The 57671-nt window shown below is 54.9% G+C and carries 51 protein-coding genes and 1 tRNA gene (2 of these 52 only partly in view); 24 read left to right on the top strand and 28 right to left on the bottom strand.

Going from position 1 to position 57671, the window contains the following annotated elements:
* From ABLN94_RS04155 to ABLN94_RS04100, 12 genes are all read right to left on the bottom strand, one after another.
* On the bottom strand, positions 1 to 380 hold the beginning of the coding sequence (locus ABLN94_RS04155; protein WP_352989504.1) for an alpha/beta hydrolase. 544 nt of this gene lie to the left of the window's left edge; 380 of the gene's 924 nt are visible here — the first part of the coding sequence; it begins with the start codon at positions 378 to 380; the stop codon falls past the left edge of the window.
* Positions 381 to 393: 13 nt separating this feature from the next.
* On the bottom strand, positions 394 to 2283 hold the full coding sequence (locus ABLN94_RS04150) for an acyl-CoA synthetase (RefSeq protein ID WP_352989502.1): 1890 nt from the start codon (positions 2281 to 2283) through the stop codon (positions 394 to 396).
* A 157-nt stretch (positions 2284 to 2440) separates the two neighbouring features.
* Positions 2441 to 4249: an ABC transporter transmembrane domain-containing protein gene (locus ABLN94_RS04145; protein WP_352989499.1), complete on the bottom strand. Its 1809-nt coding sequence runs from the start codon at positions 4247 to 4249 to the stop codon at positions 2441 to 2443.
* Between the two features lie 265 nt (positions 4250 to 4514).
* Positions 4515 to 4589: transfer RNA gene (locus ABLN94_RS04140), tRNA-Gly, on the bottom strand.
* A 365-nt stretch (positions 4590 to 4954) separates the two neighbouring features.
* Positions 4955 to 5980: an adenylate/guanylate cyclase domain-containing protein gene (locus ABLN94_RS04135; RefSeq protein ID WP_170566137.1), complete on the bottom strand. Its 1026-nt coding sequence runs from the start codon at positions 5978 to 5980 to the stop codon at positions 4955 to 4957.
* Positions 5973 to 6314, bottom strand: a complete 342-nt coding sequence (locus tag ABLN94_RS04130) for an Hpt domain-containing protein (protein WP_170519322.1) — start codon at positions 6312 to 6314, stop codon at positions 5973 to 5975. Before ABLN94_RS04130 ends, ABLN94_RS04135 begins: the two co-directional genes overlap by 8 nt.
* Positions 6315 to 6317: 3 nt before the next feature.
* Entirely contained in the window at positions 6318 to 13313 is a 6996-nt protein-coding gene (locus ABLN94_RS04125) for a GAF domain-containing protein (RefSeq protein ID WP_352989495.1), read from the bottom strand.
* A gap of 645 nt (positions 13314 to 13958) precedes the next feature.
* Positions 13959 to 14822, bottom strand: coding sequence for a sugar phosphate isomerase/epimerase family protein (locus ABLN94_RS04120; protein ID WP_352989492.1), 864 nt, complete (start codon positions 14820 to 14822; stop codon positions 13959 to 13961).
* 14 nt (positions 14823 to 14836) lie between these two features.
* A complete protein-coding gene (locus ABLN94_RS04115) occupies positions 14837 to 15727 on the bottom strand; it encodes an NAD(P)-dependent oxidoreductase (protein WP_352989489.1) in 891 nt (296 codons plus the stop codon).
* Positions 15728 to 15877: 150 nt separating this feature from the next.
* Positions 15878 to 17158 carry a TRAP transporter large permease gene (locus ABLN94_RS04110; protein ID WP_352989487.1) on the bottom strand — a complete coding sequence of 427 codons (1281 nt, stop codon included), beginning with the start codon at positions 17156 to 17158 and terminating at the stop codon, positions 15878 to 15880.
* 1 nt (position 17159) lies between these two features.
* Positions 17160 to 17663 carry a TRAP transporter small permease gene (locus tag ABLN94_RS04105; RefSeq protein ID WP_352989484.1) on the bottom strand — a complete coding sequence of 168 codons (504 nt, stop codon included), beginning with the start codon at positions 17661 to 17663 and terminating at the stop codon, positions 17160 to 17162.
* A 65-nt stretch (positions 17664 to 17728) separates the two neighbouring features.
* The gene (locus tag ABLN94_RS04100; RefSeq protein ID WP_352989482.1) at positions 17729 to 18724 is read right to left on the bottom strand and encodes a TRAP transporter substrate-binding protein; all 996 of its coding nucleotides are present in this window, start codon (positions 18722 to 18724) and stop codon (positions 17729 to 17731) included.
* 168 nt (positions 18725 to 18892) lie between these two features.
* Here ABLN94_RS04100 and ABLN94_RS04095 point away from each other — a divergent pair, with 168 nt between their 5' ends.
* Positions 18893 to 19930: a LacI family DNA-binding transcriptional regulator gene (locus ABLN94_RS04095; RefSeq protein WP_352989480.1), complete on the top strand. Its 1038-nt coding sequence runs from the start codon at positions 18893 to 18895 to the stop codon at positions 19928 to 19930.
* 3 nt (positions 19931 to 19933) lie between these two features.
* On the opposite strand, the gene ABLN94_RS04090 is transcribed toward ABLN94_RS04095, so the two are convergent.
* Positions 19934 to 20950 (bottom strand): LacI family DNA-binding transcriptional regulator, encoded by a 1017-nt coding sequence (locus ABLN94_RS04090; RefSeq protein ID WP_352989478.1) that lies wholly within the window; start codon positions 20948 to 20950, stop codon positions 19934 to 19936.
* 261 nt (positions 20951 to 21211) lie between these two features.
* Here ABLN94_RS04090 and ABLN94_RS04085 point away from each other — a divergent pair, with 261 nt between their 5' ends.
* From ABLN94_RS04085 to ABLN94_RS04075, 3 genes are read left to right on the top strand one after another with little or no spacing between them, the layout of a single operon-like run.
* Complete coding sequence (locus tag ABLN94_RS04085) at positions 21212 to 22174, top strand: fatty acid desaturase (RefSeq protein ID WP_352989475.1); 963 nt, start codon at positions 21212 to 21214, stop codon at positions 22172 to 22174.
* Positions 22175 to 22201: 27 nt separating this feature from the next.
* On the top strand, positions 22202 to 22516 hold the full coding sequence (locus ABLN94_RS04080) for a MocE family 2Fe-2S type ferredoxin (RefSeq protein WP_352989473.1): 315 nt from the start codon (positions 22202 to 22204) through the stop codon (positions 22514 to 22516).
* Positions 22517 to 22520: 4 nt separating this feature from the next.
* Positions 22521 to 23336, top strand: a complete 816-nt coding sequence (locus ABLN94_RS04075) for a 3-methyl-2-oxobutanoate hydroxymethyltransferase (RefSeq protein WP_352989471.1) — start codon at positions 22521 to 22523, stop codon at positions 23334 to 23336.
* 716 nt (positions 23337 to 24052) lie between these two features.
* On the opposite strand, the gene ABLN94_RS04070 is transcribed toward ABLN94_RS04075, so the two are convergent.
* A complete protein-coding gene (locus ABLN94_RS04070) occupies positions 24053 to 25234 on the bottom strand; it encodes a diaminopropionate ammonia-lyase (protein WP_352989469.1) in 1182 nt (393 codons plus the stop codon).
* Positions 25235 to 25363: 129 nt separating this feature from the next.
* Between ABLN94_RS04070 and ABLN94_RS04065 the strand changes: the two genes are divergently transcribed.
* On the top strand, positions 25364 to 25810 hold the full coding sequence (locus tag ABLN94_RS04065; protein WP_352989467.1) for an Lrp/AsnC family transcriptional regulator: 447 nt from the start codon (positions 25364 to 25366) through the stop codon (positions 25808 to 25810).
* 133 nt (positions 25811 to 25943) lie between these two features.
* On the opposite strand, the gene ABLN94_RS04060 is transcribed toward ABLN94_RS04065, so the two are convergent.
* From ABLN94_RS04060 to ABLN94_RS04035, 6 genes are all read right to left on the bottom strand, one after another.
* Complete coding sequence (locus ABLN94_RS04060) at positions 25944 to 26126, bottom strand: helix-turn-helix domain-containing protein (protein WP_352989464.1); 183 nt, start codon at positions 26124 to 26126, stop codon at positions 25944 to 25946.
* 58 nt (positions 26127 to 26184) lie between these two features.
* A complete protein-coding gene (locus ABLN94_RS04055; protein WP_352989462.1) occupies positions 26185 to 26862 on the bottom strand; it encodes a 3-oxoacid CoA-transferase subunit B in 678 nt (225 codons plus the stop codon).
* The gene (locus tag ABLN94_RS04050) at positions 26859 to 27515 is read right to left on the bottom strand and encodes a CoA transferase subunit A (protein WP_352989461.1); all 657 of its coding nucleotides are present in this window, start codon (positions 27513 to 27515) and stop codon (positions 26859 to 26861) included. The genes ABLN94_RS04055 and ABLN94_RS04050 overlap by 4 nt, the downstream gene beginning before the upstream one ends.
* Before the next feature lie 211 nt (positions 27516 to 27726).
* Positions 27727 to 27909 carry a DUF2783 domain-containing protein gene (locus ABLN94_RS04045; RefSeq protein WP_170745282.1) on the bottom strand — a complete coding sequence of 61 codons (183 nt, stop codon included), beginning with the start codon at positions 27907 to 27909 and terminating at the stop codon, positions 27727 to 27729.
* On the bottom strand, positions 27909 to 29519 hold the full coding sequence (locus tag ABLN94_RS04040) for an FAD-dependent oxidoreductase (protein WP_352989458.1): 1611 nt from the start codon (positions 29517 to 29519) through the stop codon (positions 27909 to 27911). Before ABLN94_RS04040 ends, ABLN94_RS04045 begins: the two co-directional genes overlap by 1 nt.
* Positions 29519 to 30076 (bottom strand): VOC family protein, encoded by a 558-nt coding sequence (locus ABLN94_RS04035; RefSeq protein ID WP_352989455.1) that lies wholly within the window; start codon positions 30074 to 30076, stop codon positions 29519 to 29521. Before ABLN94_RS04035 ends, ABLN94_RS04040 begins: the two co-directional genes overlap by 1 nt.
* 122 nt (positions 30077 to 30198) lie before the next feature.
* Between ABLN94_RS04035 and ABLN94_RS04030 the strand changes: the two genes are divergently transcribed.
* Complete coding sequence (locus tag ABLN94_RS04030) at positions 30199 to 30654, top strand: MarR family winged helix-turn-helix transcriptional regulator (protein ID WP_170745285.1); 456 nt, start codon at positions 30199 to 30201, stop codon at positions 30652 to 30654.
* Here the strand turns inward: ABLN94_RS04030 and ABLN94_RS04025 are convergent.
* The 3 genes from ABLN94_RS04025 to ABLN94_RS04015 form a co-directional block, all read right to left on the bottom strand.
* Complete coding sequence (locus tag ABLN94_RS04025; RefSeq protein ID WP_352989452.1) at positions 30651 to 30884, bottom strand: glutathione S-transferase C-terminal domain-containing protein; 234 nt, start codon at positions 30882 to 30884, stop codon at positions 30651 to 30653. The genes ABLN94_RS04030 and ABLN94_RS04025 overlap by 4 nt on opposite strands.
* A gap of 78 nt (positions 30885 to 30962) precedes the next feature.
* Positions 30963 to 31175 (bottom strand): glutathione S-transferase N-terminal domain-containing protein, encoded by a 213-nt coding sequence (locus ABLN94_RS04020; RefSeq protein WP_352989450.1) that lies wholly within the window; start codon positions 31173 to 31175, stop codon positions 30963 to 30965.
* Between the two features lie 93 nt (positions 31176 to 31268).
* Positions 31269 to 31691: a MarR family winged helix-turn-helix transcriptional regulator gene (locus ABLN94_RS04015; RefSeq protein ID WP_352989447.1), complete on the bottom strand. Its 423-nt coding sequence runs from the start codon at positions 31689 to 31691 to the stop codon at positions 31269 to 31271.
* A 151-nt stretch (positions 31692 to 31842) separates the two neighbouring features.
* On the opposite strand from ABLN94_RS04015, the gene hmgA reads away from it, so the two are divergent.
* The 6 genes from hmgA (at position 31843) to ABLN94_RS03985 (ending at position 38343) form a co-directional block, all read left to right on the top strand.
* A complete protein-coding gene (gene hmgA / locus ABLN94_RS04010) occupies positions 31843 to 33198 on the top strand; it encodes a homogentisate 1,2-dioxygenase (RefSeq protein WP_417750500.1) in 1356 nt (451 codons plus the stop codon).
* A 64-nt stretch (positions 33199 to 33262) separates the two neighbouring features.
* A complete protein-coding gene (gene fahA, locus ABLN94_RS04005; protein WP_352989444.1) occupies positions 33263 to 34522 on the top strand; it encodes a fumarylacetoacetase in 1260 nt (419 codons plus the stop codon).
* Positions 34523 to 34559: 37 nt separating this feature from the next.
* Positions 34560 to 35510 carry an MBL fold metallo-hydrolase gene (locus ABLN94_RS04000; protein WP_352989441.1) on the top strand — a complete coding sequence of 317 codons (951 nt, stop codon included), beginning with the start codon at positions 34560 to 34562 and terminating at the stop codon, positions 35508 to 35510.
* A 42-nt stretch (positions 35511 to 35552) separates the two neighbouring features.
* A complete protein-coding gene (locus ABLN94_RS03995) occupies positions 35553 to 37178 on the top strand; it encodes an FAD-dependent oxidoreductase (protein ID WP_352989438.1) in 1626 nt (541 codons plus the stop codon).
* Between the two features lie 4 nt (positions 37179 to 37182).
* Positions 37183 to 37365 carry a DUF2783 domain-containing protein gene (locus tag ABLN94_RS03990; RefSeq protein WP_352989435.1) on the top strand — a complete coding sequence of 61 codons (183 nt, stop codon included), beginning with the start codon at positions 37183 to 37185 and terminating at the stop codon, positions 37363 to 37365.
* A gap of 147 nt (positions 37366 to 37512) precedes the next feature.
* A complete protein-coding gene (locus ABLN94_RS03985; RefSeq protein ID WP_352989432.1) occupies positions 37513 to 38343 on the top strand; it encodes a universal stress protein in 831 nt (276 codons plus the stop codon).
* A gap of 14 nt (positions 38344 to 38357) precedes the next feature.
* Here ABLN94_RS03985 and ABLN94_RS03980 read toward each other — a convergent pair whose 3' ends face one another.
* Positions 38358 to 39335 carry a GlxA family transcriptional regulator gene (locus tag ABLN94_RS03980; RefSeq protein WP_352989429.1) on the bottom strand — a complete coding sequence of 326 codons (978 nt, stop codon included), beginning with the start codon at positions 39333 to 39335 and terminating at the stop codon, positions 38358 to 38360.
* A gap of 195 nt (positions 39336 to 39530) precedes the next feature.
* On the opposite strand from ABLN94_RS03980, the gene ABLN94_RS03975 reads away from it, so the two are divergent.
* The 11 genes from ABLN94_RS03975 to ABLN94_RS03925 all read left to right on the top strand — a co-directional run bounded on the left by ABLN94_RS03975 (position 39531) and on the right by ABLN94_RS03925 (position 52711).
* Positions 39531 to 40295 carry an IclR family transcriptional regulator gene (locus ABLN94_RS03975; protein ID WP_352989426.1) on the top strand — a complete coding sequence of 255 codons (765 nt, stop codon included), beginning with the start codon at positions 39531 to 39533 and terminating at the stop codon, positions 40293 to 40295.
* A gap of 188 nt (positions 40296 to 40483) precedes the next feature.
* Entirely contained in the window at positions 40484 to 42946 is a 2463-nt protein-coding gene (locus ABLN94_RS03970; RefSeq protein WP_352989424.1) for an FAD-dependent oxidoreductase, read from the top strand.
* Between the two features lie 23 nt (positions 42947 to 42969).
* Positions 42970 to 44211 (top strand): Tm-1-like ATP-binding domain-containing protein, encoded by a 1242-nt coding sequence (locus ABLN94_RS03965; protein ID WP_352989421.1) that lies wholly within the window; start codon positions 42970 to 42972, stop codon positions 44209 to 44211.
* A gap of 41 nt (positions 44212 to 44252) precedes the next feature.
* Positions 44253 to 45185 carry a tripartite tricarboxylate transporter substrate-binding protein gene (locus tag ABLN94_RS03960; protein WP_352989418.1) on the top strand — a complete coding sequence of 311 codons (933 nt, stop codon included), beginning with the start codon at positions 44253 to 44255 and terminating at the stop codon, positions 45183 to 45185.
* An 87-nt stretch (positions 45186 to 45272) separates the two neighbouring features.
* Positions 45273 to 45812, top strand: a complete 540-nt coding sequence (locus tag ABLN94_RS03955) for a tripartite tricarboxylate transporter TctB family protein (protein ID WP_352989415.1) — start codon at positions 45273 to 45275, stop codon at positions 45810 to 45812.
* Positions 45813 to 45819: 7 nt separating this feature from the next.
* Positions 45820 to 47346, top strand: coding sequence for a tripartite tricarboxylate transporter permease (locus tag ABLN94_RS03950; protein WP_352989412.1), 1527 nt, complete (start codon positions 45820 to 45822; stop codon positions 47344 to 47346).
* 4 nt (positions 47347 to 47350) lie between these two features.
* Positions 47351 to 48838, top strand: coding sequence for an aldehyde dehydrogenase (locus ABLN94_RS03945; protein ID WP_352989410.1), 1488 nt, complete (start codon positions 47351 to 47353; stop codon positions 48836 to 48838).
* A gap of 17 nt (positions 48839 to 48855) precedes the next feature.
* Positions 48856 to 50145 carry an aspartate aminotransferase family protein gene (locus ABLN94_RS03940; RefSeq protein WP_352989407.1) on the top strand — a complete coding sequence of 430 codons (1290 nt, stop codon included), beginning with the start codon at positions 48856 to 48858 and terminating at the stop codon, positions 50143 to 50145.
* Positions 50142 to 51098, top strand: coding sequence for a phosphotransferase enzyme family protein (locus ABLN94_RS03935; RefSeq protein WP_352989405.1), 957 nt, complete (start codon positions 50142 to 50144; stop codon positions 51096 to 51098). Before ABLN94_RS03940 ends, ABLN94_RS03935 begins: the two co-directional genes overlap by 4 nt.
* Positions 51095 to 51880 (top strand): SDR family NAD(P)-dependent oxidoreductase, encoded by a 786-nt coding sequence (locus tag ABLN94_RS03930; RefSeq protein ID WP_352989402.1) that lies wholly within the window; start codon positions 51095 to 51097, stop codon positions 51878 to 51880. The genes ABLN94_RS03935 and ABLN94_RS03930 overlap by 4 nt, the downstream gene beginning before the upstream one ends.
* A gap of 78 nt (positions 51881 to 51958) precedes the next feature.
* Positions 51959 to 52711 (top strand): metallophosphoesterase family protein, encoded by a 753-nt coding sequence (locus tag ABLN94_RS03925; protein ID WP_352989399.1) that lies wholly within the window; start codon positions 51959 to 51961, stop codon positions 52709 to 52711.
* A 55-nt stretch (positions 52712 to 52766) separates the two neighbouring features.
* Here the strand turns inward: ABLN94_RS03925 and ABLN94_RS03920 are convergent, their stop codons facing one another.
* From ABLN94_RS03920 to ABLN94_RS03905, 4 genes are all read right to left on the bottom strand, one after another.
* Positions 52767 to 53543: a transporter gene (locus ABLN94_RS03920; protein ID WP_352989397.1), complete on the bottom strand. Its 777-nt coding sequence runs from the start codon at positions 53541 to 53543 to the stop codon at positions 52767 to 52769.
* A 133-nt stretch (positions 53544 to 53676) separates the two neighbouring features.
* Entirely contained in the window at positions 53677 to 54657 is a 981-nt protein-coding gene (locus tag ABLN94_RS03915; protein WP_352989394.1) for a CobW family GTP-binding protein, read from the bottom strand.
* Between the two features lie 14 nt (positions 54658 to 54671).
* Positions 54672 to 56138, bottom strand: a complete 1467-nt coding sequence (gene gntH / locus ABLN94_RS03910; RefSeq protein WP_352989391.1) for a guanitoxin biosynthesis MBL fold metallo-hydrolase GntH — start codon at positions 56136 to 56138, stop codon at positions 54672 to 54674.
* A 25-nt stretch (positions 56139 to 56163) separates the two neighbouring features.
* A complete protein-coding gene (locus ABLN94_RS03905; protein ID WP_352989388.1) occupies positions 56164 to 56403 on the bottom strand; it encodes a hypothetical protein in 240 nt (79 codons plus the stop codon).
* 78 nt (positions 56404 to 56481) lie between these two features.
* Here ABLN94_RS03905 and ABLN94_RS03900 point away from each other — a divergent pair, with 78 nt between their 5' ends.
* Positions 56482 to 57671, top strand: partial view of a tetratricopeptide repeat protein gene (locus tag ABLN94_RS03900; protein ID WP_352989386.1) — the 5' portion only. The gene runs 145 nt beyond the window's last position; the window shows 1190 of its 1335 coding nt (coding positions 1-1190); the start codon lies at positions 56482 to 56484; the stop codon falls past the right edge of the window.

The raw sequence follows: 57671 nt of genomic DNA, 5'->3' as shown, positions 1-57671 counted from the left end.
TCCTGAAACTGCGCTGGGTGGATGTGTTCGGGGCACAGGCGATAATCCACTGCAACAACCCGATACCCGGTCTGCGCGCAAATCTCGGCACACACGTCATCGTGGCTGTCCAGTCCCCCGACGACGAAACCGCCGCCATGGAAATAGACGACGGTTCGTGTTGGGTCTCCAGCCGTGTAGATGCGGACAGGCACGCCATCGGCGGACCTGTCCTGTACATCCAAACCAGAGGGACGGGGTTGGCGAAAGTCCTGACACATCTTGTTGTAGACACGGCGCTGATCCTCTACCGAGAGGTCGACCGCATCATCAGGGTAGCTTTCAGCCGTTCGCCTTATGAACGCCCATGTTTCTTCATCAATCAGACGTTCATAATCCATTGTCCCTCCGCAGTCAGGCAGCCCATTCCCATGGCCGGGTGAACGATCCCAGCACTTTACTGACATCGTCCTCGGATGAGCCGTTCGCGTCAAGCTGCGCGACAAGCCCGCGCTTTTTGTCGTCGATCACGGACGCGACGCGCGCGTCAATGCCAGCCTCTTCCAGCGCGCCGTTGTAGATGCGCGTGATCGCCTGTTTACGTAACTCGGGTTTGAAAACCTTGCCCACCGCTGTTTTCGGCAGTTCGTCCAAAATGGTCATATGCTTGGGTTGCGCCGCGCGTTCGTGGACATGCACACCGCAATACTCCATCAATTCCTTCTCGGTCACGCTGGCACCGTCGACCAGTTCGACAAAGGCGCAGGGAACCTCGCCCGAATAGGCGTCGGGCTGACCGATGGCACCGGCAAAGGCGACTGCGTCATGTCCCAGTAGAACCTCTTCGATCTCGGCCGGGTCGATGTTGTGACCGCCGCGAATAATCAGGTCCTTGGCGCGTCCGGTAATCCACAGATAGCCATCCTCGTCGAAGCGGCCCAGATCGCCTGTGCGCAGATACTTGTCGAAGTGATATAGATCCACGTTCTTATCGGTTTCAGTATAGGTGTTGCCAGCGTAGACACCGGGGTTCGAGATGCAGATTTCACCGATCTCATCCGCACCACATTCTTTCGGCCCGTCCGGACCGTCCTGTAGGATTTTCACGTCCGTGTACGGGAACGGAATACCGATCGAACCGATCTTCTTCTCACCATCCACCGGATTGCAGGAGACCAAGCAGGTCGCTTCGGTCAGACCATAGCCTTCGACGATGGTCACACCAGTTGCTTCCTCGAACCGGCGGAACAATTCGACGGGCAGTGGGGCCGAACCCGAGAAGGCAGTTTTCACGGTCGAGATATCCGCATCCACCGGGCGTTGCATCTTGGCGGCGATGGCGGTCGGCACGGTGATGATAAAGGTCACCTTCCAACGTTCGATCAGCTTCCAGAAATTGTCGAACACGCCATCGCCCCGATATCCTGCAGGGGTTGGGAAAATCACATGTGCACCCGAGGACACCGCAGCCATCACAATCACATGCACGGCAAAGACGTGGAACATGGGCAGCGGGCACATGATAACGTCTTCGTCAGAGAACAGCAGCGTGTTGCCTAGCCAACCATTGTAAATCAGCCCTGAATATTTATGCTGCGCCACTTTGGGCATGCCGGTCGTTCCGCCAGTATGAAAATAGCAGGCAACGCGATCTTCCTTACTGTCCTCGAAATTCAGTGTGGTTGGCTGTTTGGCCAGCTCTTTGTTGAAGTTCTTGTAATCAGCATGAGCCAAGTGCTCCTTGTCGCCCATCTTGGGGCGCAGGAACGGCACCAGCCATGATTTGGGCGGCGTCAGATAGCGGTTGAGGTCAATCTCAAGGATAGTTTTGACCTTGGGCGCATGACGCACCGCCTCTTCCACCTTTTGCGCCACATCGGCCTTGGGGAAGGATTTCAGCGTCACCACCACCTTGGCCCCGGTCTCACGCAGGATTGCGGCGATCTGTTCGGGCTCCAGCAGCGGGTTGATCGGGTTCACGATCCCGGCAACTGCGCCTCCCATCATAGTGATCAACGTCTCGTTGCTGTTGGGCAGCACATAGGCCACGACATCCTTTTCACCGATACCGAGTGAGCGGAACAGATTTGCGGCCTGATTGACCTTTCCCAGCAGTTCGGACCATGTCAGCGTTTCGGCCTTGTCGGTGGGGCCGGACAAAAGCTGAAAGCTTATCGCATTGTTGTTCGGGAATTTTTCTGCCGTGCGTGATAGCAGATGGTGGAAGGTGACCGGAACGTCCCGATCCTCCCACGGCATTTCCTGCTCCATCCTTGCCTTGTCTTCCAAACCCACAAAGGCCATGTGGTTCCTCCCTTATCTCTCCCGTGTCCGGCACAGGTTTTATCTCCACCGCCAAGATGGAAGCAAAACCGCGCAGGTTCAAGAAAGGCCTTAGCTGTGAAGGCGGCAAAGGGGTAGAATTACGCTGCGGAGCGAAGAGGCTTGTCCCTGCGTCACGTCACTCTGCGGCTATACCGTCGGTGAACTGAAGGCGTGCCAACCGAGCATAAAGCCCGTCCTGCGCCACCAGATCGTCATGGGTACCCTGCGCCACGATGCGCCCGGCCTCCATCACCACAATCCGATCAGCTTTTTTCACGGTCGCCAATCGGTGCGCCACGATTAGAGTGGTGCGACCCGCGCGCATTTGATCGACGGCCCCCTGAACCGCGCGTTCGCTTTCCGCGTCCAGCGCCGAGGTCGCCTCGTCCAGCAGCAGAACCGGCGCATCCCGCAGGATGGCGCGTGCAATGGCGATGCGTTGTTTCTGCCCGCCGGACAGCATCACGCCGCGCTCACCTACAAAGCTGTCATAGCCTTCGGGCAGCGCCGAAATGAACTCATGCGCGGCGGCGGCTTGGGCCGCGGCCTCAACTTCGGCGTCCGTTGCATCAAGGCGACCAAATCGAATGTTTTCGCGTGCCGAGGCAGCAAAGATCACCGGGTCCTGCGGCACCAGCGCCATGTGGCGGCGGAACTCGGCCCGGTCGATGTCACGCAGGTCAACGCCGTCGAGGCTGACCTGCCCCGAAGCCGGATCATAGAACCGCTGGATCATCTGGATGACGGTTGTTTTACCCGCACCCGACGGGCCAACAAAAGCCACGGTCTCACCGGGGTTCACCTTTAAAGTCAAATGCTCCAACGCCACGGCATCGGGGCGCGAAGGATAACGGAATGTTACGTCGTCAAAGCGGATGTCACCGCGCACCGGAGATGGCAGTGCCTTTGATCTGGCCGGATCGGTCACCGTGTCCTGGGCGTTCAACAGTTCGACCAGACGTTCGGTCGCACCAGCAGCACGCTGCAATTCGCTCCAGATTTCCGACAAGGCCGCAACCGATCCCGCCATGATGATCGAGTAGATCACGAACTGGATCAGCACACCCTCGGTCATCACGCCGTTGCGGACATCGTTTGCCCCCATCCACAGCACGCCGACAATGCCCGTGAAAACAAGGAAAATCACAATTACCGTCAGCACCGCTCGGGTCCGAATACGGCGTAGCGAAACCGCGTAAGAAGTCTCTGTCATGTCGCCGAACTGCTTGCGGCTGGCCTGTTCATGGGTAAAGGCCTGAACTGTTTGAACCGCGCCCAGCGCCTCACCCGCGTTTCCAGAAGAGGCCGCGATCCAGTCCTGATTTTCGCGGCTGATCACCCGCAGCCGGCGTCCAAGCACCAGAATTGGCACCACCACCAATGGGATCAGCAACAACACCATGCCGGTCAGCTTGGCCGAAGTCAGAAGCATCAGCGCCAAACCACCAATAAACAAAAGCATATTTCGCAACGCGATGGAGACCGACGAGCCCAGTACCGACTGAATCAACGTTGTGTCGGTAGTAATCCGGCTCAGCACCTCTCCGGTCATGATGCGTTCGTAGAACTCGGGGCTCATGCCGATGACACGGTCAAACACGGCCTTTCGGATATCGGCCACGACGCGCTCACCTAGCCGGGTCACCAGCGCGTAGCGTAGACCCGTCCCTACGGCTAGAACTGCGGCGATACCGAGGGCGGCCAGAAAGTACCACTCCAGCAGGTCACCGTCTTCGATGCGGAAATTATCGACCACACGGCGCACTGCCAACGGTAGCGCAAGGGTCATACTGGCGGTCAGCACCAACGCCACTGTCGCGCCCGCCATCAGCGTCCGATAGGGGCGCATAAAGGGCCACAGCGACTTCAGAACTCCAATTTTCTTGGACTTGGCGCGTTCTTCGCTAGCACCTGGTGCTGGACTGGCTGAGGCGGTTCTTGCCATGCTTGGCCCTTAGTTCATGTTCGTATTCGGATGACCGCTTCTTGGCGACAGTGAACGGCATGGTCAAGCTGTGCTGCACAAATTGCCACCTAGACAGGGCCTTTTGACGCAGAATTTCGGGGCTGACTTGGAGCGGGCGGCGGGAATCGAACCCGCTTCATCAGCTTGGAAGGCAAACGTCTAAAATACTAATTTTCTTTTATTTTTAATGCTTTACCCCGATACAGAAAACTACTTTGCAGGCAATGTGTCGGAGATGAATTTTTGGAGCGGGCGGCGGGAATCGAACCCGCTTCATCAGCTTGGAAGGCTGAGGTAATAGCCAGTATACGACGCCCGCTCAGCTCGAGCGGGTGTATTTCATACCGATTTTGCGGTCAATAGAGGAAATGATTTTTTTCAAGTGCCCGGCTTCGGTTGATCGAAATTTCTGCGGCCAAATCACAGGCCTGAACAAGGCCAGAATTGGGACTTGGCTAGAATATTAGTGAACAGATGCTCAAACAATCTGGCCGATCGATTTGACCGCTCCCGTCCTAAAAGGAAGTTTTTGAATATCCACATTGCGCAGAAAGCGGACTTTGCAAAGTCCGACAATATCTAGTCTCCAATCACTGAGCCACATATGAAAATCATCGGGCTAAAAGCAAAGCCACAAGCGCAACTACACCCGATGTAGTTTCGCTTGCCAGGTTGCATGAATGGTCATAGCGCATGGATATCGAACGGATCGGAGAAACCCTTGATCATTGTTCTACCAAATGTCTCCAACACATTTGCCCCTTCCAACAGATCGAAGGTTTCTTGATCAATCAAAATACGGCTTCCGGTTTTCTGCGTTTCTGCCTCGAGGCGAGCAGCAAGGTTTACGGTCGATCCTATGCAAGTATACGTCGCTCGATTGTCCGTACCGGCATAGCCGGCGACGACTTCGCCAGTCGCTATTCCGATGCCGATTTTTAGGTCACTTTTCCCTTCTGAGCGCCTTTCGAGATTTAATATCTCAATCATGTTGTGCATTTCATGCCCTGCCGCCACCGCACTTTGCGCGGAGTTGGACAGCGGCTGCGGAACTCCGAAAAGAGCCATCAAACCGTCTCCCAGCATCAGGCTGACAATTCCGCCATTGCTAGTAACAGCCTCGAACATCAACGTGTAAAAAGTGTTGAGCAGATCAATTGTTTCCTCGGGAGCGAGATTTTCAGACAAGGTCGTGAAGCCGCGAATGTCGCAGAACAAGACGGAAGCATTGGCGCGCTTGCCGCCTATGGCAAAGCCGGACTCTTGTAAGTCTTGTGCAACCTCAGTAGTTGCAAAGCGCTCTAGCAGGCGCTTCTGCTCGTCCCTGAGCCTTTTCTTTTCAAGGCAGCTGGAGACACGCGCACTAAGTAGTGTCTTATTGACAGGCTTTGGCAGGTAGTCTTCGGCACCCAATTCAATGCAGCGCACGACGTTGTCGAGACCTTCAACAGATGACGTCACTATTACCGGCAGATCGCGCAGATCAATGTCCGATTTGACGGCCTCCAGAACTTGGAAGCCGTCCATTTCTGGCATTTCAATATCCAGTAGCAGCAAGTCAAACGGCTGGTTAGACAACATCTCCATCGCAACCCGGCCGTTTTCCGCGACCGATGCTTGATGACCCAAGAGCTCTACGCTGCGCGACAAAAGCAAGCGGTTCACCTTGTTGTCATCGACGATGAGCAAATGGCCGGGGGCGTCAGACATCAATCAGGCTCCGCAAAGCGGCGGCGGCAGTGGTTAGGGCTGTCTCCAACGCTGTCGCATCTGTTAGGTCTCCGGCCTCGGGCAGTTCTCCCAGCTCGACTTTCCTGGCCAGTTCGGCAAGAGCTGTCGCACCAAATGTGTTGGCATTCGACTTGATAGAATGTGCAGCACGGCGGTATCGGTCTACATCGGCCTCGCCCGCCGCCGTTTTCAATTCGCCAATCATACTTGGCGCTTCGTCGAGAAAGGTGTTTACAAGTTCGGCTGCAAAGTCTTCGCCTGTGGCGTCTTTTAGTTCCATGAAGATTTCATGATCAATTGGGCTGTCTGTCATGGATCACCTTCTTATTCTTGGGGAATTTAACAGGGCTTCGATAAGGACAGGTAAGCGGATTGGTTTGGTGATATAATCGTCCATCCCTGCATCCAGGCACATCTCACGGTCCCCCTGCATGGCGTTCGCGGTCATCGCGATTATACGAGGGCGACTTCCATCCGAATGCGCTTTGTTGATACGGCGAGATGCTTCAAGACCATCCATCTCGGGCATTTGCACATCCATAAAAACGACATCGTAGGTTTGCCGGTTTACGCTTTCGACCGCCTCAGCACCATTGCTGGCCAAATCCGCGCGATATCCCATCTGCTCAAGCAGTCGGAGTGCAAGTTTCTGGTTCACCAAATTGTCCTCGGCCAGCAAAACTCGCAGTGGATGTCGCGTTGCCATATCCGGATCTGATTGGGGTTTGTCCTGTAGTTTGGACGGCTTTACTCGTACTTTTTCAGTCGCGAACAATGTAACCAAGGTATCGAACAGGTGGGATTGGCGCAAAGGTTTGGCAAGGTTGGCAGCAAAGAGCCCTTCCTCCAGATCTACTTCGCGCGGGCCAAGTGAACTGAAAAGGATTAGTGGCAAACCCGGCTTCTTGTCGCGAACCTTTTTGGCGAGCTCTGCTCCATCCATTTCGGGCATATGCATGTCGAGAATGGCCAAATCGAACTCGACGCCTTGTTCAAGTATGCTCAGCGCCTCTGACGGAGATTCACGCGTCGTGGTCTGCGTGCCCCATTTCTCAGTTTGAAGAGCAAGGATTTTACGATTGGTGGCATTGTCGTCCACCATCAAAATTCGCTTACCTTCGAGTTCAGGCTGAACGCCGACAAGATTGCGGGAAGAAGACTTTACTGGCTTTGCAGGTTTTGCCTGGATTTTGAAAACAAAGGTGGAACCGCTCCCCTCGCCATCGCTTTCAGCCCACATGGTCCCACCCATAAGTTCGGCGAGGCGTTTCGAGATCGCAAGACCCAGACCAGTGCCACCATATTTTCTGGTCGTGGAACTATCTGCCTGACTGAAAGATTGAAATAATCGGCTCATGCCCTTTTGGGACAGGCCGATTCCAGTATCTCGGACTTTGAACGTCAGTTCGAGCGATCCCTGGACCTCTGCGGATTGTTCAACAGACAGAACCACTTCGCCGCTTTCGGTAAACTTCACTGCGTTAGAAAGGAGATTCAGCAGAATTTGCCGCAATCTGGTCAGATCTGCGCTAATCGCCAGGGGCAGTGTGTCATCGAACTCATAAGCCAAATCGAGCTGTTTCTCGGCAGCTTTACCGCTGACTAAATCGAGCGCGCTTTCTATGCATTCGCGCAGGTCGAAGGGATGGTTTTCGATATCCATCTGCCCGGCTTCAATTTTCGAGAAGTCGAGGATCTCGTTGATGATGCCCAACAGCGCATCGCCGCTATCGCGGATCGTATTGGCATAGTCACTTTGTTCTGCGTCCAACTCTGTGTCCATCAACAGCCCGCTCATTCCGATTACGGCGTTCATTGGCGTTCGAATTTCGTGGGACATCGTCGCCAGGAAGGCGCTTTTTGCTTCGTTTGCTTCTTCAGCAACCTTTCGCGCCTCTTCGGCCTCACGGAACAGACGCACGTTTTCGATGGCAATCACCGCCTGATCTGCAAATGAGTAGGCGAGGTCTATTTCATCTTTGGTGAACGCGCCGGCTGTTTTCCGAGCGAACACCAACACACCCAGACACGCCTTGCCTTTCATAAGTGGCAGCAACAGAGCTGCGCGCACTCCATGCCGGTCATACGTAATCTGTTCGAACGGTGAGAGTTCGAGCGTATCCCAATCCGGTAGATGGAGCATCTTCTTCTCATGCAGAACCTGCGCGGGAAAGCTGGACATCGGATCCGGGTCGATAGGAAAACTTTGGTTGCCTTCAAGGGTAGCAACACCTTCTGCACTAACCCGCGCAAGCACCTCGAACGTGTTATCTTGCGCGGTCATAGCTGCAACTATATCAGAGGAGACCAACCGCACACCTGCTTCTGCGATTGCCTCGAAGACTGGCTTGATGTCGTCAGGAGATTGGCTGATTACCCGTAGAATGTCCGCACTCGCAGTCTGACGTGCCAGGGAAGCCTGAGTTTCATTAAACAGGCGAACATTTTCCAGCGCGATGATGGCCTGATCGGCGAAAGACTCGGCAATGGCGACTTCATCTTCGCTGAAAACTTTGGCCGTTTTTCGGATGAATACCAAGGCACCGAAACATTCCGTCCCGCGCATCAGAGGCACTGTCAGCGAAGACTTGAACCCTTTCCTGCGGATGATCTCTTGATCGCGCGGGGGTAGCTCATCGTATCGCCATTCGGGCAAATGCAAGGTCTTGCCGTTCTTGATTGCCTTGGACGGCAAATTGTCTTCGGGATCAATCGGCAGGCGCTCGGTCCATGTGATTTCTTCGACGCCATCGGGCGTCGCGGCGGCGATTTGCCAAAGTTCAGTCTTGTTCGCCTGAATAGCAATCGACAGGTCGCAATCTATAAGGGTCGTCGCCAGCGCGACAATCTTCTCGAAAACCGGTTTGGTATCGGTTGGAGATTCAGAAATTACTCTTAACACATCCGCGCTTGCGGTTTGGCGCGCGAGGGCGGTCTGCGTTTCGTTGAAGAGTTGCGAGTTCTGAATTGCGATTATCGCCTGGGACGCGAAGGTCTCCATTTGCTTGATTTGTTTTTCGTCAAAAGCGGCCGCCGTTCGGCTCCCCATGCTGATAACACCAATTGTGTCACCGTCACGGATTAGTGGCACAGAAAGAACGGATCGGTAGCCTTCGAGATTGGACTTGAGCAGCGGATCATAGTTGGTGTCAGCTTGAGTGTCCTCAACGTAGTCGGCCCTTCCATGCAGAAGCGCACGCGCTGTGGCCGATGTTTCTCCGGGTTCAAAAGGATGCGTCTTTAAAAAATCCGCGAATTTGGCCGACACATTGTGTCCGGCAAAATAATGGTACTTTCCATCTTCGGGTGTCTTAAGCGCCACGAAGGCATCCTGTAGGCGGCAAATGCGGGACGAAACGGCCAGCAACGCTTCCAGTACAGGCTCCAACGCATCAGGAGATCGGGAAATAACTTCGAGTACTTCGCTTGTGGCTTTTTGGTACTCCAACGATTCCTCAATTTCCGCGGTTCGCGCTGTCACCTCGTCGAAAAGGTGCGCATTTCCAAGTGCAATTACCGCTTGCGAGGCAAACGTTTCGACCAAGGCTATCTGCTTGTTTGAGAACGCCCCAACTTTTGAATGAGCAAGTGAAATCACGCCGAGCGTGACCCCATCCTTTACGAGCGGAACTCCCAAAGCTGAACGAAACCCGGCGCCCAGTGCTTCTTCTTTCCAAGCATAATCCGGGTCGTGCTCAAAATCTTCAATGTACACCGTTTTGCCTGTCAGTGCGGCACGTCCTGTGGTTGTGCCCTTATCTGGAACATGCACCTGACGGGTTATGATGTCGTAGTGAGCTGCGGCGGAATTGTGGGTCGCAGCAATGTCATAAATTCCAGTGTCTTCATTCAAAAGTGCGACGTAAGACGCTTCGGGTTTGCAGATGCGAACCGCCACCTGCAAAATAGCTTTGAGAACTGGATCGAGTTCATTTGGCGAGCGCGAGATCACTCCCAGCACTTCAGACGTGGCTGTTTGATAGTCGAGCGCTTCTTCAACTTCTGCGGTGCGTGCCTGCACTTCTTTAAACAAACGGGTGTTGTTGATAGCGATCACAGCCTGGGATGCGAATGTCTCTAACAGGTTGACCTGTTTTTCGCTAAACGCCCCGGGCTTCCGGTGCGCCATGACGATAACACCAACGGTCACGCCTTCGCTGACTAAGGGGACGCCGAGGGTGGTAAGGTAATCACCGATCTCCGCCGCCACCTTCCATGTGTAAGTTGGATCTTTACTTGTATCTTTTATGTAAACAGTCTTGCCATGAAGGGCCGTGCGGCCGATGCACGAGCCTTCCTCTGGGGCAATGGGGTTGTCTGACAAATAGTTGAGAAACGCATCACTCACGTTGTGGGACATGGCCACACGGTACAACCCATCGTCAGCATCCCGCATTGCGAAGAATGCATATTCTGGATCGCAAATGCGTGAGGAAACTTCCAGAATTGCATCCAGCACCCGTGGAAGATCGTTGGGCGAACGTGAGATGACATCTAAAACCTCTGACGTGGCAGTCTGGTATTCTAGTGACTGCACGACCTCGGCAGTGCGTTCCTCCACTTCCCGGAACAGGTTGGCATTTGTAATGGCGATTATCGCTTGGTCGGCGAAGGTTTCTAACAACTGAATCTGCTTGGTGGAAAATCCCGAAACCTCGGTTGACCCGACCGAAATTACACCCACAACCTCGCCATTTTTGACCAACGGGACCCCGAGCACTGATCGATATTCCCCGACGCCGCTGTCTTCCATCCAAGTATAAGACGTCTCGGTTTCGACATCTTCGATATAGATGGTGCGTTTCGACAGTATGGCACGCCCGCTTACACCGCTTTCATCAGGCGAAATAGGATGCGCTTTGACATATTCCGCAAAGGTCGTGTCCTGCGTAAGTATTGCAAGAACATGAAAAAGCTGATCGTCGGGGTTCAGCATCGCAACATAGGCATCCTGCAATTCGCAGATACGCGACGCTTCTTTGAGGATAGCATCGAGAACAGGCGCCAACTCATTTGGTGACGCCGAGATCACCCGCAGCACTTCGGATGTAGAGGTCTGGTATTCCAAAGCTTGCGTAACTTCCGCTGTGCGATCCTGAACTTCGCGAAACTGTCGGACGTTTTCCATTGCGATCACGGCTTGAGCCGCGAAGGTTTGGACCAGCGCCACGTCGTCGTCTGAGAATGGCGCAACTTCGCGGCGGTAGAGGACAATTACACCGAGACCCAGGTCATCCTTCATCAACGGAACTGCCAGAACCGAGCGGGCTCCTTCAATCTCAACCATCTGAACCCGTTTTGGGTCACGATCCCTGAAGTAAAGGGGATCGTCCGCGATATCGTCCTGGCGAATGACCTCGCCATCGATCATTGGTTTGATCGCAATTAATTCCGTGCGTGTTAGCGGCTCCATAAAATTTTTGAGCGCTTCGTCAAAATCGGTTCTCGCACCAATATTGGCCGGGATCGTTGCGATCCCGCGTTCGTGATCAGCGATACACAAGAAGGCGAGTGGTGCTTTGCACAGACGGCTGGAGTTTTCGAGAATGCTTTGGAAAACTGGCCTTTCGTCGTCGCGGCTGCGGCTGATGACTTCGAGGATTTCTCGAGACGCTTTTTCCCGCTCGAGCCGTTCCTGAACTTCGCGAAACTGGCGCGTGTTCTCGATGGCAATGACGGCATGTTTGGCGAACTCTTCAATGAATTGTACGTCGGGGTCAGAGAACGGGCGGACTTCGCGGCGGCTAACCGCAATAGCACCTATCGCCTGTTCCCCCTGCATCAACGGGACTACAACCCGCGATCTGATACCTTCGACGTCGACCATTTTAATGGCGGTGGGATCACCCGAACGGTAGAAATCGGTGTCAACAATATCGGCAACGCGTACGACCTTGCAATTTCGTATCGCTGCGGCAGCCGTGATGGAACCGTCAAGCGGCCACTCCTCTCCTAATTGGACGTCGGTTCTATCGTGACCCCATGCTCCTGCCAATCGAATATGGGTTCCAGCAGTGTTGACCAAAAGAAGTGCGGACTGATCTGCATCACAGATTTCCGTGGCCTGCTGAAGCACCGCTTCAAAAACGCGTGCATCGTTGTCCCGGCTTTTGCTGATGACACTCAGTACCTCCTGCGTCGCCGTTTGGCGTTCTAACTGAGTGTGCAGTTCCTTCATTTGACGGGTGTTGTCTATTGCAATCACAGCCTGGGCCGCAAAGCCCTCAACCAAAGAGATCTCATCTTCAGTAAATGGCCGCACTTCACGCCGGTAAATCCCAATGACGCCTACGGGGTCACCATTTGCTGACATCAAAGGAACCGTCAGAAACGAACGAACACCTTCCTCATCAACCAATTGCCGGCGCCAAGGATCCCCGTTGATGTAGTGGTCTGTCTGGCGCAAATCGACATTGTGAATGACCCGTGCTTCCCGCACAGACTCGGCAATTTGTAAATTAGAGTCCAGAGACCAGCGATCCACACCGACCTCGTAAGTCGCCAACTGATCACCAAAATGTGCCGCGTATTCCAAATGAGTTCCTGCCTCATTTAGCAGGCTCAACGTTGCTACATCTGTTTCGCAAAGCCGTGCGGTGTTTTCCAAGATCGTCTGAAACACCGGCGCTTCATCATCCCGAGACCGACTGATCGTCTCCAGAACATCACGCGTGGCACCTTCACGAGCCAGACGCACCTGCAACTCGCCAAACTGTCGAACATTTTCAATTGCAATGACCGCTTGCGCGGCGAAAGTTTCAACTAGCTGCACCTGATCGTCGGAATAAGGTCGTACCTCATCCCGTGCCAACATCAGGCATCCGATTGCGCTACCACCCACTTTCAATGGAACAAAGAGATTGCTCCTGCACCCATGAGTGTCGACAATGAGTTTAAAGCGCTCATCCCCCGATTTATGAAAATCGGTGTCCCCCATATCGACAACACGTTTTGTCTCGCCACTTAGAATAGTGTCAGTCACAATGGAGTTGCCTGGCTCCATCGTGTATTTGCCGTCGAGCCAAAGTTGTTGAATATCCGGGTGTAGATTAACGCTGGCAACCAGTTGCTGACGAGCATCCCCTTCTTGCCCGAGTACCAGACCGGCTAAAAAGGCATCACAGAGATCTTTTGCCAGCGTTACAATCAGGTCGCATACTGGCTGGATGTCATCCTTGGTCTCGGAGATCGCCTGCGTAACCCGCGCGGTGGCTTCAAACCAAGCCTGCTGATCATCCGCGCTGAGCCCCCTGCTTTGCGAGGATGACGACGCTGAATCAGCAGTCTCTCTTGATGCCTTTTTTCCACCCACCTGCGTTCGGGCCCTCCGCGCAAACTAATGAAACACGCAAGACCGGAGTTTAGAGGGCATACGATAGAAGTCACAGAGTTTCTTTGTGGGTTGTGTTCCATGCGGTTCAGGCGATGCCGGTATGGTGTGGCCTTGGGAAGATCCGCAGAGTCATAAAGAAAGCCGCCCTATTTGCCAAAAAGGTGTCCTAAATAGGAGCTGTGTTAAACTTCCCAGAACACTCAAACATCGCTGTTGTATGTCTTCTTTGGGCAGGGACCAGCCAATCATGCTTGCTGCGGAGAACGGCAACACTGAGCCCAAAGCGACGAATACTGCGCCGCGCACGAGCGACATCGAAGCTCTGTTTGCGGCCATGGGTCTGTGCAAGGATCACTCCTTGCGGACGTTGACCAGACTATCTCCACGCTACGGTGCCGTCCGCTTAAGCTGCCATTGATGTACTGCGGCACGATTGCCGAAAGGGAATTTTTTTGCGGCAATTTATGCGAAATATCCTCAGTCGTCCCACAAAGTTAGATCTTTTGACCGTCGTTCGGTTTTCACCTGAAAACCAAAACAGACCCGCCTGACGACGGGTCTGTGTTTCGGCCGAACGATGTATTGGGAGGAACATCGATTGACCGTAGCGGTCTCGCCAGAGGTTCAACCAAAATGCTCTTTGAAGCGATCAATACAGCGGCGGAAACCGTCTTCGAAATTTCCGTTACCGGGGTGGTAGACACTTTCGAATGATATCACCCCATCATAGGCGTCGGTTTTCAGAGCATCCGCCATCGGCTGAAACTGATCGGCCAGTTGGCCTTCGCCCATTTGTTTGACCGTCAATGTCGCGCGGGGCGTATCGACTTGAACGTCCTTGATGTGGATGTGCCCGAGATAGCCATCTTTCACTTCGTCATACCCAGCAGGAAACGCTTGTTCGTGACACCAGCAATTGTTGGCCGGGTCCCAAAGTACCTTCAACGTGTCTTTGGCATCCAGATCATCGATCAGCTTACGGGCGGTGTAATTCGAATTCACCATGGTCCCGTTGCCCGTTTCGACGACCAAAGTCACTCCGCCGTCCTTGGCAACGTCAATCGCCGGTGCAATCAGGGGCAGCATAGCGTCCCATGCACCCTTGGCGACGTTCCACTTTTCGGCACCTCCATACCCCCAAAGGATTTGCTCTTTCTTGGGGGTCATAATGCGAACCAATGGGCTGCCGACCACATGTGCCATGTCGATCACGCGCTTCAGAGCATCCATATGCTTGCTGTGCAGGTCGTCCCCTGGTTTGTTCGCCCCGGTCATCCCAGCAAAGATGTGGCGCGACAGACAGGATACAGGCTTGCCCCGATCCCGAAGCAGAGTGTCAATTTCCTTGATCTCATCAGCAGAGTGATCGCCAACCTCCGTATCCCCGACAAATTGCAGTTCGGCATATTCGAGGTCAAACTCATCCATCACATTGACCGCGTGTTTCAGGTCGCGACTGATGCCATCACAAATAACGCCAAGTTTCATGTTCTTGTCCTTTCTCAGCGATGCAGCTCAGCGCCGACAATGTCTTCGATAACGCGGGTGCAGGCCCAATTGTCGCCTTCAGGGAACTTGGCTTTGCCAGCATGGAAAATCTGCATAGCGGATGAAGCAGTATGCATCGGAACGCCCAGTTCCTCGGCCAGATCCAGAGAGATGGTCAGGTCTTTGTGCATTGTGCCGATGCCCGAACCGGTGTTTTCGAATTTACGGTCGATGATGTTTTCCAGCGCTGTGTTGGTGCATCCGCATCCCGCGCCAGAGGTCGAAAAGACCTTGAACAGGTTTTCGCCCTTCACGCCCGCCTTGGCGGCAAGAACCGACGCCTCAAATGTTGCCGAAAAGATTGAACCGATCAGAGTCTGCAGACATGCTTTTACGGTCTGACCTTGGCCGGGCCCGTCCCCTACGCGGTGAATGGTGGCCGAGACCGCCTCCATCACTGGTTGGAATTCGTCCAGTACGGCATCAGGGGCCGCGGCCATCATGGTCAACGTACCGCCCTGCGCACCCGGAAAGCCGCCAGAGACAGGGCTGTCGATCAGGTGGATGCCCGAACCGGCCATGGCCTCGCCAATCTCGCGGGCCTCACGCGGTTTGATCGTAGCTGTCAAAATGACCGCCCCGCCTTGCGCCATGTGACTGACCAAGCCGTTTTCACCAAGAATGACGGACTTGGCCTGATCACCATTCATGACCATGACATAGATTGCATCCGCGTTGGCCCCCACATCTGCCACGCTGGCAGCGGGCGCTCCGCCCATTTCGGCCAGCGCGTTCAGGCGTGCCTCGCTCAGATCAAAACCGGTGGTTTCGAAACCGTTTCTGATCAGGTTTTTAGCCAGTCCGCTGCCCATATCACCCAATCCTATGACACCTGCACGTTGCATAATTGTCTTCCTATTGTGTCGCCCGGCCTTGCCGGAGTTGAGGTTTGGCGCCCATATTTTTTTGGGCGTCGATGTGTGCGGGGATTTCAGGCTTTGGCTGACCAAGGCCGGGCTGGTCCGGAAGACACCCCGCTGCCCAATTCCGTATCGTTACGGCCCCATGACCGCGTCCGGTATCCACATGACCAGTTGCGGGAAGATCGCGATCAAAAGCAGCACGACCACATTTGCCAGCAGGAACGGTGCCGCCCCGATGAAAATCTTCCCGATTGGCAGACGGCAGATTGCAGCGCAGACATTGAGGCAATTCCCCACCGGCGGTGTGCACGCACCAACCGCCAACCCTGAGACCATCACCACACCAAAATGCACGCCGGAAACGCCCAGCTTTTCAGCAACCGGCAACAGAACCGGTGTCAGTAATAGAATGGCGGGGCTGACGTCGATGAACGTACCCGCCATCAGGATCAAAATGGCTGTCAGAACCATGAAGGCGACTGGGCCAAGTCCGAGCCCCGAAACGAAATCGGCTAATTGATTGGGCACACGTTCCAATGCCAGTACAGTGATGAACACCTGACTGAATGCGATGATCATCATGATCTTGGCCGACATGATGATGGCGTGGCGCATGGCCCCCGGCAAATCTTTCAGAACGCCAAAGCCGACAATGAACAATCCGATTATCAGGCCATACACTACGGCCGCCCCGGCTGTTTCGGTTGGGGTAACGAAACCGAAGACGACGGAACCTACGATCAGGATGGGCATCAGTGCTACGGCGGCAGAACGTCTGGCCTGCCGCCCGGCTTCGGCCAAAGTGAACGGTACGTCTTCGGTCGGGTAATCGTTCCTCTTGGCCAGCAACCAAACGACGATCAGCTGAAGTAAACCAACCATGATGCCAGGAATGATCCCGCCCAGAAAAAGGCGACCGATGCTCTCTTCGGCGGCAACGGCGTAGATAATCATGGGAACAGACGGCGGGATGATCATTCCCATAGTGGACGAGGCAACCGTGATCCCTGCTGCGAAACTCTTGGGGTAACCTCGTTTCTCCATCTCAGGTATCAGCACGGACCCGATTGAAGCAGTATCCGAGGCGGAAGAGCCCGAGATGCCGCCAAAGATCATCGAGCCCACGACGTTGACCAATCCCAGCCCGCCTTTCAACCGACCGACGAAGAACATGGACAGGTCCAGCAGGCGCCGCGTGATGCCTCCGGAATTCATCACCAAGCCCATCAGAATGAAGAAGGGCAGTGAAACCAGCGGGTAATTGTTGATGCCAGAAAAGAAGCGCTGCACAACGAACCCAGTCGCCGCAGGAGCCTCGATCAGGAAATACGCCAGTGACGCCAGCCCCAGAGAATAGGCAATTGGAACTCCACAGACCAACAATATTCCCAGTGTAGTGAACAGGATCAGCATGTCAGTCCTCCGGCATCCAGAGAACATTGATGGAATCCCGACCGCCCAGAGTCAGAACCACCCGAACAAAGCAATAGAACACGGCAATCGAACTGGAGATCGGAACAATGATGAACACATAGGCCTGAGGCATCCCGAAGGGTTGCCACATGTTTTTCCCCGGCCCTGCGATCCAATCGATGGACAGCCAGACCAAAGCCGCGTTCATCACTCCCACGAGGACAAGCCCTGCCACGTAGAAGGCCATTTTGACGTAGTAGGGCATCATGTCGATGAAGAATGTGATCGCGATATGCTCACGCTTCGTAATCGCGACGGCACCACCCAAGGCCGAGGTGCAAAGAAACGCGATCTTGACCTGTTCGTCGACGCCGTAGATCGCCATGTCAAAGGGGCGCATCAGGACTTTGGTGACGACAATCACCAGAAACACCCCGAACAGCACGACCATCAACGCTTCGATAACGCGCGTCAGTACACGGTCAATTGCAGAAAGCGTATCCATAACCCGGTTCCGGTAAGAAGGGACTCCGGACGCAGGATGACCGCGTCCGGAATTGCCGTGTCAGATTAGCCGCAGGACGCCGCTGCAGCACGGGCTGAGTCGATATCATCCATCGTGAAATGACCCGCGTCGATCATCTGTTGATAGACCGGCGCAACGGCTTCCTGAAAACCCGCCAGGGCTTCTGGCGTCAGTTCGTTGATCTCCATGTGCTTGCCGAGTTCGCCGACGATGTTCGTTTCAGCATCGCGATACAGCTTGTCCGACATCGCCATCGCTTCGACCGCAACCTCGTCAAAGGTGGCCTGAAGGTCTTCGGGCAAACCGTCATACCATGCCTTGTTGACGATCAAAGGATCGGGGCCGGTCATGTGGTTCGACAGTGTCAGATACTTCTGCACTTCGTGAATATTGAAGTCCCAGATGTTTTGCGGCGGGTTGTGCTGACCGTCGATCACACCTTGTTTGAACGCCTGATATGCTTCGGAAAACGGCATGGCGACCGGAACAGACCCGATGGCCGTGCCCGTGGCGATCATCAGATCAGATTGCGGTTCGCGAATGCGCAGACCTTGCAGATCACCAACCGAGGTTATTGGCTGAACGTTGTTGGTATAGGCCCGGAACCCTTGGCTGATACCGGTAGCAGGGATGTGATATCCGTTCGCCTCAGCACGGGCCTGAACGCCCTTGGTAAAGTCCGAACCGACCAGACATTCCATCTCATCCCAATTCGCGACGAGGAACGGCAACTGGTACAGGTTGAATGCCCCGGACGCGTCGGCAAAGAAACCGCCACGCGTGCCCTGCAACAAACCGGCCGTCACCTGATCCATCATTTCGCGCTCATTACCAAGGGCGGCACCAAAGAAGTTCTCGACTTCGATGCGACCGTCCGTACGTTTTTCAAGTTCGGTCTTGAACCAGTCCATGGACTGCGAACGGATTGAGGTTTCTGGTTGCTCGTTGCCATATTTAAAGGTGAAGTCCGCCGCCAGTGTTGTACTGGCCGTCATTATTAGGCCGGCAACCCCGGCCAGTAATTTAGCTGTATTGGTCATGTTATCCTCCCTGAACGGGACTCGATCCCGTTGCATGACGTTGGGATAAGCCCCCTCACAATTCCGTGGCAAGAAAAATTGCATCAAATGACGGTATTGATGTGTTTTGATGTATTATTTGAGTAATTTGAGGGTGATTTTGATCTACTTTGATGGTAACCCATGCCCATGAGCGATGAAGTTCCAATAATCCCAAAGAAGGCACGCGTATCGGAGATTGCCAAGATTGCGGGGGTAGGCACTGCCACGGTTGACCGGGTTCTGAACAACAGATCAAACGTTAAATCTGAGACCCGCCAGCGCGTATTGCAGGCAAAGCACGCAATCGAATCCGGCGCTCAATTGGACCAGCCTACGCGACCCTGGCGACTGAAGATATTTCTGCCAGAGGAAGCCGGGCCATCGACAGAATTTTTGGGTGATTGCTTTCAGAATGTTTTTACCAATGGCCGCGCTACGGTCGAATGCGTGTTTTCCACGAAACTGGAACCGTCCGTGTTAGCACGAAAGCTAAGAGCTTGCGCCGGGCAGGGAATTGACGCAGTGGGTTTTCAGGCTTTGGATGATCCGCGGGTTCGCGACGCTGTAGAAGAGCTGCACGGTTTGAATATTCCGTGCATTCCCGTCGTGTCCGATCTGGTCAGCCCTGTGTTGGGTCAGTTCGTCGGAACGGACAACATGGCCGCAGGACGAACAGCGGCCTATTTTATGGGTCGGATGCTACGGCAATCCGGAACCGTCGGCGTGATTTCCGGCGAGCAACTGTATCGCAATCATTCGGATCGAGAGATGGGGTTTCGGTCAGCCTTGCGAAGGGATTTCAGCCATCTTCGCGTTGTGGGCACCTATATCGGCCACGATGATGTGCAGGAAAATCGCGTGGTGGTGGGCCAGATGCTGGACGAACATCCTGGTCTGCTGGGCATTTACAACGTTGGCGGCGGCAACGAAGGCATTGTTGCGGCTCTGGCTGATCGCGATTTGACGGGAGAAATCATGCTGATCGGCCACAACCTTACGCCGAAAACGAGAAACTACCTGCTGGACGGATCAATGGATCTTGTCATCCATCAGAATATGCAACGGATCGCTGAACAAGCCGTTCAGACCCTGATCGCGACACTGGAAAACCGGCCCCATCAGGCTGAGGTCGTTCCGGTTGAAGTCATCACCCGTGAAAACATCAACGGCGCCACCTTCGGTTGATGCTCACAGGTTTTCAGATATGCAGAGATCAAACGGAATAACTCCAACCTGTTCCTGAATTGGTTTTCCGGTCAGACACCGGGACATCATCTGAGTCACTCGATCTGCAACCTGATCCAGCGGGTTGTTAATCACCAAATCGATGCTGCCATCGGCAAGCGCGGCTTCGGTAACCGGTGTCCGTTCATGGCAGATGTAGACAACTTCGCGCGCTTGCCCTGCCTCGCGCAGCGCTTTCAATGCTCCGGTCACCCCGCCTCCGCAATGATAGATGCCGGAGAGGTCTTTGTTGGCCCGCAGCAATTCTGCTGTCGCTTCATATGCGACTGCGGCGTCATCCAGATACACCACAGAGTCTCGAAGAGGTTTCTGCGGTGCAAATTCGCGCATGTAGCTTCTGAACCCACTCTCAAGCGCTTCGTGCCCCAGATACCTGTGCGACCCGATAAGGATGCCAACCACGCCTTCGGTTCGATCAAGACGCGCCATCGCCCAACCTGCCGTTCGCCCCGCTTTTCGACTGTCGATCCCGACATAGGCAGTAACGTGAGGCGAAGACAGCGGCGAGAGCAATGCAATGACAGGGACATCGGCGCTGGCGATCGCACGATTGATCTCTGGATGATCAATCGCAACCAAGCCTATGGCGTCTACTTTGCCGCGCATTTCGTCAATCGCAGTTGCAAGCTCGGACGGCGACAGGCTTTCTACATACCGGACCACAACATTTGCCCGGATACTGCGCAACTGCTCTGCTTTTTGCTGCAACTCGATTGCCAATTCGCGATAAAACCACTTGCTTTCCTTTTGAAGAATAAAGCCCAGCCGTTTTGCTGGAGCCATCTCCTCAACCCGGCGCCGCAACAATCCTGCCGAGCGATACCCCAACGCTTCTGCCGCTGAAAGAACCCGCGCAGATGTCGCTGCAGTAACCGGCGCGCGTGCATTCAGAACGCGGTCTACTGTTGCGACGCCTACCCCCGCCTTGTCTGCGACGTCTTTGAGTGTGACACGGGCCATAGGGCGCTCCATGATAAAACATATCATCGATTTTACGGAATATTCTGAGAGAAATGATAGAAAATATCACGACAGGTTTGACGTTTCAGGCGCTCCTCGGTTCTGCTCGGCAATAGCAATGTAGAAAAGGAACCTGATGTGCTGAAGGACAATACCCTTCCTTGGCGGGATTATTCGCTGACGGGCCGGGACAGCGGTCCAAGCTTCGCACCCAAACAGTGGTATTCTACTCCGGTCCTCCGGAAACGGATGAAGGAACTGATGAAGCGCCGCGATGCTCCAGCCCTGATCGACTATGGGATCTGGCTGGGATTGGTGTTGGCAACCGGTGCTCTGGTCGTTCTGACCTGGGGTACATGGTGGGCAGTGCCTTCTGTCATTCTTTATGGGGTGTTTTATGGATCCTGCGCCGACAGCCGTTGGCATGAATGCTGCCATGGGACTGTTTTCAAAACGCCTTGGCTCAACACCGCAGCCTATCAGCTGGCCTCATTCATGTCGCTGAAAAACCCCTATCTTTGGCGGTGGAGCCATACACGCCATCACACGGATACTGTGATTGTCGGAAAAGACCCCGAGATTGCGTTTCCCCGGCCTCCGCATCCACTCAACATCCTGTGGAACATGCTGCATCTGCAATCTGGTTGGAATGAGTTGAAGAAGATGTTTTGGCTGTCGGCTGGTCGTTTGACCAAAGATCAGAAAACCTTCCTCATCGAAGCCGACCGTTCTAAGGCGTTCTTGGCGTCGCGTGTTCATCTCGCAATCTTCGCAATGACATTTGCTTTGGCAATGGTGCTGCAATCATGGCTGCCCATTGTGCTGATCGGCGGACCGACGTTTTATGGTTCGTGGCTGCATCACTTGCTTGCATCACTGCAGCATGCCGGGCTGGCAGAAGACGTCCCGGATCACCGATTGAACTCGCGAACCGTCTACATGAACCGGTTCTTCCGCTTCGTATATTCGAACATGAACTACCATGTCGAACACCACATGTTTCCCATGGTTCCATTCTACAATCTCCCGGCCTTGCACGAAGAAATCAAAGGCGATTGCCCACCAGCGTACGCGGGAACACTGACCGCGTTTCGCGAAATGCTCCCAGCCATTCTGATCCAGCGGCGCGATCCGTTCTACTTTGTCGACCGCAAGCCGTTGCTGCCCAAGGACGCTAACCCCAGCCCAGAATACACTCGACCAACAGCCATAGCGGCCGAGTGACCCACTCCCCTGAATACAGGAAAGCCCATGACGAACTGGACCCGCGCCTGCGCTTGCGATGACATCGAAACCGAAGATCTAGTCCGTTACGACAATGGCGATCGTACCTTTGCCATCTACCGAAGCCCCGAAGACGAATTTTTCTGCACCGACGGCTTGTGCACCCATGAAGAAGTGCATCTGGAAGACGGTCTGGTGATCGATCATCTGATCGAATGCCCCATGCACAACGGCCAATTCGATTATCGCACCGGCGAGGCAAAGCGCTCACCGGTCTGTGTGAATCTGAAAACTTACCCGGTGAAAGTCGAAGGCGGAGATGTCTTCATCGATATTGGGTGATGCCATGAAACGGATCTATGACTGGGACGCGAAGTTCTCACTTAGAAACTACACGGCATCAGACCTGCGTGCTTTGAAGGGCATTCGCAAGCTGGTGCAGACAACAGCCAATACAATCGAAGAGGCAGCCGCAGCACAGGATGCCGGAATTGACTTGATCATGGGCAATGCCCAGAACACGTCTGCCGTGCGTCTAGGCGCGCCTGAATTGTTCTTCACAGCTGCACTCGGTCTCCCGGACTTTGCAACCGAAAGTGACGTGCTGACCGCCGCGTTTGCGGCCATGAAGGATGGTGCCGACAGCATCTACACGGCAAGAGGGCCGCACATTGTTGAACTTTTAGCGCGCGAAGATATCCCCGTGATGTGTCATCTTGGCCTGGTTCCTCGCAAATCCACTTGGCGGGGCGGCCTGCGCGCCGTTGGTAAGACTGCAAAAGAGGCTATCGCGCTTTGGAATGCGTTTCGCACAATGGAAGATGCCGGAGCCTTTTCGGTAGAGGCTGAAGTTATTTGTGGCAGAGTAATGGCTGAGATTTCCGCCCGCACATCTCTGATAACGTCATCGCTCGGTTCGGGTCCCGGCGCAGACATCATCTACCTTTTTCAAAATGACATATGCGGAGAGCAACCCGAAAGCCCGCGCCACGCACGCGCCTTTGGTGATCTCAATTCGCTATATGAACAGATAAAACACCAACGCCGAGTTGCACTTTCAGCGTTCAGGGCATCTGTTGAAGAGGAGCAATTTCCAGGCCCATACGAGTGCGCAACAATCTCGGACGCGGAGTTTGAGAGTTTTTTTGAGCGACTAAAATGATTTTTTTGGTCAAGGAATGCTGCACCCAGATCCACATTTTGAAAGCCGGAATTATTACCCATCGGTGATAGATGTACGTTGGTCCCCTTTGGCGACGAGTAGTAAAGAAGTTTGCAATTGCAGTGAAAGTCCCTTTCCCGCCCGACCTGCGGGGGGGGGGGGGGCGCCGTCGCGATCCGTCAGCAGCCGTCGTTCGAGCAACCGCAGCGAATTCAGACTTTGTCCGCAAAGTTGGAATTGCAGAGTTTGGTTTTGAAGGTCTGCTTAGGGCTGGAAGCGGATACTGAACTATTAGGTCCGAAATCAGGCCCACGCCCTTTAACTTGGCATAATTTCGCTTCTGCGCTTTTGGTTACTTTTTTGGTGTGCGCTTCTTACAAGTGCGATGATGTGGATGCTCTACCCAACCCGACGGCATCGAATTTTGCGAATATGCACTGATGTTTCTTCCTCAGGAGAAACAGCGTGTGGGAAATCAGTGCCTTGGCCATTGATCTTACCAAAAACAGTTTTGGTTGGTGCAAAAAGGCAGTAGTCCACGTTGAACAGACCCAAGTTCACCAACCTTAAGATCAGCCTGCCTGCGGCAAACCAGCGAGGTCGCGCGGTATGCAGTCTCGATCATTTGGGCGGCTTTGTGCAGATCGATATTAGCTTCGAGTTGTGACCGGGTCAGGCTGATCATACGGGGGGCTCCGATTGTGCACTGAGAACAATCACTCATTTATGATGGCAGCATAGATTTCGGGATCGGTGACACCTTCGGTTCCCAGAACTAGAACGTGCGAGTCTTCGCTTAACCCCAACCGGTCGCGCAGATCAGCTTGCATGGCACAAGTGAGTACGGCGCAGAGGCCTGAAACTCCGGTTTCACCAGCTTCCACTTTTGGATCCCCAAATTCTTGCGACGCCAAAAGCCTCATGGCGGGTTTGACCACGTCATCGGGAACCGTGACGAAGTGTTGCGCGATCTCAGACAGGATGCTCCATGCCTTTGTGGATACCTCTCCGCAAGACAGACCACCCATGATGCTTTCAATCTCCACAGGCAATTCAACCGGTTCACCTTTGCGCGCGCTGGCAATGAGGTTGGGGGCGTGTTCAGTTTCCATCACCACGATCTTAGGGGCCCTGTCACCCCAGTGCTGCACCAAGGCCGAGGAAACGGCAGAGGCCATGCCGCCAACTGAAGCCTGAAGGAAGATATGGGTGGGCGGTGCAGACAATTGTTGCGTGATCTCACGCCCGATCAGGCCGTAACCCGCCAGTATGTCCCCTGGGATCTTCTCATATCCGCGCGACGCCGTGTCGATGACCGCGAACCAGCCGTTTTCCTTGACCTCTTTGCGTACACGCGCAACTGCTTCGGCATATTCGCCTTCGGTACGCACAACCTCGGCACCAAGAGCACGCATGGCCTCGGCCCGCCCCTCGGACACCGCGTTGCCGATATAGATGCGGGCTTGGGCACCACAGCGAGCCGCGCCCCATGCGACGGAGCGCCCGTGATTACCATCGGTCGAAGCGGCAAAGGTGAATTCTGCCGTATAGGTGTTGTACTTGCCCGCCAGAATATCGGCGGTATTGACGCCATGCCCTAGCTTCTTAGACAACTCGCGCTGCAAAACACGCAGTATAGCATAGGCCCCGCCGCAGACCTTGAAGCTGCGCAAATGAAATCGTTGCCCCTCGTCTTTGTATGACAGCCGCCCGATACCGGCCTGACGGGCGATGCCGTTAAGCTCGACCAGTGGTGTTTCACTGTATCCATCCCAGGATGTGATTTCCTTTTCTGCTGCGTCAAAGGCTGCCGCTGTGAGTTCGGTGTTCACGGCGTTGCCGGATTTTGGGGCATGGGTGTGGTGCTGAATTTTGGCGTGGGTGAATGGTGTAAGCATGGGCGCCTCTCGATCGAGTTGGTACGTTGTTGGCCAAGGCATAGCATTCGCCCAATGAAATAGGTGATTGAATATTCTGAAATATTGGAACAAAATTCGATCGTCACGCAACATTATTCGGAAAGCTCTATGGACCGAATAGACCAAAAAATCATGGATATCCTGCAGAAAGACGCCTCCATTTCGAATGTGCGCCTTGCTGGCAAGGTCGGGCTTGCCCCATCAAGCTGCCTCAGGCGTGTGGCGGCATTGAAGAAGAAGGGAGTCATTCGGCGGATCGTCGCCCTGCCTGATGCCGAAAAAGTTGGGCGGGGCCTCAAGGTGATCGTGACGGTCAAACTAAAGGAGCATGACGACGCTTCGCTTCAATCGGTGATCCAACGTTTCAATGACAGCGGTGCCGTTTCGCAGGTCTATACCGTTTCGGGCGAGACCGATCTGATTGTCGTGATGTCTGCACCGACCATGTCCGCGTTTCAGGGCGCAATCAAAGAGATCCTGTCCGAGGTGGGTATTGTCGAACAGTATTTCTCACACTTCATCCTTGAGGAGCACAAGTTCGAACCGTCGCTTTGAGGTGGATAGGCAACTCGCAGGACATAGGACAGTCAACGATCGCAGTTTTTTACCGCGTCAGCCTCTCAGTGAGTTCATTGCAATTTCGAAAGTCGCCTGGATGGAATTAGGCTCGCTGCCCTTGATCCAGCGATCACCCGTTCGTTCGTCTGTATTTCTCAGGTCTAAGTGAATAAGCCTTGAGGAAGCAGTAGGAAAACTGCGCGGCACTACGGTAGCCGCTTGCCTCTGCAACTTCCTGAAGACCATATTTTGTCGTTCGAAGAAGGTCGGCCACATGGACAAGCCTGATGCGCGTAGAGAGCCCATCGGGCATGCATCCGATTTATGCTAACAAACAAGTGCACATCGTTCTGTAGGTTGTTGGCTATGCGCTAGATTGCCCATTCAGACATGTCCATCTCGCCGACATTCGGAGCGACGGAAAAACTGGCCTCAGTCTTTGCCTCTACCTCTTCGATGGATACACGCGGTGCGAGTTCCGAAAGGACGAGCCCCTCCTGCGTCGGAACAAAAACCGCCAGTTCGGTGACCACAAGATCCACGGGTCGGGTCGAAGTTAACGGTAGGTCACACTGCGAAACAATCTTAGATTTGCCTTTCGCCGAATGCTGCATCGCGACGATTACGCGACGCGCGCCGGTGACCAAATCCATGGCGCCGCCCATCCCCGGTATCAGCTTGCCTGGAACCATCCAGTTTGCCAACCTCCCCAAAGCATCCACCTGCAGACCACCCAGAACCGTCATATCCAGATGGCCGCCACGAATGATGCCGAAACTCATCGCACTGTCGATGGACGCGGCTCCGGGTACTGCGGAAACAAATCCACCACCTGCATCTGTCAGGTTTTCGTCCTCCATCCCTTCGGGCGGGCGCGCACCCAAACCGATGACGCCATTCTCGGCCTGAAAGAACACGCCGGCATCCAGAGGCAGATGATTGGCGACCAGGCTTGGCAGTCCGATGCCCAGATTGACAAGCATTCCCGTTTTGACCTCTTGAGCCACGCGCCGGGCAATAATGTCCTTGGGGCTGGTTGGCTGGGTCATTTGCGCGCCCTTTCAAGTATGTGATCAACCAGAATGCCCGGCGTCTTGACGCTGTCGGGCGGGATTGCGCCAACTGGCAGGATATGCTCAGGCTCAGCAATCACAGTCTTTCCTGCAAGCGCCATGACGGGATTGAAGTTATGCGCCGTCAGCGAATACTCGAGATTGCCGACATAGTCGCAGTTTTTAGCTGAGATCAGAGCAAATTCGGCAGATATGGCCTGTTCTAGCAAGTAATCTTGATCGCCGACAGTCACGATCTCTTTCCCTTCAGCGACCCTGGTGCCTAACCCCGTCGGCGTGAGGATTCCCCCAAGACCGACACCGGCAGCGCGTATCTGTTCAACCAGCGTGCCTTGTGGCACAAGTTCAACCTCGATCTCGCCAGACATCATCTTTTCCTGTGTTTGCGGGTTAAGCCCGATATGGCTCGCCACAACACGACGTACAGCATTTGCCGCGATCAGTTTGCCGATACCGACATTTGGCATCGCGGTGTCATTTGCGATGATTTCCAGATCTTTAGCACCGCGTGCAACAAGAGCATCGATAACCCGATTTGGAGTGCCTACACCCATAAAACCACCGATCATAAGGCTTGCACCATCGGGGATCAGTTTAGCGGCGTCTTCGGATTTTATGGCTTTTTTCATTTTTTCGCATCCGTTCCGATCACCCTGGATTACACCCGGGCGGGTCTTGGAATCCTCGCCTCAAATTGCAGAGACTTGCAACTTATTATTTGCGAGGGGGTTACCTAAAGCAGCACGCTTAGATGGCGGTTGCTGAATTTGTACGGCAGGTTTCACTTGCAATCTCTGGCGGGATGGAATGTCACGCCCGACTTAGCGGGCGTGACGTGCTTTATTTCGCGAATTCGATCGCTTCTTTCAGATCGCTCAGTGATCCGATTTGGTTGGCGAGGATCAGAACTAGACGCGCGTTCATGTCATTGGCGTCTTCGTCCGACAGGTCGCGCTGCGCATCTGTGAGCAGTTGATAGAAATCGTCCGGAGACTCTATATTGGGTTTCAGGTTCAGACTCATCAGATTGCTCCTGCTGTAGCTTTGGATATAGCGGATTTCACGGCGTCCGCATCGAAACTACGCCAGCGGGCTGCGATATGTTGATCAGGACGGATCAGATACAGCGCGCCGTCCGCTGCGTCATAACGCTCGGACACCAGCCCCTGTGAATCGTCAAAGCTGCTACCCAAAGTGACCACCTTCGGTGTAAAAGCACCGGCCGGGACCGGTTCCGCCTCAACGCCTAAGGCAAGCAGAACAAAGCCGCCAGAGAGCTGTTCCAGCAGCCAATCTTCCTTGCCGTTCACGACAATCGGTGCGTCAGAGGCGCAGGTGCCTGGCACCATTCGCCCCTTCCACGCGCCCTCATCGGCCGTGTTCAACTCGCTGTCCAGATACGGCGTAGGCGTGGACAACCGGCCCGAATTGACCAGCGGTCGGGCGAACTCGGTCTTGTTTGCAAGGTCCAGAACAGCGTTGCGGAAACGTTTCGATGCGCCGTTCTTTGGCGTGATAAAATCTGTTGAACGAGTTGAGTTCAGCAGGTTGTCATCGGCGGCATAAGCTCGTTCACCGTGGTACGTGTCCAACAAGGCCAACGGGGCTTCGCCGCGCAAAACGGCAGCCAGTTTCCACGACAAATTGTCGATGTCCTGAACCCCGGTATTGGCACCGCGCGCACCGAATGGTGAAACCTGATGTGCCGCATCGCCAGCGAACAGAACGCGTCCGTGGCGGAACTGATCGACCCGGCGACAGGCAAACTGATAGACGGACGCCCATTCCAGTTCGAACTCCACATCTTCACCAATCATCGCTTTGACGCGGGGGATGATGTTTTCGGGGCGCTTCTCGACCTCTGGGTCAGTATCCCAGCCCAACTGGAAGTCCAAACGCCAGACGTCATCGGATTGCTTATGCAACAGCGCCGACTGTCCCCGGTGAAAGTTGGGATCGAACCAGAACCAGCGTTCGGCCGGGAAATCCGCCTTCATCACGATGTCGGCAATCAGGAAACGGTCCTGAAAGAATTGGCCGGTGAACTCGGCCCCGACCATGCGACGGGTATCCGAATTTGCCCCATCGCAGGCCAACAGCCAGTCCGCTTCGAGGTTGAATATCCCGTCCGGCGTTTCAACGGCCATCTCGACATGGTCATCCTGCTGGCGCAGCGACACGACTTTGTGTTTCCAGCGGATGTCGATCAGAGGGTTCCTATCACAGGCTTCAACCATGTACTCTTCAAGATAGTATTGCTGAAGATTGATGAAGGCCGGGATTTTGTGCCCGTCTTCCGGCAGCAGATCGAAGGTGTAGACCTCTTTATCGCGCAGGAACACGCGCCCCAACTTCCAGTCGACGCCTTTTTCGATCATCCGCTCGCCCACACCCAGGCGATCCCAGATTTCAAGCGGACGCTTGGCATAGCAGACGGCCCGAGAACCGACCGAAACCGTGTTGTTGTCGTCCAGCACAACAACCTTGATCCCTTGCGCTGCTAGATCCAGCGCGGCGGTCAACCCGACCGGACCACCCCCGATGATCACGACAGGGTGGCGAAGCGTCTGGCCGGATTTCTGCTCCTTTGACTGTACATAAGGGAATTCGGGAAAATCGTAGGTGTTCAGCATCACTTCTTCCCCAACTCTTTGGCGTGAAGCCAATCCGCATGTTGAGGCGCCTTTTTAGTGCGCGACCACTCTTCCAGCATGTCCCATTTCACCGCGTCCAGCCGCTTGATCATTTCTTCTTCCTCTGGATCGGGACAAGCCAACTCCACACGGTGGCCGTTGGGATCGAAGAAATAGATCGAATGGAAGATCGAGTGATCGGTGACGCCCAGCACATCGACGCCGTTGGCTTCAAGATGTTCCTTGAACCCGATCAGCGTTTCGCGATCCTTGACCTTAAACGCGATGTGCTGGACCCATTTCGGGGTATTCGGATCGCGCCCCATTTCAGGCTTGGTCGGCAGTTCAAAGAATGCCAGCACATTGCCGTTACCGGCATCCAGAAACAGGTGCATATAGGGATCAGGTTCATGTGTAGAAGGAACGTAGTCTTCGGCAATTGCCAGGACAAAGCCCATATTCAGCATTTTAGTGTAGAACTCGACGGTTTCCTTCGCATCTTTGCACCGATATGCGACGTGATGAATTTGATCGAGCTTGAGATTCTGAGCATTCATTGCAGCCTCCTCCGGAATCGTTGCATTTGCAATGATTAGCCGGGTTCGGCATCACGCAATTTGATCTAGATCAAATCGTTGCATTTGCAACGAACTACATTAACTGCAAATGAGGCGATCCTATGAACCTTGAAACATATTTTCCCTATCAGCTTGCATCGACCGCCGAAGCGTTTTCGCGCCAACTTGTACAGGTCTATGGCCGCACTTATGGCTTGTCGCGGGAGGAATGGCGCTTGCTTTTTCTTTTGGCCAGTGCGGGACAGTTAAACTCGCTGCAGTTGGCGCAGCGCACCACATTAGACAAGGTTCAGGTCAGCCGCGCAGCCACCCGGCTCGAGAACAAAGGTCTGATCGGTCGCGCCGTTGCGGATAGTGATCGACGGTTGCGCCAATACACCTGCACTGAGGCGGGAAAGTCCTTGTTTAACGAAGTTTTTCCGGCCGTTCAGAGCTGTGCTAACTCAATTCTGGGACACATGAGCGATGATGACATGAACAAGCTCAAGGACGGGCTTCGCGCACTTGAACGAGCTGTGGCTCAATATGGGCAGGATCAGGTGAACGAAAACAGTTAATGCGGGCTGCTGTCCGGATGGGCATCTTGAAAGGCCGGAATCAGATCCAGACTGTCTTTGATCCGAGCGATCTTGGGGAGGTCAGCCAGCTTAACGCCCCACCTTTGCGCATTGTAAAGTTGCGGCATCAGGCAAATATCGGCAAGCGTTACACGGTTACCGTAAGAATACGGGCCGCCCTGAATCATGCCTTCATAAGCCGCCAGCCCTTCACCGAAAAAGTGCTGCATCCAGCCTTCCATCGAAATCTGTTTCCCTGATTGTTCGACGACCCATTTCGCAACACGAAGATTGCAAACCGGGTGGATTTACATCGCCACGGCATAAGACAGAGCGCGCACCTCGGCACGGCTCACCGGGTCCGACGGCAGAAGGCCGAGGCATCTGGTTTCGACAATATATTCGATCTGCGCGAGAGACTGAGTTAGACTGTGCCCATCTATTTCCAGCACCGGCACCAGACCCTGTGGGTTCCTCGACAAGTGCGCTTCGGAACGTGGCTCGGTCTTCAGCAGGTTCACAATTACGGTTTCTCAGTTTTCCCGGGCAAGGCCAAGGGTGATCCGAACCCTATAGCTGGCCGAAGAGCGCCAATAGTCATAGAGTTTCATCAATTATTCTTCCGAAAGCAAATCGAGGGCGGCGATCAAAGCCTCCTCAGCTTCCCCAAGTTTAGCTTCCAGGCTGGATTGAAACGACATTGCGATTGGAACCAGTTGGCTGAGCAGATCGGCGCCCTTTTCTGTCAGGTCGAGCTTGACCAATCGTCGGTCATTGGGATCTACAACCTTGGTGATCAGGCCGCGGGCTTTGAGGCGTGCTGCCGCCCGGCTGACTTTTGACTTTTCCAGGCTGACCCGTCTCTCGATGTCTCGAACCGACGGGTTTTCAGCATATCCAACATTCACAAGAACGCGCCATTCGGGGTTCGAAACACCAAACTCATGTTTATATTGTTGAGCCATTTTTGCGCTCAAATGCGTTGCCAGTACCGTAAGGCGGTACGGCAAGAACCCTTCCAAATCGAACTCTGGCAAGTCTCTAGTGGTCATGTATTGAATTCCTTTCAAAGCTATTGAAGTCAGGCTTTCGTTGCATTTGCAACAAAAATATTGACATCGTTGCATTTGCAACGAATATTGATGGCAAGCTCAAAGCCTACTCGAATCGTTTTAACAGGAGATCCAGATGAACGACCTCGTGAAGCATAGCGGATTGACTGTTGCCGATGACGGAGCCGCTATTTCTAAGGGTTACATGCCCGGTTGGGCGAATGACTTTGAGACCGAGGCTTTGCCGGGGGCGCTACCGCAAGGCCTGAACAGCCCTCAGCGTTGCAACTACGGTCTTTATGGCGAACAGCTGAGCGGAACGGCCTTTACCGCGAACCCGCCGGAACGGACGTGGTGTTATCGTATCCGCCCGTCGGTCAAGCATTCTCACCGCTACAAAAGGATTGATCTGCCCTACTGGAAATCGGCCCCCTGCGTCGATCCGGATGTCATTTCTCTGGGCCAGTATCGCTGGGACGCGGTCGCTCATACCGATGAGCAACTGACCTGGGTTACCGGTATGCGGACAATGACCACTGCGGGCGATGTGAACACGCAGGTTGGCATGGCCAGCCATGTCTATCTGGTAAACGAGTCGATGGTAGACGATTATTTCTTCTCGGCAGATTCCGAGCTGTTGGTGGTTCCTCAGGAAGGCCGTCTCCGGTTCGCGACCGAGTTGGGGATCATCGACGTTGAACCCAAGGAAATCGCGATCATCCCGCGCGGTCTGGTCTATCGGGTCGAGGTACTGGAAGGCCCCTGTCGTGGATTTGTCTGCGAGAATTACGGTCAGAAATTCGAACTGCCGGGGCGCGGCCCGATCGGTGCGAACTGCATGGCCAACCCGCGCGATTTCAAGGCGCCTGTGGCCGCATTCGAGGATCGCGAGGTGCCGTCAACCGTGACGATGAAGTGGTGTGGCCAGTTCCACGCCACCAAGATTGATCAAAGCCCGCTGGACGTTGTCGCTTGGCATGGCAACTACACGCCCTACAAATACGATCTACGCGCATATTGCCCGGTTGGCGCGATCCTTTTTGACCACCCGGACCCGTCGATCTTTACCGTTCTGACAGCGCCTTCGGGCCATCCGGGCACGGCCAATATCGACTTTGTCCTATTCCGTGAGCGCTGGATGGTGATGGAGGATACATTCCGCCCGCCCTGGTACCACAAAAACATCATGTCTGAGCTGATGGGCAACATTTACGGCCAGTATGATGCCAAGCCACAGGGCTTTGTTCCGGGCGGCATGAGCTTGCATAACATGATGCTGCCGCATGGGCCGGACAAGGAAGCCTTTGAGAAGGCGTCGAATGCAAACCTCGGGCCGGACAAGCTCGACAACACCATGTCGTTCATGTTCGAAACGCGCTTCCCGCAGCACCTGACGGGGTTTGCCGCCAACGAGGCGCCGCTGCAGGACGATTACATCGACTGCTGGACGGATATCGAAAAGAAATTCGACGGCACACCCGGCAAAAAGTGACGCAACAGAAAAACCTGGGATTTTCCCTTAAATCCCGGGCCTTTAACAGAGGTTTGGAGAAGCAATGCCTTTGATGAACTCCTGGGTGGCCTCGGCCAATGATGCGGCCCACCCGTTTTCCCTGAACAACCTGCCCTACGGCGTGTTTTCGACTAAGGGTGAGGACCCCCGCTGTGGCGTTGCGATTGGCGACATGATCCTGGACGTCACAGCCGCCGAGGCTGAGGGTCTGATTGAACTGGCAGACGAGCCGCTGTTCGATCTGCCTTTCTGGAACCCGCTGATGGAGTCAGGTCCCGCCGTCTGGGCCGCTCTGCGCAACCGGCTGACAGCCCTGCTGGCCGAAGGCGCTGAGGAGCAGGCCAAAGTCGAACCCCTGCTCGTCGCACAGGATGATGCCGAGATGCATATGCCTTTCGCCGTCAGCGAATACACCGATTTCTACGCGGGCAAGCACCACGCCTTCAACGTCGGCACCATGTTCCGCGGGCCGGAAAACGCGCTGCCGCCGAACTGGCTGCACATCCCGATCGGTTACAATGGCCGCGCTTCGTCGGTTGTCGTTTCAAACACAGACATCCGCCGCCCATGGGGGCAGCTCAAGGGCCCGAACGACGCCTTGCCACGTTTCGCACCGTCACAACGGTTCGATATCGAGCTTGAGATGGGCGCCATCGTCGGCACCCCGTCTGATGGCCCGATCTCGGTCCAGGAGGCGGATGACAACATCTTTGGCTACGTCCTGCTGAACGACTGGTCCGCGCGCGACATGCAGGCCTGGGAATACCAGCCGCTTGGACCGTTTCAGGCCAAGGCCACCGCAACTTCGATCAGCCCGTGGATCGTCACCAAAGCGGCGTTGGAGCCGTTCCGCTGTGACACCCCCGTGCGTGAATTCGAATTGCTGGATCATCTCAAGGACGTCGGGCCGATGCTTTATGACATCGACCTGTCGGTCACGTTGGCCCCCGAAGGCAAGGCGGCCACGACGATTGCCCGGACCAATTACAACGTGATGTATTATTCGGCGGCGCAGCAACTGGCGCATCACACCACGTCCGGCTGCGCGATGAACACAGGCGATCTGCTGGGTTCGGGTACGATTTCCGGTCCAGAAAAGGAAAACCGCGGGTCGCTGCTGGAACTGAGTTGGGGTGCCAAGGAACCGTTCACCCTCGCCACCGGCGAGACCCGCAGCTTTATCGAGGACGGCGACACGCTGACCCTGCGTGGCGCGGCCAAGGGCGACGGCTATCATATCGGCTTCGGCGACTGCATAGGGCAAGTCCTGCCCGCGCTTGACGATCCTTACAAACGCAACTGACACATCAAATCGCCCGCAAGGGCACCGGAGGACACCCATGGCTAAAGCATTCGCGTCGCAAGGCGACCTGACTGAAAAGAAAATCACCTTTGATGAGATCGGCGACGGGCTTTACGCCTTTACCGCCGAGGGCGATCCGAACTCGGGCGTCATTATCGGCGACGACAGCGTCATGATTGTCGAGGCGCAGGCGACCCCACGCCTGGCCAACAAAGTGATCGAATGCGTGCGTTCGGTGACCGATAAACCGATCAGCCACGTGGTCCTCACCCATTATCACGCCGTGCGTGTGCTGGGCGCCAGCGCCTTCAACGCGCAGCAAGTCATCATGTCCGACGTGGCGCGCTCGATGGTCGTGGAGCGCGGTCAGGAGGACTGGGACAGCGAATTCCAGCGCTTTCCGCGCTTGTTCGAAGGCCATGAAAGCATCCCCGGCCTGACCTGGCCCACCACCACCTTCAGCGACAGCATGACTGTGTATCTGGGCAACCGTCGAGTGGACATCAAACAAATCGGCCGCGCCCATACAGCGGGCGATGCAGTGATTCATGTGCCGGACCAGAACGTGATGTTCACCGGCGACATCGTCGAGGACCATTCGGCGTGCTATTGCGGCGACGGCCATTTCGAGGACTGGGGCGGCACGCTGGACGCGATCAAGGCATATGACGTCGATGCCATTGCACCAGGCCGCGGCGCCGCACTGGTCGGCAAGGATGCCGTCGAGCGCGCCATCGAAAGCACCCGTGACTTCGTGAACTCGACCTACGGCCCTGCCAAACGCGTTGCAATGAAGGGCGGTTCGCTCAAGGACGCTTGGGACGCGGTCCGCGACGCCTGCGACCCCAAGTTCAAGGACTACGCAATCTACGAGCACTGCCTGCCGTTCAACGTCAGCCGTGCCTATGACGAGGCCCGCGGGATCACCCATCCCCGTATCTGGACCGACAAACGTGACCTGGAAATGTGGGAACAGCTGCAAGGCTGATCCCGACCCATCTCACCCCAACTCTGCAAGTTAGGTATTACGATGCTCCAGGACCGATATTCCCTCGCTTTCAAGCTTTACCCGTATGAAAAGTCCAAAGACCAGGACGCACCCGAAGCGGTACGTCACCCGGTCGTCATTGTCGGAGGCGGTCCAATTGGTCTCGCTACCGCGCTGGACCTGGGTCGGCAGGGCATTCCGGCGTTGGTTCTGGACGATCACGAAGGAATCGGCATGGGCAGCCGTGCCATCTGCTTTGCCAAGCGGACGCTTGAAATCGCGGACCGCTATGGCTGCGGCGCGCCGATGCTCGATAAGGGTGTAGTCTGGAATGTCGGCAAAGTGTTTCAGGATGACCGGCAGGTCTTTGAATTCAACCTTCTGCCCGAATCCGGTCATCGCAACCCCGCCTTCATCAACCTGCAGCAGCCCTATTTCGAAAAGTTCATATTCGAAGCCATCTGCGCAGAACAGGAACGCGGCGCTCCGATTGAGATCCGGGGCAAGAACCGGGTCGATGCGGTGGACGTGAAGGACGACCATGTCGTTCTGTCCGTCACAACGCCGGATGGGCCATATCAGGTTGAAGCGGATTGGATGATCGCCTGCGATGGCGCAAATTCACCAACGCGGGACATGCTGGATCTGGGCTTCGAAGGCCGGGTGTTTCAGGACAGCTTCCTGATCGCCGATATCAAGATGAAGAACAACGAGTTCCCGACGGAACGTTGGTTCTGGTTCGAGCCATACTTCAAATCCGGGGCCTCGACTTTGTTGCACAAACAGCCTGATGACGTTTGGCGCGTCGACTTCCAGATCGGCTGGGATGTAGACCGCAAAGAGGAACTGAAAGAGGAAAACATCCGCAAACGTCTGGATGCGATGCTGGGCGATGAATTTGACTATGAAATGGTTTGGTCGTCAATCTACACATTCCAGTGCCGTCGCATGAACAAGTTCCGCCATGGGCGCGTCGTCTTCGCGGGCGATGCGGCGCATCAAGTGTCGCCCTTTGGAGCACGCGGCGCGAATTCCGGGTTTCAGGACGTCGACAACCTTGGTTGGAAACTTGGCCTTGTGATCTCGGGCAAGGCACCTGAAAGCCTCCTGGACACCTATGATGACGAACGGGTTTTCGGTGCGGATGAAAACATTATGAATTCGACCCGGTCGACGGATTTCATCACGCCGAAATCGAAAGTGAGCAAGAACTTCCGAGATGCCGTACTCAAACTGGCGGAACGCCATGAATTCGCCCGCCCTTTGGTGAATTCGGGTCGTCTGTCGGTGCCTTGTACCTATGATCACTCGTCGCTGAACGGGGCGGATGATCTGCCGGGCGGTCCTGCTGCATCGAGGGTTGGATCTCCTTGCAAGGATGCACCGATTGGTGATGGCTTCCTGCTCGATCAACTCGGAAACGACTTCGTGCTTCTGGCGATCAACTCCGAAGTCCCAAACAGCGTCGATATTGAAGGTATCAAGGTCAGAAGCGTGTCCCTAAATGCCTCGGATGATGTCTCCGGCGCATTGGCACAACGTTACCTGGGATTGGAAAGCCAAGCGGTCTACCTGATCCGCCCGGATCAGCATGTCACCGCGCGGTGGCGCGATTATGACGAAGACGCGCTGCGTTCAGCAGTCCTGAATGCCTGTGGAAAGGAATAAGCCGATGCCCCTGATTACTGAACCGAACCTTTATTCTCCGGATGACTTTTATGCCGACCTCCTCGCAGCGCATGAAGGGCTATCGGATGAGGAAAGCGACGCGCTGAACTCTCGGTTCATTCTCGTGTTGGCCAATCACATTGGTGATCGGGAAACACTTAAGCAGGCTCTCGAAGCTTCTAAGTAGAGGCTTCTGTAACGCCGATGCGCCGTTAATCATATTCGGTAGCAGCCTGACTTGGGTCAAGTACGTGCACAATCCGAGTGATAGGATTGCAGCGACTAATGGCTTCATTAATTTCCCAGGCAGGCCTAAAGAACAAGGGAAAACACTATGGCAATCAAAAGTATACTCTGCCCTTATTCCGGTGAAAAAAACAGTGCTGCGGTATTGCGCTATGCACTTGCCGCCGCAAGGCACCACGATGCGTGGTTAACCGGGGTTGTCGCGCACAGCCCCATGAACCTCGAAAGACGATTTGGCGGAGTAGTCAGTCAACAGATTCTTTCCATACTGCGCGAAAAGGAAGACGAACGCTCCGCTACAATAAAACGGCAGTTTCAAAGTGAGGTAGAGTCGGCTGGCTGGTTGGAAAAGGCCGAGTTTGCGGAATTCGACGACAACGATGATTATGTCCTGTCTGCATTTGCTCGCGGGTTTGACGTTGTAATGATCGGCGCACATTCCGAAGACTCTAGTGACACGCATTTATCACCTCACCCAGACGTGTTGACGCTGCAAAGTGGACGACCGGTTTTGATGATCCCGGATGGATTTGAGAGTGATCGGCTGGCCAACCATGTCCTTGTTGCCTGGGATGGGAAACGCGCTGCTGCCCGTGCCGTGGGCGAGGCGATGGTCATGCTGGAACAGAAAGGTAAGGTTACCTTGGTCACGGTTGGAAAAAAAGCCGTCAAAGGTATTGATGGTATCGGTGGCATTAAAACACTGATGGAACGGCATGGCGTGGTCTGCGAGCATGTCCACTGCGCGACTGCTCCGAAAGGGGTCGGATATCAAATTCTGTCCACAGCGGATGAGATCGGAGCTGAGATGATCGTCATGGGTGCATACGAACACAGCAAGTTTTCTCACGAACTTTTCGGAGGCGCGACTACAGATGTAATGGCACATTCCGAGGTGCCAGTAATGCTGGTTCACTGAGCGATAACTTGTCCTCAGGAATCAAGATCCATGCTTCCTGAGAACTTGCTTGGCGAAACCCCGTATTTGCGTTTGAACGATGCGCTGAAATTTCCGGTGGAATTGAAACCAATGGCTGCGGCAACTTCGGCCACAGTCATTTCCGTCTGGCTCAAAAGGTATCTTCCGTGCCTTAGACGTGTGTCTTTGATGTATTGCCCTGGCGGCATTCCAGTGTCGCGCAGGAACAGTCGTTCCAGCTGGCGGCGTGAAATAGAATGCCGCTCGCAAAGTGCTTCAATGGACAAGTCTTCGTAAATGCCTTCTCTGATTTCGGATAAAACATTCAGCAAAACACTGTTGCGCGTGTTAAACCGAGCGCTGTAGGTCATTTTCGGACAATCTGTTCCATCGCGTATACGGCCACTTAAGAGCTGGTCGCTAACTTTTTTGGCAAACTCGAGACTGATTTCTCGCGCCAGAATAGTTAAAAACAAGTCGATAACCGCGCTCCCTCCACCACAGGTCAACAAACGGCCATCGAAACAAAAAAGCTCTTCGGAAGGATAAAGATTGCCGTATTTCTCGGGAAACGAAAGTGCGTGTTCCCAATGACTGGTAAAGTCTTTGCCTTCCAGTAAGCCTGCCTGGGCTAGAATATGAATGCCGTCCCCGGCAGCCCCTATCACATAACCACTTCGCCACGCCCTTCGTAGCCAACCGGACATTTTGGCTCGCGTCTCTTGCGAAGATGCCTCCTGGCCAATGCAAAAAATCATCTGCTTACCAGACATCTCAGACGGCAACGGGCTGGTACTCACGCTTAAGCCAGTTTCCGTGGTGGCATCTTGTCCTTCTACTGAAAGGAACTCCCAATCGAACACTTCGCTTTCTTGAATCTTATTCGCCGCATGCAGCACTGCAATGACGGCAGAAATTTCGAAAAGCGATTCTGGCGAAGACAAAAGGAACGAGACCTTTCGAAAGTCGGTAGGTTTTCTCCATTTTTCCAATGCTTTCCCTCCACAAACATGTGCGCCACTGCCGTACGTATTCGCGATCTGGTGCTCGTTAGGTGCGATTTTCGCACCTTTGGTGCGTTATTTGCTAGTGCTTAAGTATGGTTCATGTCAAGTTGACAATAGGAAACAACTGGAAACCTCCTGTTCTGATCATCTCTGAACGACATTCAAAAGAAATGGGCCTTTATGAAAACCGTCGACAAAGCCATGAGCTTATTGCGTCAATTCTCGCTGGAAAATCTGGAAATCGGCTTGAACGAATTTGCGCGTGCCACAGGCGAGGACAAAGCTGTCATTCGCAGGTTGCTGATTTCTCTCACCAAGCATGGGTTTGTCGAACAAAACCCTGACAATCGAAAGTACCGGCTGGGGCACGGATTCCTTTCATTGGCGCGACTGCGAGAAGCCACCGTTCCAATGTTCAAGGCAACGCAAATCGTTTCGCAGTGGCTTTCAACACAAGCAAATGAAACTGTTCACGTTGGCATTCCAGGAGCAACTGGTATGGCAACTGCATCATTTACCCTGCCCCCACGCGGTAACGTCATCAATTTGCGACCGGCTGAATCTTACCCTTACCATTCCTCCGCCTCTGGGCTCGCCTTCCTGTCATTCTGTTCCGACGAAACAAGAGAACGGCTTCTGGCAGAAAAACGCGAGAAGCTAACCCAATATACGGTTACGGAGGAAGATGAACTCAACGAACTGATAGCGCAGACCCGCAGCCGAGGATTCGCTGCGACGCGCAACACTGTTGAAATGGGCGTTGCAAGTGTCGCGATGCCATTTTTCACAGACGACAAAGACCCTGCAGGAACAATTGCAATAGCTGTTCCCGATTTGAATATGGATGATGCGCGTCGCGACGAACTGGCTAAGTTTCTGAAAACAGCCGTCGAAAAACTGGAAACTGCGCTAACGGGATCATCCTCACACACGGTGATGGGATAAATCCCATCTAACTTAACAAAACCTGTCGGTGCTATAATCGCACCATTAGTGCGTTTTTCTTTTCACAAACCATCCGGTCTGTCACAAATTACCCATTCGAGCGAATGAGGCCTGTGTCGAACGAGCCTGATTTGCACCCAGTTGGAAACCTGCGGATAGCCTGCACGAGTGGGCTGAAAGGTAGTTTGATGGCTCACTCTATTCCTGAACAGGCACCTGTGGTGATTGTCGGCGGCGGTATCATCGGTGTGTCGACCCTGTATCATCTGGCAAAGCGAGGCACGCCGGCAGTACTGATTGAGCGTCGTAAAATTGCCAGCGGTACTACCTGGCATGCGGCCGGGATTGTGGGGCAGTTGCGCGACAGCACTGCGCAGACCGAATTGGGCAAATACACTGCGCGCCTGTTCCGCGACCTGGAAGAAGAAACCGGGCAGGCCACGGGCTATAAGCCCAACGGAACAATCAATCTGGCCATCGGCGACGTTCGACACGAACAGCTTCTGCGCAGCCACGACCACGCAGTGCGCATGGGGATTGAAAGCTTCATGCTTTCGCCAGAGGAGCTGAAGGAAAAATGGCCGCTGATCGAAACGGACGATGTGAAATCGGCCTTCTTTGTACCTTCCAACGGTCAAGTAAACCCTCTGGACGTCACGGTTGCGCTTAGCAAGGGTGCCCGCGCCTTGGGGGCGCAAGTGTTTGAGGACACCAAGGTCAACCAGCTGGTTATCCGCGATGGCAAGATTGCTGGTGTCGAGACAGATAAAGGCGTGATCGCCACGGACAAAGTGCTTCTGGCAGGTGGCATGTGGAGCCACCTGTTTGCCAAGGCGCATGGCGTTACCGTGCCGCTGCATGCGACCGAGCATTTCTACATAGTCACCGAGCCGGTGGATGGCCTGCCGAAAACTCAGCCGATCCTCAACATCGCTGAAGAGCGGACCTATTGGAAAGAAGATACCGGCAAACTTCTGATCGGCTCGTTCGAAAAACACGGCAAGCCTTATGGCAAGGACGGTATCCCTGAGGATTTCGAGTTCGACGAACTGCCCTTTGACATGGAACATGTCGAGCCAAACCTCGAAAGGATGTTCGAGCGCATGCCTGCCCTGGGTGAGATGGGTATTCAAACCTTCTTTAATGGTCCCGAGAGCTTTACTCCGGACGGGCGTCCCTATCTGGGCCCGACCAGCGAGATCAAAGGGCTGTTTGTCGCTACCGGCATGAACTCGAACGGTATATTGAACTCTGGTGGTGTTGGTCTGACGATGGCCGAATGGATGACCGACGGTGCCCCGTCGCGCGGGATGGGCCCGATGCTGGCCCGCCGGGCGCATCCGTTCCAACGAAACACCAAATACAACCACGATCGCAGCGCAGAATCGGTAGGCTTCCACTATGGTGTCAGCTGGGTTGGGCGCCAGATCAACTCGGCCCGTGGGGTGCGCCGTGTACCTCTGCATGATCGCCTGACAGAAGCGGGTGCAACCTTTGCCGAGCGGATCGGTTGGGAAATGCCCATGTATTTCGACCCCGAGAAAAAGGGTTGGAACGAAGAACCCAACCTGTGGTGGAAAGACTGGGCTCCTCATGTGCAGGCCGAATGTCTGGCCGCACGGGATGCTGCGGTATTGATCGACCAGTCGATGTACTCGAAAATTCAGGTGCAGGGTCCGGACGCGGTCAAAGCGTTGAACAAGGTCTGCGGTGCACAAATGGATGTTGAGGTCGGAACCTCGATCTACACCCAGTTCCTGAACAAGCGTGGCGGGATTGAGGCCGATGTGACCGTGACCCGCACTGCCCACGATTGCTTTATGGTCATCACCGGTCACCCCAGCCAGATGCGCGATCAGGGTTGGATCAAGGACCATGCCGATCCGGGTTGGCGCTTTGAAGTGTTCGACGCCACCTCAGGCTATGGCCTAATCACAATCCACGGCCCCAAGTCACGCGAGATACTGGCGGCCATCTCAGGCGATGACCTGTCGAATGAAGCCTTCCCATTTGGAGCCGCGCGCGAGATCGATATGGCTTATGCCCGCGGTTGGGCCATCCGTCGGTCATTCCTGGGAGAGCTTGGTTATGAACTTATGATGCCTACCGAGTTTGTGGCTGGTGTATATGAGGCGCTGATGAAAGCTGGCAAGCCGCACGGCCTGCGCCACATGGGCATGTTTGCGATGAACGCCTGCCGTTTGGAAAAGGGCTTCCGTCATTTTGGCCACGACATCGCCGAAGATGATACACCGTATGAGACGGGGTTGGGCTTTGCCGTAGCTCTGGGCAAAGAGGACGATTTTCTTGGCAAGGCGGTTCTGACTGAGCAGAAGGCAGGCGGCGCGGCTACCGACTTCCGCACTGTGTCCTGTGTTGTTGAGGGCGTGGACGCCAAATCTGGCCCGTATCTGATTCACAACGAACCCGTATGGAAAGACGGTCAGATCGTGGGTCACGTAACGTCGGGCGACTGGGGCTTCCGGCTTGAGGCCATGGTTGGCTTGGCCAGTCTGCACCGCGACGAAGGCGTGTCAAAAACATGGATCGACGAAGGCGGATTCGACGTTCAGATCGCCGGTAAAATGTATCCGCTGCAGGTGCAGTTGGCTCCGTTCTACGACCCCAAGGGTGAAATAATGCGCGGATAAAGAACGAAAAAAGGGAGGAACTTGTGGTGGAAAAGACCATCCTGGTCATTGGTACCTACGACACAAAAAATGACGAGCTGGAATTCATGGCCAGCAAGATCTGTGCTCTGGGCGGCAATGTAAAAACACTGGATGTCAGCGTGCTGGGAGACCCTGCCCAGCCCACCGACTTCTCGAAGCATGACGTGGCCGAAGCTGGTGGAAGTACCATCAAGGAGGCTATCGACAGCGGCAGCGAACATGTGGCGATGCAAATCATGTCGGCAGGCGCCTGTGCGCTTGCCCGGCAGCTGAACAACGAAAGCCGTATCGACGGGGTGATCATCTTGGGCGGTACGATGGGTACGGACTTGGCGCTGGACGTCTGTCATGCCTTGCCAATCGGGGTGCCTAAATACGTCGTCTCAACTGTGTCTTTTTCGGCCCTAATCCCGGCAGAACGGTTGTCGCCCGACATTCAGATGATCCTGTGGGCCGGGGGACTCTATGGATTAAATGCAATCTGTAGATCCTCGCTGGCTCAGGCAGCTGGCGCTGTCCTGGGTGCAGCATGCGCTGCAGAACCTGCGGTCAGTGGGCGGCCCGTGGTGGGGATGACATCGCTTGGAACGTCTTGCCTGAAATACGTCAAGACGCTCAAACCGGCTCTTGAAGCACGCGGTTATGAAGTAGCGGTGTTTCACGCCATGGGTATGGGCGGCATGGCTTTTGAGCAGATCTCAAGCCAAAAGGGTTTTGTTTGCGTAATGGACTTTGCCGGGTGCGAGTTGGGCAACCTGTTGGCTGGATCCGTCGTAAATGCAGGCAAGGATCGGCATCGGGCGGCAGGAAGAGCGGGCATCCCGCAAATCGTGGCTCCAGGCTGCATGGACCTGATCGATTTTGCAGGCTGGCAGGAGATCCCTGAGCAGTTCAAGGACCGCCCGATCCACACCCACAACAAGCTCGTCAAGAACACCTATTACAACGCCGATGAACGGCGCGAGATTGCTCGCGAGCTAAACAAGCGCCTCGGTGAAAGCTCTGCCCCGACGCATCTGATCATCCCGCGTGAAGGGATCGAGGAATGGGATCGGCCGGGCGGTGATTGCCACGATGCCGAAGGGCTGGCGGCCTTTATTGGGGAACTGAGCACGACAGTCGCACCCTCGGTGCAGGTCACCGAACTGGACGCCCACATCAACGACCCCGATTTCTGCGCCACGGCACTGGAAATATTCGACCAATGGGTTGCCGTCGGAAAGGTCCCGGCAGGCGCCTCTTGAACCAACAATCACAAGAAAATTCGTCACAAGGGAGGAAAACCATGACGAACGTTTTCAAAATGGCATGCGCGGCCACTGTACTTAGCGCAACAGCGGCTATCGCCGAGTACCCGGAAAAGCCGGTCTCATTTGTTGTGCCCTTCCCGCCGGGTGATCTGGAAGACGTATTGACCCGCATCATCGCGGACAAGTTCCAGGAAATGTACGGGGTTCCGGCTGCGGTCGTGAACAAACCTGGCGGTGGCGGTGGCCCGTTCCCGGGTGCGGTGGAAGTGGCAGGTGCGCCTGCGGACGGTTACACGGTCGGGTCCTTCGTGATCGATGTGCCTGTCGTTGGCCCGGAAATTGGCGTCCCCGAGCTGAACCCGAACCCGTTCGAACCGGTCGGAATCTTCATGACCTACCCCTTCGTAATCGCCACTCTGAAAAGCCAGCCCTATAGCAGCTGGGAAGAACTGGCCGAATACGGCAAAGAGAACGACGTCGCGCTTGGACATTACGGATCATTCCTTGCGCCAACTCAGGTGACTTTCGCCGCAGCGCAAAAGACCGGGTGGGATTTCGGTTCTGAAGCTGCTTTCGATCTGTTGGACTGCAACGTTCTGGCTTCTGGCGATGTGGATATTGTCAACGCCACGATCCAGACCCTGTTACCGTGCATTGACGATCTGACGATCCTTGCGTCGATCGGCGAAGAGCGCACTCCGCTGACACCGGATGCACGGACGGTGGGTGAAATCGTTCCGGAACTGCCCCTGTCGTTGTGGAATGGCCTATTCGTGCCCAAAGGTACGCCGGATGATGTGAAAGCCAAGATCGAAGCGGCCGCCACCGCCGCGCTGGACAGCGATGCTGCCAAGACCCTGTCGCAGGAGACCGGCGTGCTGATCTATTGGAAAGACGCCGCCGAGTCGAACGCCCAAATCGAGGCAGATATCAAGGTCAACGGCGTAATCGCAGAACTGCTTGAATAATAGACATTGTGTGAGGGGTAGCGAACCCCTCACACGCTTCCGAACCGATAAATCAGTTCGCTGCCAGATCAGGGAGGAGGTCCCGTCGTGACACGCATCAAGTTTTTCCAGGAACTGTTTCAAAGATACCGCCGTCCAGGCGACAAGGTCTTTGCTATTGCGTTTCTGTTGTTTGCTCTCTTCCTGCTCAGCCAACTGGGTGAACAGACCCAATGGGTCAAACGCACAAAATGGTTTGCGCAGCCATCGCTGTGGCCCACCATTGCTGTCTGCGGGATGGCTGTTTTTGGCGCGTTTCATGCATTGGGTTCGTTTGTCTCTCCGCGCATTCCCGGGCGCTGGACCGAGGTCGTATTCTGGCTTCGGTCGCTGGAATATGTGCTCTACTTCCTGATCTATGTGGTTTTGGTACCGCTCTGCGGCTACTTGCCTACAACGCTGGTTTTCGCTCTGTTTTTGGCGCTTCGGGCTGGGTTTCGCAGCAAACAGGCATTGGGACTGGTTGTGCTGTTCGCTTTCAGTGTCGCGATTATCTTCCGTGGCTTTTTGCAGGTCAAAATCCCCGCGGGGCAAATCTACAACCACCTTCCCGACGCGCTGCGAGCCTTTGCGCTAACCTATCTCTGAGGCTGACATGGACACTCTTCTTTCCGGTATTTCCCTTCTCGCGCAATGGGACGTTATGATCGCCTTGGTTATCGGCTCCATAGGTGGCGTCATAATCGGCGCTCTGCCTGGTGTCGGCCCTGCGGTGGCCATTGCCATTCTGTTGCCCGCCACCTTCGCGTTTGAGCCAATCGTTGGCCTGACCTTGCTCTTGGGAATTTATGGCTCGTCTATGTACGGCGGTGCCATTCCAGCAATTCTGATCAATACGCCCGGTACGCCGGTGAATGCACTGACGACGTATGACGGCTATCCGATGACCAAACGCGGTCAGGGGCACCGGGCATTGTCACTGGCCTATTCAGCGTCTTTCTTCGGCGGCATCTTTTCCGTCGTCTGCCTGATCGTATTGTCGCCCCTTCTGGCGTTGATCGCACCGCATTTCGGCAGCCGGGAGATATTCTTGGCGGCCTTCATGGGCATTCTGTTGGTCGTGGTGGCGCATCGCGGACAAACTTTTGCGGCCGGTATGCTCGCCTGTTTCGGTATCTTTCTGAACACGGTCGGCCTGGAGCCCGTCAAATACACGCGGCGCTTCACGTTTGAGCAAAGCTGGCTGACTTCGGGCTTCGATCTGATCGTGGTGGTGCTGGGCCTGTTTGCGATCAGCCAGGCGTTTCTTCTACTGATTGAAAAGGATCACGCGCCCGGCGATACACATGTCGACGGCAACATGTTTTCAGGCATGAAAGAGTTGCTGGGGATCAAACGCATCGCAGGCGTCTCCTCCTCCCTGGGCGTCTTGATGGGTATGATCCCCGGCGTCGGTGAATTCACCGCGCAGTTCCTGTCATACACTTACGCACAAAAGACATCGAAAGAACCAGAGGCTTTCGGAAACGGCTCTCCCGAAGGTCTTGTTGCATCCGAGGCCGCCAACAATGCGGTTCCGGGTGCGGCGATGATTCCATTGCTAGCGTTAGGTATTCCGGGCGAGGCGCTGACTGCGATGATGCTGTCGGTGTTCTATGTGCACAACGTGATCCCCGGCCCACAGCTGTTCGAAACCCAGCTTGATTTTGTGATGGCACTATATGTGGCACTGATCCTGTTGAACGTTATCGTTCTGGTGTTCCTGCTGTTTTCGACCAATCTGCTTTTGAAGATCATCCAGATTCCGACCCGGTTCCTGGGCATCATGATCCTGACTCTGTCCTTCATTGGTGTCTATTCCCTACGCAACTCCATTACCGACTGCGCCGTTGCGGCCGGGTTCGGGGTGTTTGGTTTGATCCTCAAAAGGCTCAACCTGCCGATCGTTCCTATCATTCTGGGCATGGTTCTGGGTGGCATCATGGAGGTTAAGCTGCGCAGCGCCATGGCGGCAGTCAAAACACCTATTGATTTCATCAGCCGTCCGATTGCTGCGGTCATTTTCATCATGATTATCGGGATCCTGATCCTGCACATTCGCACTCTGATCAATGAACACATGGCTAAGCGCAAGCCGGATCCGGTTGGGCCGGATACGGAACATTCAAGCCAACAAAGGTGACGATATGCTGAATCAGGAAAAAATCGACGCTTTGCGATATGCCGACATATCCCGGCAGGGGCATTTCATCGATGGGCAGACGGTTACTTCGGCCTCCGGCAAAACGCTGGACGTTCTGTCACCGATCAACGGGCAGGTCATAGCCCAGATCGCCGAGGGAGAACCCGAGGACATGAACCGGGCCGTGGCTTCGGCTCGGGCGGCCTTCGAGGACGGTCGCTGGTCGCGCATGGCCCCTGCGGCCCGGAAAAAAGTACTGCTGCGTCTGGCCGACCTGATTGAGGAACGGGCGCTCGAAATCGCGGTTCTGGGGGTTCGGGACAACGGGACCGAGATCAACATGGCTGTGAACGCCGAAGCCCTGTCCGCGGCCCAGACATTTCAGTATTATGGCGAGGCGATCGACAAGGTCTATGGTCAGATCGCCCCGACCACGCATAACATCCTGGGCTTGGTGCATCACGCGCCTGTCGGGGTCGTCGGCGCGATTGTTCCGTGGAACTTCCCCTTAATGATCGGCACCTGGAAGATTGCTCCGGCTCTGGCCGCTGGCAATTCCATCGTCCTCAAACCGGCAGAAAGCGCCTCCCTGTCTCTGTTGAAGATCGCCGAGCTGGCGGTAGAAGCGGGCTTGCCCGAAGGTGTCTTCAACGTGGTAACTGGCAAAGGCAGCGTCGTGGGCGAGGCCTTGGCACTGAGCGTGGATGTGGACATCATGGTGTTCACCGGCTCCGGTGCGACCGGGCGTCGTTTGCTGGAGTATTCGGCGTGCTCCAACCTCAAACGCTGCTATCTGGAACTAGGCGGCAAGTCCCCCAACATCGTGTTCAACGATGCAAAGAATCTGGCCGAGGCGGCCAAAGTGTCGGCAGCGGGAATCTTCCGCAACTCAGGTCAGGTCTGCATCGCCGGGTCGCGCCTGCTGGTGCAGGAAGACATTGCCGAGGATTTCATCGCGGAAATGGCCCGCCATGCACAAGCCTACCGCATTGGTGACCCGCTGGATCTGAACAGCCAGATTGGTGCCGTGCATTCCCTGCCCGAGCTCGAGGCCAATCTGGGCTTCGTCACCCGCGCTCAAGCCGAAGGAGCCGAATGCCGGTCCGGTGGCCAGCGTATCCTGGAAGAAACCGGTGGCTACTACATGCAGCCTACAATCATGGCCGGGGTCAAACCGGACAGCGATCTGTTTCAGAATGAAGTGTTCGGTCCGGTTCTAGCCGTCACCACGTTCCAGGACGAGGAGGAAGCCGTCGCGCTGGCCAATTCCACGGTCTATGGCCTGTCCTCGGGCGTCTGGACGGCCGACCTCAGCCGCGCCCACCGTATGGTTGACCGCATCCGTGCCGGTATCGTGCACGTTAACACCTATGGCGGTTCCGATCTTACCATGCCGCTTGGGGGTGTACGTCAGTCCGGCAATGGTCACGACAAATCGCTGCACGCGATGGAAAAATACTTCGACCTGAAATCCGCCTGGATCCAACTCTAAAATCAGGAACGACCGCGATGACACTCTCTCCCAAATCCGCAGAGCTGATTGAACGGCGCAGCAAGCTGCTGGGTCCCAATGTCTCAACCTTTTATGACGAACCCGTTCATGTCGTGAAGGGAGAGGGCGTCTGGCTGTGGGATGCCGACGGGCGCAAATATCTGGATTGCTATAACAACGTGCCGCACGTCGGGCACTGCAACCCACGCGTGGTCGATGCGATCTGCCGTCAGGCTTCGACTCTCAACACTCACACTCGTTATTTGCATGACGGTATTCTGGACTACGTCGAGAAACTGACTGGCACCATGGATGCGTCGCTGGACACCGCGATCCTGACCTGTACCGGATCCGAAGCCAACGACATCGCCCTGCGCATGGCTGAAGGCATGACCGGCAAACGCGGCATCATCGCCACTGATGCGACCTATCACGGCAACACCTCGCTGGTCAGCCAATTGAGCAAGTCGAACGTGCCGACCGTGGGCTATGGGCTGGGTCAGTATTTCCGCTTTGTCGAAGCGCCCGACAGCTATCGCAACCCTGACCCGGACGGCACCAAATTCGCCGATGCCGTGGCCGAGCAAATTGCGGAACATGAGAAATCCGGCATCGGCTTTGCCGCGTTGGTAGTCTGCCCGTATTTCCTGAACGAAGGTTTCCCGGACAATCCTGACGGCTGGCTGAAACCGGCGGCAGACGTAGTGCACAAGGCCGGGGGTCTGCTGATCTGCGACGAGGTTCAATCGGGCTTTGGCCGCACCGGCACCCACATGTGGGCACACCAGAAGATGGGCGTTGTGCCCGACGTGATGACTCTGGGTAAACCGATGGCCAATGGCCATCCAGTGGGGGCCGTGGTGACACGATCCGAAATTCTGGTGACCTTCCGCAAAGGCTACCGCTATTTCAACACTTTCGGCGGCAACCCGGTTTCCTGCGCGGCAGCTATGGCGGTACTGGAAGAGATTGAGGAAAAACAACTTCTGGCAAACGCCAAAACCGTGGGCGACCACGCTCGCACTCGGATGCAGGCATTGCAGCAGAAGTACGACTTCATTGGTGATGTGCGTGGGTCGGGCCTGATCTTCGGGGCCGAAATGGTACTGGACCGAGAAAGCAAGGAACCGGCCAGTGAATTCACCGATCGGGTGATCAACGAAATGCGCCAGCGTGGCATCATCCACTCCAAGCTGGGGCGTCACAAGAACACGCTGAAAATCCGCCCGCCGATGCCATTCTCGAAAGAAAATGCCGATCTGCTATTCGACACGTTGGACGAAGTATTGGCGGAAACATCGCTATGACCGTGGCGGAAACAACTGAAAAGGCGCTGTCGCTCTGGGGATTCGAGGGGGCATCCTGCCAACTGATCGCGGAGCGCGAAAACCGGGTTTTCCGGGTTGATCATCAGGGCAAGGCCTTTGCCCTCCGCCTGCATCGTCTGGGTTATCGCACCGATGCCGAGCTGTGGTCGGAACTGGAATGGATGGGTGCCCTGGCGAAAGGCGGGCTGCATGTCCCTGCCCCGATCGCTTCGGCTTCGGGCAAGTTCCTGCACGTGGTGGACGGGATTCAGATCGACATTCTGTCATGGCTGTCCGGTGCTCCGGTCGGCAAGACCGGGGAGTTTCTGGAAATCGCTGACCGCGCCGGACTGTTCCGTGGCATCGGGCGCGAGATGGCACGGATGCATGTGCTGACCGACGCCTGGACGCCTCCCGAGGGTTTTACCCGCTGCGCCTGGGATCGTGCGGGGCTTGTCGGTGAGATCCCCGTCTGGGATCGTTTCTGGGACAACCCGACCCTTTCCGACGAAGACCGGGCCCTGTTCCTGAAAGTTCGTGAGGTTGCGGATCAGGAATTGCTTCGGCTCGAATCCGAACTGGATTACGGCCTGATCCACGCCGATCTTGTCCGTGAAAACGTTATGTTTGACGGCGACAAACTACAACTGATCGACTTCGACGACAGCGGCTTCGGGTTCCGGCTGTTCGATCTCGCAACGACCCTTCTCAAAAATCTTGATGAGCCTGACTACCCCGAATTGCGCGCCGCTTTGATCGAGGGGTACAAATCAGTGCGCGACATTGACACCGCAGCGCTTGACCTGTTCGTGCTGCTCAGATCCGCTACTTACGTGGGTTGGATCATCACCCGCATGGAAGAAGACGGATCAGAAATCCGCAACGAGAGGTTCACACGCAATACCCGTAAACTGGCATTGGCCTATCTGGCTAGACAGGAAGATCCATCATGAAACGCTTCGACGGAAAAACCGCCATCATCACTGGTGCCGGAACGGGCATCGGCGCCGCAACCGCCTGCCGTATTGCCAAAGAAGGCGGCAGTGTCATATTGACTGGGCGTCGAGCCGAGCCGATCGAGGCGGTAGCCGCCCGCTGTGGTGGCATTGCAATTGCTGGTGATGCCACTTCATCCGATCACATGGACCATCTTGTCACTATTGCATGTGAGAAATTCGGTGGGTTGGACGTGATGATCTGCAATGCTGGGGGCTTCGGGTTCGGCACATTGTCGGATATAACAGATGAAGATTGGGCCAAGGCCGTACAAGCCAACCTGAACACGGCTATGGTGGCCTCGCGATCCGTAATGCCAGCGCTGATCAAGCGGCGTGGGAATCTGCTCATGATGGCATCGATTGCCGCATTGGCGGCAGGCCCCGAGGCGTGTGGTTACGTCACGATGAAACATGGGTTGCTAGGACTGACCCGGTCGATTGCCAGAGATTTTGGCCAACAGGGTGTTCGCTGTAACGCGATTTGCCCGGGTTGGGTACGCACCGAAATGGCCGACGCTGAAATGGAAGAGCTGGTGGAGCGCAAGAACCTGGCTTCGGTCGAAGAGGCCTATGCACTTGTCACACGCGATGTGCCTTTGGGCCGTCCCGCTACAGGCGATGAAGTCGCCTCCGCCGTGGCGTTCCTATGCTCTGACGATGCTTCCATGATCACTGGCGCAACCCTGACCGTAGACGGTGGCGCCACCATTGTCGACGTACCGACGCTGGCATTCTAATGGTTAAGATTACATGAGAACTCAAAACACAGAAGTTAAGCCAAAGTCAGCTACGCCCCAAGCAAGAAGCGAAGCGCCATGATTGCACCGATTTATGCAATTGGTGACATACACGGACAACTTGGTCAGCTAGAAATCGCACTCTCCCGAATTGAAAAGGATGGGGGCGACAATGCCCAGATTGTTTTCCTTGGAGACTATATTGATCGAGGCGCCCAAAGCCGCGAGGTGATTGACCTTCTAATTGAAGGTCTTGCCAACGGCCGAAACTGGGTTTGCCTGTTAGGTAATCACGACCGTATGTTCTCTATGTTCATGGAGGAGTACCCCCGCCATGACTCCCAGTTTCTGATTGGATATCATTGGCTGCACCAACGAATTGGCGGCATTGAAACGCTTCGGTCTTATGGGGTCGAGGTGACCGAAGGTGATCGACTTTTTCAAGTCCACAAACGTGCTCGTGCCGCCATTCCCTCCAACCATATCGAGTTCCTGCGCAATCGCCCCTATTTTCACCAAGTGGGCGAATTGCTTTTTGTACACGCGGGCATCAGACCTGGGTTGGGAATGGAAAGTCAAAGCAAGGATGACCTGATCTGGATTCGAGGCGAGTTCCTGAACGATTCACGGACGCACCCGTGGTTGGTGGTACATGGTCACACGCCCGCCCAAACAGCTGAACACAAGGGTAACCGTGTAAACCTAGATTCAGGTGCCGGCGAAGGACGCGATATAACAGCCGCAGTATTCGAAGGTAGAACCTGTTGGAAACTGACGGATCAAGGCCGGGCTCCGCTGAAACCTGCAATACTACCAGAGCAAACGACTTAGTCTTGTTGAAGTTTTTTAGCCTAAACGATCAAAATAAGACCATCGAACAATGTCGTTAGTCTCTTGGCAGTACAATCTGAGCCTGCAGACGAACACGCAAGCCGTCCGGTCCAGTATTTGGGGATTGTGCCCAATACCCTGCTCCGATTTGCCAGTTAATGGGAATTCCTCTGATAGGAACCAGTTTGGCGATATTGGCGTTGACCGGTATCGACCATTCTTCGGCAATCCAATCGTAGGTGCTTTCAGACGTAACACTGAACGTCCAGGCGGAAGGAGTCGAATAGGAGACAAATGGCTGAACGAATGTGGCGCTTGTTGGCGTTGTGGGTGTCCCGGTAAGATTCCAGATATGGTTGGCGAGTGCTCCGTAGGTCCAGGGGCCATTTGTCCGCAGGGCTATGCCGGTGATACCAGCGGCCCACGTCTCAGTTGATACGTCAGAATAAGTTGGGAAGCGAATAACCGGGCCTGCACCCCATGTCAGGCCGCCTTCGGTTGTTTTTGAGTACCACGCTGAAAACAACACGTCCCCAAACCCTTGCTGCGAAGTGCCCGGCACAACGTCATCCTGCCACACATAAGGGACAATAGTTCGGGTGACGATGTTGGCGCCGTTGTCCATTTTGAAAGGAATGACTGGCTGGAAGTTGAACGTAGTCCTCGCCCCCTGATCCGTCACACCAATCTTGTCGTCAAAGTTTAACTGAAACGGTACAGACACGATTGCAGCAATAGGATTGGCAAGTTGCTGTGCGAGATCGGCATCTTGAGCGTTTGCTGAAGTTGCGGCCAGCCCAGCGGCAGCGAACGCGGACATTTTCATGTGCATCTCGAAATTAGGTTACGGATCAGCTCGCGCGTGAGTGTGACCCATGCGCGAACCGCTTTTTCACAACAGAAGAATTCAGACGACTAATACTTCGAGAACACACCATATCGACTTGCATGAATCCGGCACGCAATCAGACGGGCTCGAGAAACACATCCTCCAGCATACCTTCTGAAACCGCTCCAGGTGCTCCGATTGCAACCAGACAGGTTTCGGGCTTGCGGTTACCCCACGGCTCCTCTCGTGCAATGTCGATGCGTTTGCCAACGACTTGCACTACTACCCGATGGTCCGGATCCTCTTCGGATAGCACAAATCCTTTCACCCGGTAGACCTCGCCAGGCAAACGCTTGATCGCGTCGCGCAGTCCGGACAATGAGACGGGTCGTTCGGAGTGCAAGAAGGTCGTCGTAAACTGGGCAGAATGGTCCTGCCCCGGGCAACCACAGCCGGGACCATGTTCGTGATGATCCGGTACGTCGGCATCCAACTGCTCGGCGGCAAAACGCCCCACCGATAGAAGGATGTCGAGCGATACTTCAGCGTTAACGGCTTCCACAAGTCGGTAGCGACGAAATCTTGATCCGAGCCAGTCGTGAACCTTCTGAACAGTAGTACGGTCAACCAAATCAACCTTGTTGAGGATGACCATGTCAGAGAAGGCGATCTGGCGTAGTTTCAGCTCCATCTGTTCGGGCGCAGCGAATACTTGTTCAGCATCCACAAGGCACATGATACTGTCCAAACGGATCATGTCCCGGAAACGTTGATCCGTGAACGTCATCGCGATTGACGATGGATCCGACACTCCACTTGCCTCAAGCACGATGTATTCCGGTTTCTCCGGCCGCGCGAGAACGGCCTCTACCGTTTCGATCAGATCATCGCGGATCGAGCAGCAAACGCAGCCATTTGCCAAACTCATCACATCATCTTCGAGACCGACGACCAAGTCGGCGTCTACGTTTATTGATCCAAAGTCATTCACCAGAACCGCAACCCGCAACCCGTGGTTGCCTGTCAGGATGCGGTTCAAAAGTGTTGTCTTACCGGCTCCGAGAAAGCCGGTAAGGATCGTTACAGGGATTGCAGAAGTCGAACCAAACTCAATCATTGTTCGATCTCCTCTCAGTCTTCATCACGCGAGCCGATTACATCCGAAACTTTAATGGTGAAGTTCTGCGGCCAGTCTCCGCCGGGCGCTCGGAAAACGTCAGTTGGGTAGTATTCGCGTGGATCGATCTCCATATCTCGATACTTCTGATCTTGCTGATCCGCTCGGGTAAGCCTTGGGTTCGGCAAAGTAACTTCCTCTGGAAGCTCAATGCGCCCGGCCTCTGCTGCCGCAGCCAGTTCGCGGAATGGCGGAACTGTGCCAGATTTTCCGGGCAATGCGGCTTTCCGATACCAGATCGCATCCTTAGTCACGTTAACAACGGCAACATCGAGACCCCATTGGAAAAGACCGTCGTAATGGGCGCGAATACCCGCCAACATTTCAGCGTCGATGTCTTCGTCTTGCGTATAGTGGGTTACCATTCCCAAACGCGGCTTTGTGTCAGCAAAGAGCTTACCCACAGCGTAGTGGGAGGTATGATGCGTATCGATTGTGTAGTTGAACAATTCCTGTGGGATACCGTATTTATAGGTCATCAGCTGACCTATATCCTGCCCGGACATTTCGGTTACAAAGACATCAACGCCTTCGCCGTATTTCCGTGAAAGCTCATCCGGGCGACCATCGCCTGTCCATACAAAGCTCAGACCATTCCAATCGAGCCGATACCCGACTGCACCGTCCTTGGCGTGGCTGCGCGGCCAGGACCGAACAGTCACACCGTCTTGGTCATAAACGATGCCGCCTTCTTGGCTGAAATCAAACTCGTTGACTTCGATCTCGTAGCCGTCCCCAATCGGGAACACATCGAAGGCCTCCAGATGCCATTTGAGCATCTGTTGCATGCCTTTAACCATTCCGGCTGTTCCAAGCTCGGGTGTCCGACCGGACGGGCCGTGAATACGAAGTGGAGTGTACCCTCCCGACCAGGCCCGGAACGGGTAGATGTATGGGATGTCGGCGTAGTGATCGACATGCAGGTGAGAGATGAAGATGTCGTTGATCAGCTGCCCCGGCACCTGCATGGCGATGATGTTGCGGACACAACCGGATCCAAAGTCGAAGAAGAACCGTTTTCCATTTCCCAACTCTACCATGATACAAGTACCCGCCTGATCTTCGCGCGGCGGATAGGGTGTAGAACCACAGAATGAGATGCGCATCTCATCTGGACCCAACTCCTCGCTAAGCGGGAAATAATTCGCGTTAGAACCCGTCATGTATTTCGTCGGACGGAAGTACTCCGGCAAAGATATGCCGCCTGCGGGTCGACCACCGTATGGGTTCTTGAGTGTTTCTCCCAGTGGGCCGTCTCCTTCGTGGGCCTCGGCACTTCCTGCCGCAAACCCAGCTGCCCCTGTCGCAGCCGCTCCAGTGGCCAAGCCCTTTAGAACACTCCGCCGCGACGGGTCTTTAATTTTATCTGCCTCCTGGCCCTGTTTGTTTTCCAGGTCATTCCCATTATCGTCTTTGGTCATGGATAAGTCCTCTGTTGGAATTGTCTCATTGGCTTCGCTTCACCATCCGGCGAAGCTCCTTGATGAGTTCGGATTTGATGTGGGTCCATTCCGCGCGCTCTGAGGCGGCAATCGATGCGTCTTCCGAGAACGCAGATGCTTTCTTCAGGTCTTCGATGACCTCGCGGAATAACGCATCCGTTTCGATACGCCCCGACAGCACATCGGAAAGCTCTGGAATTTCCTCAATCAGGTCCACCGTCACTGGATAAATTCCGATTCCCACTATCTATTCTCAAATCAAGATGAGTGCGGTTGACTGCCAAGGACAAGTGAGTCACCGTGAGTTGGGGGTGAGTTGACATTGAATAGATCCAACGATTTGCCAATAAATCAACATGTTGGACAGCCTTCTCCGGAGCTCGTTCGGGAAGCTCTTAGCCAAGTTGTATCAAGCGACGGGTTTCAGGCTTCACCCCGACTCAGGCAATTTCTAACCTATATCGTCGAGGAAACTCTATCGGGTCGAAGCAATCAGATCCGAGGCAAAGCTATCGCTGTTGAGGTCTATGAGCGCCGCGTTGATGGGACTGGCGGTCAAAACCTAGTTCGCGTTGAGGCCAGGCGACTGCGTCGTCTGCTACATCAGTTCTACGAAGATCAATGGGACGGCGAAGGTGTTCGCATTTTTGTTGATCCCGGTGGCTACAAGCCGCGGTTTTCTTACGAAGCAAAAATTGAAGACCCCACATCAAGTGAACTGAAGAGCGACAATCCAGTTGGCCGTTGGCGTTTACGGCAACTGCTGCCAGCTGGACTGGGTGTTATTGCAGTAGCCGTTGTTTTTGGTGTCTGGTTGAGCCAGGAACACAGGAAGGTTTTGCCAACAACTCAAAGCATCGAGCAAGCTGAACGTGCAGCACTTGGTGAGCAATCGTTGACAAGACTTCAGGCGGCTAACCTCGCGGATCAAGCCCGAGGCATGTTTTTTCCAGTTTTTGATGTCAAACGCCAGCAAATAGCACTGGGAATGTTCCAGCACGCGATGGAGCTCGACCCGGCTCTGTCTGACGGCTATGCCGGATCAGCCCAGGTCCTGGCGATTCTGGCGGTGTTGTCGCCGGATGAAGCACAAAGGGATGATCTCTTCAATCAAGCCTCAGAAATGTCTGGAAAGGCGCTTGAGTTGTCCCCAGCCGATGCGTGGGCAAACAGCGCAAATGGTTGGGTGCTGGCTGCCAAAGACCAGCCAAACGAGGCATTGAAATACGCAAGAATGTCCGTCGAACTTGCGCCGAAGGATGGCCATATTCTGGACCTTGCAGGCATCACTGCCATCATGGCCAATGCCCCGGCACTCGCCGCCGAGGTTAGCAATCCGGAGAGACCCAGATCAGGATCTGGCCGCTTTGGCGCAAGAAACATCTGGGGCGTGTCGCAACTTATGCTCGGCAACTACGAAGATGTCATAGACGCCTTTCAGGGCGCACCAGCCGCGGGTGCGCCTGTCAGCGCTCCTTCCCTATTATTCCAAGCTGTTGCACAGGATCTGTT

It is taken from the genome of Ruegeria sp. SCP11, assembly GCF_040329455.1.
Taxonomy (GTDB): domain Bacteria; phylum Pseudomonadota; class Alphaproteobacteria; order Rhodobacterales; family Rhodobacteraceae; genus Ruegeria; species Ruegeria atlantica_E.
The sequence above is the reverse complement of the archived record's forward strand: the minus strand, read 5'-3'. Positions and strand labels throughout refer to the sequence as shown.

What these genes read in the sequence shown, in the direction of transcription:
- ABLN94_RS04150 (WP_352989502.1), bottom strand. Translation starts at nt 2,283, where the DNA reads ATGGCCTTTGTGGGTTTGGAAGACAAGGCAAGGATGGAGCAGGAAATG.
- ABLN94_RS04145 (WP_352989499.1), bottom strand. Translation starts at nt 4,249, where the DNA reads ATGGCAAGAACCGCCTCAGCCAGTCCAGCACCAGGTGCTAGCGAAGAA.
- ABLN94_RS04135 (WP_170566137.1), bottom strand. Translation starts at nt 5,980, where the DNA reads ATGTCTGACGCCCCCGGCCATTTGCTCATCGTCGATGACAACAAGGTG.
- ABLN94_RS04130 (WP_170519322.1), bottom strand. Translation starts at nt 6,314, where the DNA reads ATGACAGACAGCCCAATTGATCATGAAATCTTCATGGAACTAAAAGAC.
- ABLN94_RS04120 (WP_352989492.1), bottom strand. Translation starts at nt 14,822, where the DNA reads ATGAAACTTGGCGTTATTTGTGATGGCATCAGTCGCGACCTGAAACAC.
- ABLN94_RS04115 (WP_352989489.1), bottom strand. Translation starts at nt 15,727, where the DNA reads ATGCAACGTGCAGGTGTCATAGGATTGGGTGATATGGGCAGCGGACTG.
- ABLN94_RS04110 (WP_352989487.1), bottom strand. Translation starts at nt 17,158, where the DNA reads ATGCTGATCCTGTTCACTACACTGGGAATATTGTTGGTCTGTGGAGTT.
- ABLN94_RS04105 (WP_352989484.1), bottom strand. Translation starts at nt 17,663, where the DNA reads ATGGATACGCTTTCTGCAATTGACCGTGTACTGACGCGCGTTATCGAA.
- ABLN94_RS04100 (WP_352989482.1), bottom strand. Translation starts at nt 18,724, where the DNA reads ATGACCAATACAGCTAAATTACTGGCCGGGGTTGCCGGCCTAATAATG.
- ABLN94_RS04095 (WP_352989480.1), top strand. Translation starts at nt 18,893, where the DNA reads ATGAGCGATGAAGTTCCAATAATCCCAAAGAAGGCACGCGTATCGGAG.
- ABLN94_RS04090 (WP_352989478.1), bottom strand. Translation starts at nt 20,950, where the DNA reads ATGGCCCGTGTCACACTCAAAGACGTCGCAGACAAGGCGGGGGTAGGC.
- ABLN94_RS04085 (WP_352989475.1), top strand. Translation starts at nt 21,212, where the DNA reads ATGAAGCGCCGCGATGCTCCAGCCCTGATCGACTATGGGATCTGGCTG.
- ABLN94_RS04080 (WP_352989473.1), top strand. Translation starts at nt 22,202, where the DNA reads ATGACGAACTGGACCCGCGCCTGCGCTTGCGATGACATCGAAACCGAA.
- ABLN94_RS04075 (WP_352989471.1), top strand. Translation starts at nt 22,521, where the DNA reads ATGAAACGGATCTATGACTGGGACGCGAAGTTCTCACTTAGAAACTAC.
- ABLN94_RS04070 (WP_352989469.1), bottom strand. Translation starts at nt 25,234, where the DNA reads ATGCTTACACCATTCACCCACGCCAAAATTCAGCACCACACCCATGCC.
- ABLN94_RS04065 (WP_352989467.1), top strand. Translation starts at nt 25,364, where the DNA reads ATGGACCGAATAGACCAAAAAATCATGGATATCCTGCAGAAAGACGCC.
- ABLN94_RS04060 (WP_352989464.1), bottom strand. Translation starts at nt 26,126, where the DNA reads ATGCCCGATGGGCTCTCTACGCGCATCAGGCTTGTCCATGTGGCCGAC.
- ABLN94_RS04055 (WP_352989462.1), bottom strand. Translation starts at nt 26,862, where the DNA reads ATGACCCAGCCAACCAGCCCCAAGGACATTATTGCCCGGCGCGTGGCT.
- ABLN94_RS04050 (WP_352989461.1), bottom strand. Translation starts at nt 27,515, where the DNA reads ATGAAAAAAGCCATAAAATCCGAAGACGCCGCTAAACTGATCCCCGAT.
- ABLN94_RS04045 (WP_170745282.1), bottom strand. Translation starts at nt 27,909, where the DNA reads ATGAGTCTGAACCTGAAACCCAATATAGAGTCTCCGGACGATTTCTAT.
- ABLN94_RS04040 (WP_352989458.1), bottom strand. Translation starts at nt 29,519, where the DNA reads ATGCTGAACACCTACGATTTTCCCGAATTCCCTTATGTACAGTCAAAG.
- ABLN94_RS04035 (WP_352989455.1), bottom strand. Translation starts at nt 30,076, where the DNA reads ATGAATGCTCAGAATCTCAAGCTCGATCAAATTCATCACGTCGCATAT.
- ABLN94_RS04030 (WP_170745285.1), top strand. Translation starts at nt 30,199, where the DNA reads ATGAACCTTGAAACATATTTTCCCTATCAGCTTGCATCGACCGCCGAA.
- ABLN94_RS04025 (WP_352989452.1), bottom strand. Translation starts at nt 30,884, where the DNA reads ATGCAGCACTTTTTCGGTGAAGGGCTGGCGGCTTATGAAGGCATGATT.
- hmgA (WP_417750500.1), top strand. Translation starts at nt 31,843, where the DNA reads ATGAACGACCTCGTGAAGCATAGCGGATTGACTGTTGCCGATGACGGA.
- fahA (WP_352989444.1), top strand. Translation starts at nt 33,263, where the DNA reads ATGCCTTTGATGAACTCCTGGGTGGCCTCGGCCAATGATGCGGCCCAC.
- ABLN94_RS04000 (WP_352989441.1), top strand. Translation starts at nt 34,560, where the DNA reads ATGGCTAAAGCATTCGCGTCGCAAGGCGACCTGACTGAAAAGAAAATC.
- ABLN94_RS03995 (WP_352989438.1), top strand. Translation starts at nt 35,553, where the DNA reads ATGCTCCAGGACCGATATTCCCTCGCTTTCAAGCTTTACCCGTATGAA.
- ABLN94_RS03990 (WP_352989435.1), top strand. Translation starts at nt 37,183, where the DNA reads ATGCCCCTGATTACTGAACCGAACCTTTATTCTCCGGATGACTTTTAT.
- ABLN94_RS03985 (WP_352989432.1), top strand. Translation starts at nt 37,513, where the DNA reads ATGGCAATCAAAAGTATACTCTGCCCTTATTCCGGTGAAAAAAACAGT.
- ABLN94_RS03975 (WP_352989426.1), top strand. Translation starts at nt 39,531, where the DNA reads ATGAAAACCGTCGACAAAGCCATGAGCTTATTGCGTCAATTCTCGCTG.
- ABLN94_RS03970 (WP_352989424.1), top strand. Translation starts at nt 40,484, where the DNA reads ATGGCTCACTCTATTCCTGAACAGGCACCTGTGGTGATTGTCGGCGGC.
- ABLN94_RS03960 (WP_352989418.1), top strand. Translation starts at nt 44,253, where the DNA reads ATGACGAACGTTTTCAAAATGGCATGCGCGGCCACTGTACTTAGCGCA.
- ABLN94_RS03950 (WP_352989412.1), top strand. Translation starts at nt 45,820, where the DNA reads ATGGACACTCTTCTTTCCGGTATTTCCCTTCTCGCGCAATGGGACGTT.
- ABLN94_RS03945 (WP_352989410.1), top strand. Translation starts at nt 47,351, where the DNA reads ATGCTGAATCAGGAAAAAATCGACGCTTTGCGATATGCCGACATATCC.
- ABLN94_RS03940 (WP_352989407.1), top strand. Translation starts at nt 48,856, where the DNA reads ATGACACTCTCTCCCAAATCCGCAGAGCTGATTGAACGGCGCAGCAAG.
- ABLN94_RS03935 (WP_352989405.1), top strand. Translation starts at nt 50,142, where the DNA reads ATGACCGTGGCGGAAACAACTGAAAAGGCGCTGTCGCTCTGGGGATTC.
- ABLN94_RS03930 (WP_352989402.1), top strand. Translation starts at nt 51,095, where the DNA reads ATGAAACGCTTCGACGGAAAAACCGCCATCATCACTGGTGCCGGAACG.
- ABLN94_RS03925 (WP_352989399.1), top strand. Translation starts at nt 51,959, where the DNA reads ATGATTGCACCGATTTATGCAATTGGTGACATACACGGACAACTTGGT.
- ABLN94_RS03920 (WP_352989397.1), bottom strand. Translation starts at nt 53,543, where the DNA reads ATGCACATGAAAATGTCCGCGTTCGCTGCCGCTGGGCTGGCCGCAACT.
- ABLN94_RS03915 (WP_352989394.1), bottom strand. Translation starts at nt 54,657, where the DNA reads ATGATTGAGTTTGGTTCGACTTCTGCAATCCCTGTAACGATCCTTACC.
- gntH (WP_352989391.1), bottom strand. Translation starts at nt 56,138, where the DNA reads ATGACCAAAGACGATAATGGGAATGACCTGGAAAACAAACAGGGCCAG.